This is a genomic window from Sediminicola sp. 1XM1-17 (genome assembly GCF_037203765.1).
Lineage (GTDB): Bacteria > Bacteroidota > Bacteroidia > Flavobacteriales > Flavobacteriaceae > Sediminicola.
Map to the genome: position 1 here is coordinate 1 of NZ_JBBCAS010000011.1, position 57,671 is coordinate 57,671.

The 57,671-nt window shown below is 41.2% G+C and carries 55 protein-coding genes (1 of these 55 running past the window's edge); 29 read left to right on the plus strand and 26 right to left on the minus strand.

What is annotated here, in order from left to right:
• From WAA86_RS14210 to WAA86_RS14245, 8 genes are all read left to right on the plus strand, one after another.
• Nucleotides 1–2,211, plus strand: a 2,211-nt coding sequence (locus WAA86_RS14210) for a beta strand repeat-containing protein (protein WP_337301682.1), incomplete at its 5' end; no start/stop codon positions are given.
• 32 nt (nt 2,212–2,243) lie between these two features.
• A complete protein-coding gene (locus WAA86_RS14215; protein ID WP_337301683.1) occupies nt 2,244–4,271 on the plus strand; it encodes a gliding motility-associated C-terminal domain-containing protein in 2,028 nt (675 codons plus the stop codon).
• A gap of 5 nt (nt 4,272–4,276) precedes the next feature.
• The gene (locus tag WAA86_RS14220) at nt 4,277–5,239 is read left to right on the plus strand and encodes a PorP/SprF family type IX secretion system membrane protein (protein ID WP_337301684.1); all 963 of its coding nucleotides are present in this window, start codon (nt 4,277–4,279) and stop codon (nt 5,237–5,239) included.
• Between the two features lie 103 nt (nt 5,240–5,342).
• The gene (gene idi, locus WAA86_RS14225) at nt 5,343–5,870 is read left to right on the plus strand and encodes an isopentenyl-diphosphate Delta-isomerase (RefSeq protein ID WP_337301685.1); all 528 of its coding nucleotides are present in this window, start codon (nt 5,343–5,345) and stop codon (nt 5,868–5,870) included.
• Between the two features lie 2 nt (nt 5,871–5,872).
• On the plus strand, nt 5,873–6,280 hold the full coding sequence (locus WAA86_RS14230) for a 6-pyruvoyl trahydropterin synthase family protein (protein WP_337301686.1): 408 nt from the start codon (nt 5,873–5,875) through the stop codon (nt 6,278–6,280).
• A 3-nt stretch (nt 6,281–6,283) separates the two neighbouring features.
• On the plus strand, nt 6,284–6,745 hold the full coding sequence (locus WAA86_RS14235; RefSeq protein WP_337301687.1) for a peroxiredoxin: 462 nt from the start codon (nt 6,284–6,286) through the stop codon (nt 6,743–6,745).
• Between the two features lie 2 nt (nt 6,746–6,747).
• Complete coding sequence (locus WAA86_RS14240) at nt 6,748–7,710, plus strand: type I phosphomannose isomerase catalytic subunit (RefSeq protein ID WP_337301688.1); 963 nt, start codon at nt 6,748–6,750, stop codon at nt 7,708–7,710.
• 145 nt (nt 7,711–7,855) lie between these two features.
• Nucleotides 7,856–8,125, plus strand: a complete 270-nt coding sequence (locus WAA86_RS14245) for a hypothetical protein (RefSeq protein WP_337301689.1) — start codon at nt 7,856–7,858, stop codon at nt 8,123–8,125.
• 52 nt (nt 8,126–8,177) lie between these two features.
• On the opposite strand, the gene WAA86_RS14250 is transcribed toward WAA86_RS14245, so the two are convergent.
• From WAA86_RS14250 to WAA86_RS14290, 9 genes are all read right to left on the minus strand, one after another.
• Entirely contained in the window at nt 8,178–8,885 is a 708-nt protein-coding gene (locus WAA86_RS14250) for a DUF4369 domain-containing protein (protein WP_337301690.1), read from the minus strand.
• 44 nt (nt 8,886–8,929) lie between these two features.
• Nucleotides 8,930–10,192 (minus strand): DUF819 family protein, encoded by a 1,263-nt coding sequence (locus WAA86_RS14255; RefSeq protein ID WP_337301691.1) that lies wholly within the window; start codon nt 10,190–10,192, stop codon nt 8,930–8,932.
• A 32-nt stretch (nt 10,193–10,224) separates the two neighbouring features.
• Nucleotides 10,225–11,028, minus strand: coding sequence for a Cof-type HAD-IIB family hydrolase (locus tag WAA86_RS14260; RefSeq protein WP_337301692.1), 804 nt, complete (start codon nt 11,026–11,028; stop codon nt 10,225–10,227).
• A 1-nt stretch (nt 11,029) separates the two neighbouring features.
• The gene (locus WAA86_RS14265; protein ID WP_337301693.1) at nt 11,030–13,228 is read right to left on the minus strand and encodes a DUF5916 domain-containing protein; all 2,199 of its coding nucleotides are present in this window, start codon (nt 13,226–13,228) and stop codon (nt 11,030–11,032) included.
• Between the two features lie 74 nt (nt 13,229–13,302).
• A complete protein-coding gene (locus WAA86_RS14270; protein ID WP_337301694.1) occupies nt 13,303–13,467 on the minus strand; it encodes an Arc family DNA-binding protein in 165 nt (54 codons plus the stop codon).
• On the minus strand, nt 13,464–14,414 hold the full coding sequence (locus WAA86_RS14275) for an alpha/beta hydrolase (RefSeq protein WP_337301695.1): 951 nt from the start codon (nt 14,412–14,414) through the stop codon (nt 13,464–13,466). The genes WAA86_RS14270 and WAA86_RS14275 overlap by 4 nt, the downstream gene beginning before the upstream one ends.
• 4 nt (nt 14,415–14,418) lie before the next feature.
• A complete protein-coding gene (locus WAA86_RS14280; protein ID WP_337301696.1) occupies nt 14,419–14,916 on the minus strand; it encodes a hypothetical protein in 498 nt (165 codons plus the stop codon).
• Between the two features lies 1 nt (nt 14,917).
• A complete protein-coding gene (locus WAA86_RS14285; protein ID WP_337301697.1) occupies nt 14,918–15,778 on the minus strand; it encodes an SPFH domain-containing protein in 861 nt (286 codons plus the stop codon).
• Between the two features lie 98 nt (nt 15,779–15,876).
• Nucleotides 15,877–18,132 (minus strand): transglycosylase domain-containing protein, encoded by a 2,256-nt coding sequence (locus WAA86_RS14290; protein WP_337301698.1) that lies wholly within the window; start codon nt 18,130–18,132, stop codon nt 15,877–15,879.
• 166 nt (nt 18,133–18,298) lie between these two features.
• Here WAA86_RS14290 and WAA86_RS14295 point away from each other — a divergent pair, with 166 nt between their 5' ends.
• Nucleotides 18,299–19,069 (plus strand): S1/P1 nuclease, encoded by a 771-nt coding sequence (locus WAA86_RS14295; protein ID WP_337301699.1) that lies wholly within the window; start codon nt 18,299–18,301, stop codon nt 19,067–19,069.
• Between the two features lie 62 nt (nt 19,070–19,131).
• Here the strand turns inward: WAA86_RS14295 and WAA86_RS14300 are convergent, their stop codons facing one another.
• Nucleotides 19,132–19,731, minus strand: coding sequence for an alpha-ketoglutarate-dependent dioxygenase AlkB family protein (locus tag WAA86_RS14300; protein ID WP_337301700.1), 600 nt, complete (start codon nt 19,729–19,731; stop codon nt 19,132–19,134).
• The gene (locus WAA86_RS14305) at nt 19,731–20,603 is read right to left on the minus strand and encodes an AraC family transcriptional regulator (protein ID WP_337301701.1); all 873 of its coding nucleotides are present in this window, start codon (nt 20,601–20,603) and stop codon (nt 19,731–19,733) included. The genes WAA86_RS14300 and WAA86_RS14305 overlap by 1 nt, the downstream gene beginning before the upstream one ends.
• Before the next feature lie 213 nt (nt 20,604–20,816).
• Here WAA86_RS14305 and WAA86_RS14310 point away from each other — a divergent pair, with 213 nt between their 5' ends.
• Nucleotides 20,817–21,197: a hypothetical protein gene (locus tag WAA86_RS14310; protein ID WP_337301702.1), complete on the plus strand. Its 381-nt coding sequence runs from the start codon at nt 20,817–20,819 to the stop codon at nt 21,195–21,197.
• 38 nt (nt 21,198–21,235) lie between these two features.
• Here the strand turns inward: WAA86_RS14310 and WAA86_RS14315 are convergent, their stop codons facing one another.
• The 4 genes from WAA86_RS14315 to htpG form a co-directional block, all read right to left on the minus strand.
• A complete protein-coding gene (locus WAA86_RS14315) occupies nt 21,236–23,032 on the minus strand; it encodes a DUF885 domain-containing protein (RefSeq protein WP_337301703.1) in 1,797 nt (598 codons plus the stop codon).
• Nucleotides 23,033–23,150: 118 nt separating this feature from the next.
• Entirely contained in the window at nt 23,151–23,783 is a 633-nt protein-coding gene (locus WAA86_RS14320; RefSeq protein WP_337301704.1) for an MOSC domain-containing protein, read from the minus strand.
• 75 nt (nt 23,784–23,858) lie between these two features.
• On the minus strand, nt 23,859–24,218 hold the full coding sequence (locus WAA86_RS14325; RefSeq protein WP_337301705.1) for a DoxX family protein: 360 nt from the start codon (nt 24,216–24,218) through the stop codon (nt 23,859–23,861).
• Nucleotides 24,219–24,287: 69 nt separating this feature from the next.
• Nucleotides 24,288–26,174 (minus strand): molecular chaperone HtpG, encoded by a 1,887-nt coding sequence (htpG, locus tag WAA86_RS14330; protein ID WP_337301706.1) that lies wholly within the window; start codon nt 26,172–26,174, stop codon nt 24,288–24,290.
• 360 nt (nt 26,175–26,534) lie between these two features.
• Here htpG and WAA86_RS14335 point away from each other — a divergent pair, with 360 nt between their 5' ends.
• Both WAA86_RS14335 and WAA86_RS14340 read left to right on the plus strand, forming a co-directional pair.
• Nucleotides 26,535–27,194: a TetR family transcriptional regulator C-terminal domain-containing protein gene (locus WAA86_RS14335; RefSeq protein ID WP_337301707.1), complete on the plus strand. Its 660-nt coding sequence runs from the start codon at nt 26,535–26,537 to the stop codon at nt 27,192–27,194.
• Nucleotides 27,195–27,259: 65 nt separating this feature from the next.
• Complete coding sequence (locus WAA86_RS14340; protein ID WP_337301708.1) at nt 27,260–28,567, plus strand: ABC1 kinase family protein; 1,308 nt, start codon at nt 27,260–27,262, stop codon at nt 28,565–28,567.
• Nucleotides 28,568–28,599: 32 nt separating this feature from the next.
• On the opposite strand, the gene WAA86_RS14345 is transcribed toward WAA86_RS14340, so the two are convergent.
• Nucleotides 28,600–31,047, minus strand: coding sequence for an alpha/beta hydrolase family protein (locus WAA86_RS14345; protein ID WP_337301709.1), 2,448 nt, complete (start codon nt 31,045–31,047; stop codon nt 28,600–28,602).
• Nucleotides 31,048–31,327: 280 nt separating this feature from the next.
• On the opposite strand from WAA86_RS14345, the gene WAA86_RS14350 reads away from it, so the two are divergent.
• Nucleotides 31,328–32,335: a 3-oxoacyl-ACP synthase III family protein gene (locus WAA86_RS14350; RefSeq protein ID WP_337301710.1), complete on the plus strand. Its 1,008-nt coding sequence runs from the start codon at nt 31,328–31,330 to the stop codon at nt 32,333–32,335.
• A gap of 209 nt (nt 32,336–32,544) precedes the next feature.
• The gene (locus tag WAA86_RS14355; protein ID WP_337301711.1) at nt 32,545–32,904 is read left to right on the plus strand and encodes a CoA-binding protein; all 360 of its coding nucleotides are present in this window, start codon (nt 32,545–32,547) and stop codon (nt 32,902–32,904) included.
• 16 nt (nt 32,905–32,920) lie between these two features.
• Here the strand turns inward: WAA86_RS14355 and WAA86_RS14360 are convergent, their stop codons facing one another.
• Complete coding sequence (locus WAA86_RS14360) at nt 32,921–34,381, minus strand: sodium:solute symporter (RefSeq protein ID WP_337301712.1); 1,461 nt, start codon at nt 34,379–34,381, stop codon at nt 32,921–32,923.
• Between the two features lie 67 nt (nt 34,382–34,448).
• On the opposite strand from WAA86_RS14360, the gene recR reads away from it, so the two are divergent.
• The 13 genes from recR (at nt 34,449) to WAA86_RS14425 (ending at nt 45,371) form a co-directional block, all read left to right on the plus strand.
• On the plus strand, nt 34,449–35,069 hold the full coding sequence (recR, locus tag WAA86_RS14365; RefSeq protein WP_337301713.1) for a recombination mediator RecR: 621 nt from the start codon (nt 34,449–34,451) through the stop codon (nt 35,067–35,069).
• 95 nt (nt 35,070–35,164) lie between these two features.
• Nucleotides 35,165–36,511, plus strand: a complete 1,347-nt coding sequence (locus tag WAA86_RS14370) for a dihydrolipoamide acetyltransferase family protein (protein WP_337301714.1) — start codon at nt 35,165–35,167, stop codon at nt 36,509–36,511.
• 192 nt (nt 36,512–36,703) lie between these two features.
• Nucleotides 36,704–37,942, plus strand: coding sequence for a DUF481 domain-containing protein (locus WAA86_RS14375; RefSeq protein ID WP_337301715.1), 1,239 nt, complete (start codon nt 36,704–36,706; stop codon nt 37,940–37,942).
• A 102-nt stretch (nt 37,943–38,044) separates the two neighbouring features.
• On the plus strand, nt 38,045–38,821 hold the full coding sequence (locus WAA86_RS14380; protein WP_337301716.1) for an exonuclease domain-containing protein: 777 nt from the start codon (nt 38,045–38,047) through the stop codon (nt 38,819–38,821).
• Between the two features lie 83 nt (nt 38,822–38,904).
• Nucleotides 38,905–39,516 carry a fumarylacetoacetate hydrolase family protein gene (locus WAA86_RS14385; RefSeq protein WP_337301717.1) on the plus strand — a complete coding sequence of 204 codons (612 nt, stop codon included), beginning with the start codon at nt 38,905–38,907 and terminating at the stop codon, nt 39,514–39,516.
• The gene (locus tag WAA86_RS14390; protein ID WP_337301718.1) at nt 39,516–39,854 is read left to right on the plus strand and encodes an Hpt domain-containing protein; all 339 of its coding nucleotides are present in this window, start codon (nt 39,516–39,518) and stop codon (nt 39,852–39,854) included. Before WAA86_RS14385 ends, WAA86_RS14390 begins: the two co-directional genes overlap by 1 nt.
• Complete coding sequence (locus WAA86_RS14395; protein WP_337301719.1) at nt 39,854–41,101, plus strand: competence/damage-inducible protein A; 1,248 nt, start codon at nt 39,854–39,856, stop codon at nt 41,099–41,101. Before WAA86_RS14390 ends, WAA86_RS14395 begins: the two co-directional genes overlap by 1 nt.
• A 73-nt stretch (nt 41,102–41,174) precedes the next feature.
• Nucleotides 41,175–41,411, plus strand: coding sequence for a 50S ribosomal protein L28 (rpmB, locus tag WAA86_RS14400; protein ID WP_062053089.1), 237 nt, complete (start codon nt 41,175–41,177; stop codon nt 41,409–41,411).
• Between the two features lie 21 nt (nt 41,412–41,432).
• Entirely contained in the window at nt 41,433–41,615 is a 183-nt protein-coding gene (rpmG, locus tag WAA86_RS14405) for a 50S ribosomal protein L33 (protein ID WP_337301720.1), read from the plus strand.
• Between the two features lie 6 nt (nt 41,616–41,621).
• Nucleotides 41,622–41,777: a DUF4295 domain-containing protein gene (locus WAA86_RS14410; protein ID WP_337301721.1), complete on the plus strand. Its 156-nt coding sequence runs from the start codon at nt 41,622–41,624 to the stop codon at nt 41,775–41,777.
• Nucleotides 41,778–41,866: 89 nt separating this feature from the next.
• Nucleotides 41,867–42,829 (plus strand): signal recognition particle-docking protein FtsY, encoded by a 963-nt coding sequence (gene ftsY, locus WAA86_RS14415; protein ID WP_337301722.1) that lies wholly within the window; start codon nt 41,867–41,869, stop codon nt 42,827–42,829.
• A complete protein-coding gene (locus WAA86_RS14420) occupies nt 42,826–43,680 on the plus strand; it encodes a DUF2911 domain-containing protein (protein ID WP_337301723.1) in 855 nt (284 codons plus the stop codon). Before ftsY ends, WAA86_RS14420 begins: the two co-directional genes overlap by 4 nt.
• A 5-nt stretch (nt 43,681–43,685) precedes the next feature.
• Nucleotides 43,686–45,371, plus strand: a complete 1,686-nt coding sequence (locus tag WAA86_RS14425; protein WP_337301724.1) for an amidase family protein — start codon at nt 43,686–43,688, stop codon at nt 45,369–45,371.
• A 14-nt stretch (nt 45,372–45,385) separates the two neighbouring features.
• Here the strand turns inward: WAA86_RS14425 and WAA86_RS14430 are convergent, their stop codons facing one another.
• Entirely contained in the window at nt 45,386–46,489 is a 1,104-nt protein-coding gene (locus WAA86_RS14430; RefSeq protein WP_337301725.1) for a serine hydrolase domain-containing protein, read from the minus strand.
• 123 nt (nt 46,490–46,612) lie between these two features.
• Here WAA86_RS14430 and rimO point away from each other — a divergent pair, with 123 nt between their 5' ends.
• Entirely contained in the window at nt 46,613–47,914 is a 1,302-nt protein-coding gene (gene rimO / locus WAA86_RS14435; RefSeq protein WP_337301726.1) for a 30S ribosomal protein S12 methylthiotransferase RimO, read from the plus strand.
• Between the two features lie 13 nt (nt 47,915–47,927).
• Here rimO and WAA86_RS14440 read toward each other — a convergent pair whose 3' ends face one another.
• On the minus strand, nt 47,928–48,827 hold the full coding sequence (locus WAA86_RS14440; protein WP_337301727.1) for a DMT family transporter: 900 nt from the start codon (nt 48,825–48,827) through the stop codon (nt 47,928–47,930).
• Between the two features lie 138 nt (nt 48,828–48,965).
• Here WAA86_RS14440 and WAA86_RS14445 point away from each other — a divergent pair, with 138 nt between their 5' ends.
• The gene (locus WAA86_RS14445) at nt 48,966–50,603 is read left to right on the plus strand and encodes an ABC-F family ATP-binding cassette domain-containing protein (RefSeq protein ID WP_337301728.1); all 1,638 of its coding nucleotides are present in this window, start codon (nt 48,966–48,968) and stop codon (nt 50,601–50,603) included.
• A gap of 88 nt (nt 50,604–50,691) precedes the next feature.
• On the opposite strand, the gene WAA86_RS14450 is transcribed toward WAA86_RS14445, so the two are convergent.
• The 7 genes from WAA86_RS14450 to WAA86_RS14480 all read right to left on the minus strand — a co-directional run.
• Nucleotides 50,692–51,969, minus strand: coding sequence for a DUF2130 domain-containing protein (locus WAA86_RS14450; protein WP_337301729.1), 1,278 nt, complete (start codon nt 51,967–51,969; stop codon nt 50,692–50,694).
• A gap of 159 nt (nt 51,970–52,128) precedes the next feature.
• A complete protein-coding gene (locus WAA86_RS14455; protein WP_337301730.1) occupies nt 52,129–53,898 on the minus strand; it encodes an ATP-dependent nuclease in 1,770 nt (589 codons plus the stop codon).
• 165 nt (nt 53,899–54,063) lie between these two features.
• Nucleotides 54,064–55,017 carry a hypothetical protein gene (locus WAA86_RS14460; protein ID WP_337301731.1) on the minus strand — a complete coding sequence of 318 codons (954 nt, stop codon included), beginning with the start codon at nt 55,015–55,017 and terminating at the stop codon, nt 54,064–54,066.
• 417 nt (nt 55,018–55,434) lie between these two features.
• Complete coding sequence (locus WAA86_RS14465; protein ID WP_337301732.1) at nt 55,435–55,752, minus strand: HPF/RaiA family ribosome-associated protein; 318 nt, start codon at nt 55,750–55,752, stop codon at nt 55,435–55,437.
• A gap of 104 nt (nt 55,753–55,856) precedes the next feature.
• Nucleotides 55,857–56,042: a hypothetical protein gene (locus WAA86_RS14470; protein WP_337301733.1), complete on the minus strand. Its 186-nt coding sequence runs from the start codon at nt 56,040–56,042 to the stop codon at nt 55,857–55,859.
• A 445-nt stretch (nt 56,043–56,487) separates the two neighbouring features.
• Complete coding sequence (locus tag WAA86_RS14475; protein WP_337301734.1) at nt 56,488–56,964, minus strand: hypothetical protein; 477 nt, start codon at nt 56,962–56,964, stop codon at nt 56,488–56,490.
• A gap of 488 nt (nt 56,965–57,452) precedes the next feature.
• Nucleotides 57,453–57,671, minus strand: the 3' end of a protein-coding gene (locus WAA86_RS14480) for a hypothetical protein (RefSeq protein ID WP_337301735.1). The gene runs 795 nt beyond the window's last position; only the last 219 of its 1,014 coding nucleotides appear in the window; its start codon lies beyond the right edge, outside the window; it ends in the stop codon at nt 57,453–57,455.

The window sequence follows — 57,671 nt, forward strand, 5'->3', positions numbered from 1 at the left end:
CCTTATTTGGATAATACGGATAACCAGCAGATCAGCTTGGCCGGAAATATATTGACCCTTGGCAATGGAACAGGTGCTGATACCACGGTAGACCTATCTGGATACATTTCCACGGATGACCAGGCCTTGAGCTTGGTAGGAAATACCTTGACCTTGGAAGATGGTGGTACCGTAGATCTTGCTCCATTTTTGGACAATACCGATACCCAGGACCTTTCCATTGATGCTACCGGAAAGATCATCTCCTTGGTGGATGGTGGTTCCGTGACCATCAATGCCGATGATGCGGATGCGGATCCAACGAACGAATTATCTGATCTGAACCTAGCGGCAAATATTTTGACACTTACCAATCCTGCCACAGGAGGGAACCAGGTAGATTTGTCATCTTATGTCAATACGGATACACAAGATCTATCGATTGATGCAACCGGAAAGATCATCTCCTTGGTAGATGGTGGTTCCGTGACCATCAATGCCGATGATGCGGATTCTGACCCTACCAATGAAAGAAACACAGCATTTGCTGTAGGTGGCGGAAATCTTAATATTACCGATTCCGGTGGTACCCTTTCGGTACCATTGGCCTCCTTGGGTACGGATGATCAGACCATAACTGCATTTAGCATGGATGCTGCCAACATATTGACCATTACCTTGGAAGATGGGAATACAAGGACCGTAGATCTTTCTTCCTTGAATAACAGTGGAACGGATGATCAAACACTTACATTGGTTGGTAACAACCTGAGTATAGAAAGTGGTAATACCGTAGTATTGCCTACTGCCGATGGAACTGAGACTAAAGTAAATGCTGGTGCCAATGTAACCGTAACAGGTAATGGTTCTACTGCATCTCCTTATGTGGTAAGCGTAGCTTCCTTGAACGATGCGGATAGCAACCCTAGTAATGAGCTTCAGACTATTTCTAGGACTGGTTCCGATGTTACCTTATCCAATGGTGGAGGAACAGTTTCCATAAACGATGAAGATTCTGTAGTTGGAAACGAGTACAATACCAATTTTGCGGTAAGTGGTACAGATTTGGTTATCACAGACGGTGGAGGGGCAAGGGCCGTGCCTTTAGCATCCCTAGGTTCCGATGATCAAAAGATAGATAAGTTTGTTTTGAATGGAACAACTTTGGAACTATCCATGGAGAACGATGGTGAGGCAGATAAGACTGTAAATTTGAATGGTACTTTTGCGACAGATGCTGAATTGGCAGCAAGTGACGCCGCGGATCTTGATAAGGTAGTTGGGAATGAAGTTACCAATGCTACCGATGCAACATTGGTCCGATCTGGATCTGGAACCACAGCAAGTCCATATACCTTGGATGTGGCTACTGGCGGGATTACAACAACAGAAATATTAAATGGAACTATTGCAACCATAGATTTGGCCGATAACTCAGTTACTTCAGGTAAAATAGTAGATGGTACTGTTGCCACTGTAGATTTAGCCAACAGCTCGGTAACAAGTGCAAAAATAGTGGATGGAACCATTGCTGCTGTAGATATAGCTTCTACTGGTAACAACAAAGTATTGACCACAAGTGCAGCAGGAATTGTTGAATGGATCGATAAGAGTGCCTTGGTGCCGACAACAACGGTTAGCAATACAAGTGCTACAAATACGTTGACCACAACGGTTAATGGTGTTACTGGGGCAGGAGTGAATATTATCAATTCGAATGCTTTAAGTTTGGCTGGATCGAACTTGACAAGTACGGTCAATGGAGTGGCATCTGCTCCTCTAAATTTAAGCTCATTCTTAGATAATACTGATGATCAGACTGCTGCCGAAGTAAATGTGGTAACTCCTGTTGATGTTGATGGGGATGCCACAACGGAAGGAACAGTGGAAGAAGTGATCCAGGATATTGCGCCTATTGTTTCAAAGGCAGCGAGGATATTTTATCCGCCATCCATAGCGGTAGATGCTTCTACCAATGGAACATTTACCATTGACCTTTATGCACAATACATAGCGCAGTACGGTTCACCAACAGTGGGAAGTGTAGGGGCTCCGGCCGCCTTGCCAACATATACATCAGCCGAACTGTACTATTATGTTACCTATGCGGATCCTACCGTGTTCAATACTGGTACAATGAGCATTGATGCTACTGGAAAATTAACGTATACGATCATTGGACAGCCTTCTGATTACAACGCGTTGATCAATGTTGTATTTGTAGTAAAATAATTTAGAGTAAGCATCAACCAACTGTAATTAATTTGAAACCGACCAAACTATATCATATACTATTCATCACCTTGGTAGTGTCTCTTCTGAGCCTTACCAAGGCGGATGCCCAGTTTTTACTGCAGGCACCCAATAGTACGGATGAAAATAATTACAAATGGTATGAGGCGTCCGATACAACTACTGTATTAGGTACCGATTTCTTTTATGAAGTAACAGTGCCTGGGGTATATTTTGCAACTTATGACGGTACTCTTTGTGGTAGAAACGCCACGGGTTATTTTATCGTGACCAATTGCAATAGCCCTTACAATGAAGTAACCTTGGATATAACCGCCAATGTAAATGCAAGTGCCACAGTTGCTTGGAGCCCTGCAGTATCAGGGGACCAGTTGAAACCGGTGGTCATTGCCAGTCAAAGTGTGGTTCGCTATACTGCAACCTTGACAAAAGCTGGCAATAGTATTGACCTGCCCAATTTTACAGTGGTATGTCTGGATCAATCCAGTGATCTACAGGACGACTTTGTGACCGTGAATGAAGATGAATCGGTGGTTGTTCCAATTTATGATAACGACAATGATTTGCCTGCCACCGGAAGTTTAACAACTTCAAATCCATCCAATGGTACGGTAAATATCAATAACAATGGAACACCGAACAATCCTTCTGATGATACGGTGACCTACATCCCAAATCCGAATTATAACGGACCAGATTCATTTACCTATACCGTTTGTAATACCATGGGCGACTGTAGTACCGCAACGGTCAATATAGATGTATTGCCCATTGTTGATGCATTTGATGATATGGTCGCTATGGATCAGGATACCTCCATGTCCATTGCTACATGGTCCAATAATGATAATGACATCCCATCATTAGGGACATTCACTGCCACCAGTCCTTCCAATGGAACAATAACCATTAACAATAGTGGAAGCGCAACAGATCCATCAGATGATGTGGTGATCTATACGCCAAATCCTGGATTTGTAGGCACAGATATCTTTACCTATACCATTTGTGACAACGCCGGATATTGCAGTACAGCAGAAATTACGGTCGTAGTGAACTCTACCGCCGTGGTGGATATTGATAGTGATGATGATGGTATTTTGGACTCATTTGAAGATCTTAATTTGGATGCCGATGGTGATCCGTCCACAAACCCTACGGATTCTGATGGGGATGGTGTACCAGATTACTTGGATATCGATAGTGATGATGATGGTATACCGGATAACGTAGAGGCACAGTCTACAGCAGGATATATTCCACCTAGCGGACAGGATAATAATGGTAATGGTCTAGATGACAATTACGAACAGAACGGATTGTTTGGACTCTTCCCAGTAGATACGGATGGTGACAGTTTACCTGATTACTTGGATGAGGATAGTGACAATGATAATATTCCGGACAGGGTGGAAGGTCATGATTATGATCACGATGGATTTGCCGATGTTGTATTGTTGGGATCTGATAAGGATAATGATGGATTGGATGATGGATTTGAAGGAGTAGCTGTAATAGACCTGGATGTTAATGATAAGTTCAATGATCCTTTTGCCGATCTACCAAATACCGATGGGGATGATGAATCGGACTACAGGGATACGGATGACGACGATGATGGTATAGAAACCAGGGATGAAGATATGAATGGCGATGGGGATTATACCAATGATGACGCCGATGGTGACGGTATACCAGATTACTTGGATTCCGATCTAGTAGAGCTCAATACGGGTAAAATTGAAGTATTTAATGTGGTGACCCCTAATGGTGATGGCATACACGATATATTAAAAATAGCCGGTTTGGAGAATTATCCGAACAATAGCCTGAAAATATTCAACAGATGGGGCGTTTTGGTTTATACGACAAATGCCTATGGTTCGGAAGGAAACTATTTTGACGGTACCTCCAATGGTAGGGTAACCGTAGATCAGGATAACCAACTGCCGGTAGGAACATATTTCTATATTCTAGATTATGAAGAAGGTGCAGGTAAAACCCAATCCCTGTCAGGATACATTTATATAAATAGATAATGCACATGAAGACCTCAAATCGATATAAACCTACATCCTTTGCGTTAAGCTTCATACTTTTCGTTTTGACCTTTGGTAGTGCTACAGTTGTTTTCGCACAACAAGATGCCCAATATACCCAGTATATGTATAATACAGTGACTGTGAATCCAGGCTATGCCGGTTCCAGGGGACATATGAGCATCGCGGCCCTATACAGATCACAATGGGTCGGTCTGGAAGGTGCGCCTACAACACAGTCGTTGAATATACACTCCCCCATAGGTTATAGAGGAGTTGGTCTAGGGTTTTCAATTGTCAATGATGAAATAGGGCCCACTTCGGAAACAAACTTCGACCTGGACTTTTCATATACCATTTACACAGCACCGGAAGCCAGGTTGTCCTTTGGGTTAAAGGCGAGTGCCAATTTATTGGATATTCGTTTTTCACAATTGAATCAGGATTACTCCAATGGCCAAGATCCTACCTTGCAACAGGATATCCAAAATAAACTTTCGCCCAATATAGGCGCAGGAGTTTATTATCATACAGAACATTACTATTTGGGATTATCGGTTCCAAGATTTTTGGAAACTTCACATTTCGAGGAATCCTCCCTTTCCACAGCAAAAGAGCAAATGAACTTTTATTTGATTACAGGTTATGTGTTTGAATTCGATTCCCTATGGAAATTTAAACCAGCCTTATTGACCAAAGTTACACAAGGGGCGCCCTTGCAAGTTGATGTTTCGGCCAACGTCATGTACAACGACAAATTTATTTTAGGTGCGGCTTATAGATGGGATGCCGCTGTCAGTGGAATGATAGGTTTTAACCTTAAAAATAATATGCTGATTGGTCTGGCCTATGATAGGGAAACTACAGCTTTGGGAAGTGCAATGTTCAATGATGGGTCTTTTGAGGTCATCCTTAGATACGACTTTATAAAGGCACTGGACAACCTTAAATCCCCACGATTCTTTTAAAACGTTATTACATAGTTGATATGGAAGCCACTTTTTGTAAAAAGTGGCTTTTTTTATGTTGCACTTAACTTTTAAAGTTGGTCAAAGGTCTTATTTTTACGGTATGAAAGAAGAAAATGTAATATTAGTTAATGAATCCGATGAACAAATCGGAACCATGCCCAAAATGGAAGCCCACGAAAAGGCGCTCCTTCATAGGGCATTCTCAGTATTTGTGATGAATGATAAGGGTGAGACCATGCTGCAACAGCGGGCGGCCCATAAATATCATTCCCCATTGCTTTGGACCAATACCTGTTGTAGTCACCAAAGGGTAGGAGAGACCAATGTTTCGGCTGGAAAACGCAGACTCCAGGAAGAAATGGGGTTCTCTACAGAATTGACCGAACTTTTTTCCTTCATCTATAAGGCACCGTTTGACAATGGCCTTACCGAACATGAATTTGACCATGTGATGATTGGAAATTACGAAGAGGATCCATCCATCAATCCCGATGAGGTGGCCGACTGGAAATGGATGAAACCCGAGGATGTAAAGGCAGATATTTCCAAAAATCCAGATGCCTACACAGCGTGGTTCAAAATAATTTTTGAACGGTTCTACAATCATTTAATCCAAACTCCACAGTAGTCATGAAAGTTAAAGTAAGTAGAAGGGCACATTTCAATGCAGCACATCGGTTGTACAGGAAGGACTGGAGTTTTGAAAAGAACGATGCTATTTTTGGGAAATGTAATAACCCCAATTTTCATGGACATAATTATGAATTGATCGTCAGCGTGACCGGAGAGATAGATCCGGAGACCGGATATGTCATCGATGTGAAAATTTTAAAGGATCTTATAAAAGCCGAAGTGGAGGATGCCTTTGACCATAAAAATCTAAATGTAGAAGTACCCGAGTTTAAGGAATTAAACCCTACAGCAGAAAATATAGCGGTTGTTATTTGGCAGAAACTCCGTCCACATATAGAAGCTTCCAATGAGTTAGAGGTAGTGCTTTATGAGACCCCTAGAAACTTTGTAACCTTCTCCGGATAGAATATGGCATTAAAAATAGGGGATAGGGTACCGGAATTCTCTTTAAAGGATCAGCATGGGAAACTGTTTTCCAGCGATAGCCTGGTGGGAATAAAACCCATGGTCATTTTCTTTTATCCTAAAGACGATACTCCAGGTTGTACCAAGGAGGCATGTTCATTTAGGGACAGTTATGAGGAATTCAAAGAATTGGGTGCAGAAGTCATTGGTATAAGTTCAGATTCTGAAAGATCACATCAGAAATTTGCCGAAAAATACAACTTGCCATTCATCTTGCTCTCCGACCAAAATAAAAAGGTGAGGAAAAGCTTTAAGGTAGATAAGAATCTCTTTAATTTGTTGCCGGGTAGGGAAACCTATGTCATTGATAAAAAAGGTAAAGTAATGATGGTCTTTAATAGTATCAGTGCCTCAAAGCATATGGTGAAAGCATTGGAGGCCTTAAAAGAAATAGAAAGAATATGAGCATGTATCCATTAAAATTTCATCCAATTCTCAAGGAACGTCTGTGGGGAGGTACCAAATTAAAAGAGGTATTGGGAAAATCCATTGAAAGCGATATCACGGGGGAAAGTTGGGAACTGTCTACGGTAAAAGGGGATATTTCTGTGGTTTCCAATGGAGATTTGGCAGGAACTTCCCTTCAGGAACTTATAGATGAAAACCCCATACGAGTTTTGGGCAAAAGTGTCTTTGAACGATTTGGGAAGGAGTTTCCTATCCTTATCAAGTTCATAGATGCCAAACAGGACCTCTCCATACAATTGCATCCCAATGATGAACTGGCGAAAAAACGACATGATTCTTTTGGCAAGACCGAAATGTGGTACATTATGGACGCTGACCAGGACGCCAATCTCATTGTAGGCTTCAATAAAGATGTCACCAAGGAGGAGTATGCCCAAAGCCTAGAGGATGATACCTTACTGGATCTAATGAACTATGAATCTGTTCAGGAAGGGGATACCTTTTTTATCAACACAGGAAAAATTCATGCCATTGGTGCAGGTGTTTTATTGGCAGAAATCCAACAAACGTCCGATGTAACCTATAGGGTATTCGATTTCAATCGCAGGGATAAAGAAGGAAATTTAAGGGAATTACATACGGAAATGGCACTGGATGCCATTGATTATGAAAGAAAGGACGACTTTAAAGTGGATTATCCAACCGTAAAAGATAAGGTGAACACTATGGTTGACTGTCCCTATTTTAAAACCAATTTTCTTGAACTGACGGCAAATATGGATCAGGATATTGCCGATAGAGATTCTTTTACCATCTATATGTGCGTGGGTGGCAAGGCAACCATTTCCAATGAAACGGGCGCCGCAGAAATTCAAAGAGGAGAAACGGTTCTGGTACTGGCAGACTCCAATAAGGTTATAATTAGCACATCGGGAGCTAAATTGTTGGAGGTTACCATTTAAAAAAGGAAGATGACCTTTAAAAAATACAACACATAAGCTTTTATGCTTATATGTTGTCTTGAATCAAGGGAAATAAAAAGAGAACCTTATCATCTCCAAGTACTCTCAAAAAGTGTACTTTTGTAAAAAATTAAAAGTAGTACAAATGGCAAGTATAAGAGATTTAAAGAAAGATATCAATTATGTATTAGGTGATATAATCGAGGCAGTTTATTTATGGGAGGCTTCTACCAACAATAGAAATTCAAAAGAAGGAACTGCTGTAATAGAAAATGCTATTACCACCTTTGATGATTTGATCGAAAAGGTAAACAATAAAGATGTAGAGGACAGAGCAAAGCACTTAAAGACTGTAAGAACAGACTTGGAGGTAAAAGCAACTGCATTGGTTGAGCAATTGAATAATTTGGGTTAAACTAAATTTACATATAGCACAAAAAAAATCCACCATTTGGTGGATTTTTTTGTTATTCACTTTTCTTGATCTCCTCGAGATATTTCTTTAGTTCCTTCCCATATTTGGAATTTGCTACCTCCGGGCTTAAGGAATTGTTGATGGAATCCAAGTATTTGGTGTTCGCATCCGGTACTTCCGTTAAAGCGATATAAGGGGAGATATATGAATTTCTATTGTTCAATGCGAAGTTAAGGGCATAAAGATATCCTCTTAAAATATTCTTGTCACTCAATTTTTTTACAGAATCCAGTGCCATGGAATCCTTGCGTATTTGCGGATCAAATGTAAATTTAAGATACTCTAAATTCCTTGTGTTGAATTTGGACATGACCCCTCTGTATTCCTCCAATTTTTTGTGGGTCTCCGAACCTTCTATTTTTGCTTTCGTATCAAAGGTGTCCCAAGAGGTATCAATAGTAATATTCCCCGGCTCGCCAAAGAAAGTGATCCGGTCGTTGATATCATTATTGTCCTCTTTTGTTAAGTATAGATAAAAGACCTCCGGACTTTCCAGTTCCGTTTTGAATTCAAAATTTCCATCACCTTCCATGGTTAAGGAATCGATTGATACTAGCGTTGTGTCCTGAATTTTTTGCAAATACAAGGTTCCTTTTTTAAGACCCTTTACATTTCCGGAAACGGTCATGGTCTGCTCTGAATCCCCACCGCAGGATATCATAAAAATGCCGATTACGGCCAAAAATAGAATTTTCTTCATGTTGTTTGTTTAGTGCGGCAAATATGATGAAAGTTTATGAAAAATTAAATTTTTGATGCAATTTCCATGAGATAGGCACATAATAAAGCACCGCCCGTACCCACCACATAACCAAAAACGGCCAAGAGCACACCTACGGAAGTTAATGAGGGGTGGAATTCCGCAGCAACAACGGGAGCGGAGGCCGCACCACCAACGTTGGCCTGGCTTCCTACGGCCAAAAAGAAGAAGGGAGCCTTTATTATTTTGGCGACCAATATGAGGAGACCAGCATGTATGGCAATCCAAATAAAACCAATGGCTATAAGCCCCGGATTGTCCAGAACCATACCCAAATCCATTTTCATTCCAATGGTGGCTACCAATATATAGATGAAAACGCTTCCAATTTTGCTGGCACCCGCACCCTCATATTCCTTGGCCTTGGTAAAGGAAAGAAATATGCCCAACCCTGTGGCTATAACAACCATCCAAAAGAAATCCGAGCCCATAAAGGATAAAAAGCTTTTGGTATCGCTAACCGATTCAAAGGTGCTGTTCAAATAGGCGCTGATGTAGTCCCCAAAAAAATGGGAAATACCTACAGCTGTAAAGGCGAAGGCCAGAATGATGATATAGTCGTTCAGGGTAGGAACCCGAGTGATTTTATCCGTATAATCTGCTACTTTAATTTTTAGAGATTCAATGGCAGAAGTATCTGCCTTCAACCATTTGTCAATCTTTTTGGTCCTACCAACGCCCAAAAGTATAATGGCCATCCACACATTGGCTACCACGATATCTATAAGGACCATTCCCCCATATTTTTGTGGATTGTATTGGAATATTTCTAGCATGGCGGCCTGGTTGGCGCCACCGCCTATCCAACTTCCGGCAATGGTAGACAACCCTCTCCATATAGCATCAAAATCATTACCTCCCACTGTTTCAGGAGAAAAGATGGACACGATCAAAATGGCAATGGGACCGCCAATAATAATACCTGCAGAACCGGTTAAAAACATGATCAAGGCTTTGGAGCCTAAGTTCATGATAGCCTTTAAATCAATGCTCAACGTCATTAAAACCAATGCCGCGGGCAATAAATATCTACTTGCCATAAAGTAAAGGTTGGATTTCTCATCCGAAACAATACCCAAACTCGCCAAGATTGCAGGTAGGAGGTAGCACATCAAGACTGCCGGCACCACACTATAAAAGGAATTCCAAAACCCGGTTTTTCGGGATGAGGTATAAAAAATAAAACCCAGACAAAGGGCTATTAGACCGAAAACAACGGTATCATTGGTAATAAGGGGGTTGTTCATGTAAAAAGGAATTGTATGCTTGCCAAATATAATTAAATTATAATATGGTTCTTAATGAATTGGGCTACCCCATCTTCAGTATTTTTTAAGGTAATGGCATTGGCTATCTGTTTCAACTCCTCCCGTGCATTGGCAACGGCTACTCCATAACCCACATGTTGTAACATTTCCATGTCGTTGTAGTTGTCCCCGAATGCTATGACATCTTCCAATGTTTCCCCTTCTTGCAGCAACATTTGTATGGCAGAAAGTTTGGACACCGATCTGGGTGCCACTTCAATCAAGGTATCATTGGATCTGTATAAATGTAGTTGTTGGCCCAATTGTTTGGCCAGCTCGGCAAAAGCAGTATCCGTAGCTTCCTTGGTGCCCATTAACATGATCTTGTGTGCACCAACGCCTCTATCTTTCCAATCCTTGATCGTTTCAATCGTGTCCCTGAACAGAGGGGTTGATTGGGTATGGTGGATCTCTTTGCGTACACGTTCCGTGTTTTCCTCCACGTACCATTCGTTCTTATGGTATAGTCCCAATTGAATACCAAGTGATTCTGATAGGTCATATATTTCATCCAAATGCCCAATGGTCATTTCTGTAGAAGACAATTCTTTTTTGCCATCCAATATTAAGGCCCCGTTATAACAAATGATGGGCTGGTCTTCAATACCCAAGTTCCGTTGGAGGTAGGTCATGGATTTGGGCATCCTCGCGGAGACCAAAATAACCTTCATGGCACTCTTTATCCGTTGGATTTCCGCAATGGCAAAATCCGATACATTGTTTTTACTGGATAGCAGGGTGCCATCCAAATCTGAACATAAAATCTTGAACTTCATTCTAAATATTTAGCCAATAGGTCAATTTAAGATTGATGGATCTATTTTTTGGCTCAAAATTATTCACAAAATAATTATCGTTATACACTATAAAAAGATCCGACAGCGGTGCAAAACGCCACTGTAACCTTGAATTTAAACCTAAATTGTCATTTTGGTTACTGTATTGAATTAAGGTCGACCAAAAGATCGATTTGCTAAAGGTAATTTCCACCTTTGGACTTATCAACCATATGTCTGCACTGGAGTAGGGGGTGGGCAGGGAAATGTTGTTGTAATCCACTAGTAGGGACAAGAAGACCTTAGGCTGAAACCTTAGGTTCACATCACTACGGAAGGAGAACCTATTACCATTGAAAAACCCGCCATAGGAAGGTTCCAAAGTATAGGAAAAGACCTTCCTCCTATCCGATCGAAACTCCATTTCAAAATTGGTATAGTAGTACCCCTGGTCGGAAGGCAAAGGTATTCCTCCTTCAGAATTTGATGGATCGAACCCATTGAACAAAAACGTATAGTTGTTCACCATACGGGCTTCTAATCTGGTCTGGTTTTTGAACTCTGCCCCCCATGAGCTCCTAATCTCATAATCCGTATTTTTATAGTCAAGTTCAGGGTTCCAAGTAAATATAGGGAAGAAATTGAAAGCATGGTTGTTGATCTTCCCTGTTTTGGGCCAAAATATACGTTCTACTCCGGTAACGCCCTTTATGATATTGGTTCTTCTGATAAAACCAAGATCGGACCTAAAATCGTCACCAATGTAAATTCCGTCCATGATCACATTGAAATAGCGGCTCCTATAATTTAGATTGAGGCCCGTAGAAAGGTCCTTGCCGCCTCCACCGGGCTCAAAAGATTTGTGGGTATAGAACTTTCCCGTCCATGTATTGTCGGCAGAGGCAAGATTGTAGTCTATTCCCAAAACCCTGTTGTAACGCTCGTCATCCTCGAGAAATTCGTAGTCCTCAAAGGTTTGTCTGTTTATAAAAAACATACCTACATTGGATCTTGAGAACACCTTTTTTTGAAGGACCAACATGGCATTGTTATTGGACGCTATGTCGTTCTCCAGATCTTCCTCGGTTTGTATGTTCAAAAACCCTAGACGCCAATCGTTGCTCAATTTACCACTTAATCGGACCCCACCCAAGATATTGTTCTGTATGGTGTTTCCCGCCGTATCACGGGCAATTCCGATACGTCTGGAGAAAAAGGGATTGGCATCCCTTTGCCCGCCAAAATCTCCGAAAAGGTCACTGTTGTCTATAAAAAATTGTCTTTTTTCCGGAAGGTTGATTTCAAATCTAGTGAGATTGGTCACCACATCATCCACCTCCACATTGGAGAAATCCGGATTCAGGGTAATGTCCAGGTTCATCCCGCTACCGATGGCCACTTTGGCATCCCCCCCGATTTTCAAATCGGAAAAGCTTTCGTCGTTTTCATAATTCTTTTGGGCTACGGTGTTGACATAGGGTATTATGGCCAATGGGGTTTTTGATTTTCCCAAGGGCCTTTCAAAGACCATATCTCCCATGAAGGCCAAACTGAAGACCAATTGGTTTTGCGGAATTTTGGCCCATGTACTGGTCTCGTTGGTCTGCATATCAAACCGGTAGGAGTTGAATCGCCATTTGGTCTCCCCTTCCTTGAATTTGAAAGAAGATAGGGGTATTGCCATTTCGGAAATATAATAGCCGTCATAGATCTTGGATTCTCCCTTCCATTTGATGTCCCATGAAGTGTTGAAGCCTCCGCCACGCGTCCCTCCTCCGGAAATTAGGGCTTCCCTTTGTACCCCCAAGGGATTGGTGCCAAATAAGAAGGCATTGGTGCCATCGCTGAACGTGTCAAACATCAGGCTAATATTGTCATTGCCCCCTGCCCTGAAATCTCGCCTGAGGGAAGGTATAATGTAATCGTCACCTTCGGTATACGACTTGATACTCACATACAAATGGGTGTCGTCATACAGCATCTTTATTTCCGTCTGTTGTAAGGCGGGAATGGAATCGGAGGGGAAATATTGTTGGAACTCACCAATAGATTCTGCTCTGTCCCAGGCAGGGTAGTCCAAAACCCCATCTATGGTAATTTTATCCGTTGTGTACTTTACGGTAAATGATTTTGTGTCAGTTTGACTGTAGATTTGGGATGTAAAAAGTGCAATGGAAAAGAAAAAAAGAATTCTAAACATGAAGGGTAAATTATTTTTTGCGCCTAAAAATAGGGGATTTATGCGTTAAAAAAATCCCAAAATTCCAATTCGATTCACTCTTGGTCTTTTTTCGGTGCTCTTTTGGCCTCTTTCAGGCTCTTCATAAGCATCCATTCTATTTGTCCGTTCACACTACGAAATTCATCTGCCGACCACTTTTCTATGGCCTTGAGCATATCTTCATTCAGTCGTAGGGCAAATGCCTTTTTTTTACTCATTTCTTAGGATTGATAAATTCAACTATTTTTTCAACAAGAGCTCTTGATAGCGGGAAATTTTCATTGAAATAGGAATTTTGATTCTCCGCCACGGAATAGACGTCCTTGAGGACATGGTTCATTTGGGGTACTATCGCACCATTTGCATTTGGGTTTGCCTCCATTAATTTCTGAAAGTCCTTGTTGGTTACCTGAAGGTCTTCCTCCCCTTGAAGCAATAAAATTGGAATGTCAATTTTTTTTAGTTCTTCAACGGGGTCCAATAACATCCAAGATTTGAAAAACTTTTGGTTCCGGGGCTGAAAGAGCTGCATCAGAAAAGGGTGCACCCTTTCTATGGTATCTGTGGTCTTCAGTTCCTGAATATGCTCCCCTGCCACTTTGGCCAAATCCGCGTTCTGATTGGATAGTTGCTCCAAAATAACCTTATCTACAGTTTGACCTGGGCCTGCTATTGAAATATATCCACTTATTTCTGGAGTAATACTCAGCATGGCCACTAGGGAGCCCTGACTGTGTCCAATTAAATATATCGGGCCAAACCGACTATCATTTTTTAGATGGTCAATGGCGATCTTGGCATCATCTGCAAAGCTATGGAGGGTAACACTTGCTATTTTATCCAAATTATGGCTGGTGGCCGTTCTTTTGTCATATCGATAAAATGCAATGCCCTTCTGATTCAAACTATCTGCAAGGATCTTAATGTAATTTGCTTTTATGCCAACTCCGGACTGGTTTCCATTTCTGTCTACATTGCCAGAGCCATGTATAAAAACGGCCAACGGCAATTGGGTAGGGGAATCTGGATAAGAAAGGGTTCCAGGAAGTTCTATTGTCCCATTGTTAAGTAGCAGGTCTTCATCAATTATCTTTTGGGCAATGAGCAATGAGGGGATCATGGTCAGGACCAATAGCATACGATATATGATTTTTTGTCCCTCCATGTGCTTATTTTTTAAAATATCGTTCAATAACTTGGGATGCTTCCAATTCTTTCCGTGTTCCCAGCAATATTTTCTTTCCGGATTTTAAAACAATTTGAATGCCCTTATTGCCGGAAACATTATATGCGGTTCCCTTTTTGAGGGATATCCGGTAGCCCCAGCCCCCATACTCCATGATTGGACTATAGGTGCGTACATAACATTCTTCTATCTGTTCCCAAGACATGGTTTTATTTTTGAAATGAAAAGGGGTAAACCGATAATGGATCCCTCTTTCATCTATTTCCGTTTGTAATCTTAAAAGAGCGAGCAGTAAAAGGGTGGGTACCAGAACACCTATGACGATCAGTTGGCCAATGCCATCCTCAGGAGGGACATTGCCTACAACTTTATTTGCGATGAACCATTGGTACAATGAAAACAGCAGTAGCCCCAATACGCTCAAAAATATCAAACGCATGGGCCATTGGGAAAAACGTTGTGTCTCCTGAAAAACGCGCATATTAATGGTTTAGGGTTCCCGCATTGACAATCGGAGATGCATCCTTATCAGAACAAAGTACAACCATCAAATTGCTTACCATGGCTGCTTTTCTTTCTTCGTCCAATTCCACCACCTGTTTTTTGCTCAGCTCTTCCAAGGCCATTTCCACCATGCTCACCGCTCCCTCCACAATTTTGTGTCTGGCCGCAACGATCGCTGTGGCCTGTTGTCTTTTGAGCATGGCATTGGCAATTTCTTGGGCATAGGCCAAATATCCAATCCTTGCTTCCAGAACCTCTATCCCTGCCATGGCGAGTCTTTCTTGTACCTCTTTTTCCAAGTCTTCGCTAACTTCGTTTACACTCGAACGCAGGGTGATATCCTCTTTGTGCCCTTCATCGGCGAAGTTGTCGTAAGGATACATACTCGCCAATTTGCGGACTGCAGCGTCGGTCTGAACGCGTACAAAATTTTTATAGTCGTCCACGTCAAATGCCGCTTTATAGGTATCTGTAACACGCCATACCAATATGGTACTTATCATAACTGGATTGCCCAGCTTATCATTGACCTTAAGTCTTTCGCTATCGAAATTACTTGCCCTTAGGGAAATACGCTTCTTGGAGTAGAAGGGGATTACCCAGAACAACCCGTTCTTTTTGATGGTACCAACATATTTTCCAAAAAGAAGCAAAACCCTGGAGTTGTTTGGGTTGACCAAGACAAATCCCGGTAACATCAAAAATGCCAGGATAATACCCGTAATAAATATGGGCGCCTCTTGTGAGATCAACAGGTATGTACTGCCTCCAGCTAAAATTAAAAACAACAACAGCATCAAGTATCCATTGGTCGGTACTAAAATTTTTTCATTTGTCATGGCGGTAAATTTAAATTGATATTATAATGATATCATAAAGATATTATTATTTTTGACATATGCAAATTAAATCACTGAAATGCAATGTGTTGCTATCGCTATGGGTTCTGTTTGCCCTTGAATTTTTTGGACTTTGTCTTGTTGGGGTTTTTGAACAGTCGTTTAAAAAAGCCGTCCCTTTTAATAGGCTCACAGTCCAATTGATCCAGTACGGATGGACTGGGGTCTTCAAACCTGGCCTTGGTAATGGCATTGAACTGTTTTTCCCTGTTCAATTTTTGCAGCCAGAGGGCAAAGATGGGCAGGGCCGCATTGGCTCCTTGTCCCAAACTGGTACTTTTAAAACCTATCTCGTAAGTATCCAATCCTACCCAGGTAACACTCACGAGTTTGGGGGTGATTCCTACGAACCATGCATCTTTATTGTTCTGGGTGGTTCCAGTTTTGCCTGCAATGGCATTGGGCAGGTTGTACCTGGACCTTATCCTGGCGGCCGTTCCCTTATCAACGGTAGCCTTCATCAGTTCCAACATGATCATCCCTGTTTCCCTTGAAAAGGCTGGTTCTTTTGGAATATTGGGTTTAAATTTTGCCAGGACAGAATCCTTGGCATCGGCAATATGGGATATGGTAAAAGGGGTTACCGGTTTGCCATGGTTAACATAGCTGGCATAGGCCCCAATGAGCTCATTAATTTTTATTTCCGCAGTCCCCAAGGCGAGGGAGGGCAATTTGGGAAGCTGGCTGGAAATTCCCATTTTTTTGGCTTGGGCAATTACATTTGGGATTCCGGTTTCTTCCAAAACTTTTACGGCCACGGTATTGATCGAATTGCTCAACGCCTGTTCCATGGAATAATTGAGATAGGTCTCATCGGTGTCCCCTGAATTACTGGGCGACCATCCTTCCAAATTATCATAGGATACTTCCTGCGCAGAGAAATAGGTGCAAGGCGCTATTCCTTTTTCTATAGCTGTTGTATATACGATTGGTTTAAAGGTAGACCCAACCTGTCTTTTGCTCTGGGAAATATGGTCGTACTTAAAATATTTGAAATTTACGCCCCCTATCCATGTTTTTACGGCACCCAAGGAGGGGTCTATGGACATGGATCCGGTATTTAAAAACTTCATATAATGTTGAATACTGTCCATGCTACTTGCCTGTACGGTCTTTTCCCCATCCCAGTCCATTAAGGTCACAGGATGTTTCTTTTTTAAACTGTCCATTATTTTTTCTTTGGACAGACCGTTCCGCTCCAATTTTTTGTAGGCTGGGGAATTTTGTACTTTTTTCATGATCAACCTACGGTCCTTTAGCCAAGGGGCATTGGATCCATAACTCTTTTCAAAGCTTTGTTGCAAGGCCCTCATATGCTCTGTCATAGCCTCCTCTGCCAATACTTGCATTTTGTAATCCAGGGTCGTATAAATTTTAAGTCCGGAAGTGTAAATGTTATAGGCCATTCCGTTGGAGTTTTGGTCTTTTACCCATGCCAATACCTGTTTCCTGACCTCTTCCCTAAAATAGGGTGCTATCCCATCGTTATGGTCAAATTCCCTATAATCAAGGACTGTAGGGAGTTTGGAGAGGGAGTCTTTTGTTTTTTTTGGAAGATAATCGTTGTTGACCATGGCCTGTAACACCAAATTACGTCTGTTCTGGCTGTTTTTCGGAAATACCCTGGGATTATAACCATAGGTGGCTTTTAGCATGCCCACCAAGGTAGCTGCCTCCTCCACTTTCAAATCGGCTGTTTTCTTGTTGAAAAATTTAAGGGAAGCACTCTCAATGCCGAAGGTATTGTCTCCAAAGGAAACTGTATTCAGGTAAAGTGTGATCACTTCTTCTTTGGAATAAATATCCTCCAATCTCGAGGCTACCATCATTTCCTTCACTTTGTCCACAGCCAACCTCACCTTTCCGTTGGGTACCCTCGGGTAGAGGTTTTTGGCCAATTGTTGGGTAAGGGTGCTACCGCCTCCTGCAGACTGGTCTTGCAGTAGGATAGTTTTGAAAGCTACCCTGAACAGACTGGGATAATCAATACCATGGTGCCCATAGAAACGTTCATCTTCTATGGCCACTAAGGCATCTACCAAATGTTGGGGGAAGTCTTGGAATGTGATAGGCTGTCTATCGTATAAATAATATTTACCTATAAGGATGCTATCTGCAGAATACACCTCGGAAGCTCGCTGGTAACTAAATTCGGATAGCTCTTTTTTTGAAGGTACTTTTCCCCAGGCCCCGGCATAAATACTGAGTATGAACAGCACTACCATTGCCGCCATTCCCAAACCTATACCGACGGCAATTTTAAATCCTTTGCTTTTTAAAATTTTGGAAATCAATCTATTATATTTTTATATGTCGCAAGATGGAGCAAAAATGGCAAAATCCTTAGACTATTAACAATACCTTAATGTAAGTTTCTCTATTTTTGGGCAAATGTAGAGCGTTGCCTTGTAGGGTAGTGCTATAATTGCATTAATTCTTAATTCGATAACATCGCAAAGCATGAAAAAAATTACTTTTCTGATTTTCCTCACGGTTCAGTTTTCATTTGGCAACGACATTTTTTGGGGCAAAACGGGACATAGAACGGTCGGTGAAGTTGCTGAACAACATCTTAGTGGGAAGGCAAGGAGAGCCATCAAGGAAATCTTAAAAGGAGAGCGTCTGGCATTGGTTTCCAATTATGCAGATGATATTAAGTCAGATCGAAACTATTCCAAATTTGGACCTTGGCACTATGTCAATTACCCCATGGACAAAAAATACAAAGAAGTTGTCCCCAGTACCAATGGGGATTTGGTCAAGGCCATAGAAACCTGTATCACCATTGTCAAGGATGAAAACAGCTCTGAGCAGGACCGTGCCTTTTATTTGAAATTGTTGGTACATTTTATAGGAGATCTGCACCAGCCCTTACATGCAGGAAGGGAAGAGGATAAAGGCGGAAATGATATCCAGTTGCAGTGGTTTGGCAAAGGGACCAATTTGCACAGGGTTTGGGACAGTAATCTGATCGATGAATTTGGCATGAGCTATACGGAACTGGCCGAGAACCTTCCTGTACTTTCCAAAAAGGAAAAAAGGGCCATACAAGAGGGCGATGTTTATGATTGGGTGGAAGAGTCCCAAGAATTGGCCAAAGAAGTCTATGGTTCTGTTGAGGTAGGGGAGAAATTGGGGTACGAATACAGTTATAAATATACCAATACCGTTCGCAAACAGCTACAGAAGGGAGGGCTTCGTCTGGCAAAAGTTCTCAACGACCTCTTTTAACAAGTCTGGGGCACTAAATGATGAGGAAATTGGCCCATTATAAAGGTGAATGGCGACGATTTTTAAATGATTACCCTATAGGTGAGATTGATGCGTTCCGAAATGGGTTTGGCCGTTTTTGGGATCTGGTGCAGCCAATGGTGTTGCGTGGTCCCTTGCATCAACAATAGGCTCCCGTGTTGTAGCAACAATTTGTGTTTAAGTTCTTTCTGCCTTCTGTGTTTTAGATGAAAATAGCGCTCCTGGCCCAAGGTTATGGATGCAATAACCGGGTTGGTGCCCAATTCCTTTTCGTTATCGGCATGCCATCCATTGCTGTCTTTCCCATCCCTATAAAGATTTAGGAGGCAGGTGGTAAAATCGGTGTTGGCAATCCTTTCAATCTTTTCCTTGATCTGCAAAAGCTCCTGGGTAAACAGGTGGGGCTTCATGGTGATATTGGAATAGGAATACGGCCTTCCATTGTTGCCAAAAAGGGCCGTAAGTCTTGGTTGGGGATGGGTTTTACCAAAAATTTTGATATCGTCCTGCTGCCAAGGGATAGTATTTTTGAAGATTTCAAAATAGGCATCCGCCTTTTGGGGCTCCAAAAAGTTGGGGTAATAGGTGATGTCGGCATCAGGAAGTACCAAAGGCAAACAGTCATTGAACAAGTTGTTCATTATTGCAGGACTGCTTTTAATTGGTTGCGATATTCTGACGGATTTTGTCCTGTAAAGTTCTTGAAGAGTTTGTTGAAATGGGAAAAATTATTGAACCCACTTTCAAAACAGACTTCGGTAATGCTCATGGGTTTTTCCGCCAGTAATTTGGATGCATGTACCAAGCGATACTCGTTTACAAACTGTGTAAAGGTTTTATTGGTGACCTTTTTAAAGTACCTGCAAAAAGATGGGACGGTCATACTGGCCAAATCTGCCATCTGTTCCAAGGAGATCTCCTCTTTGAAGTTTGTTTTTACGTAATTGAATATGATATTGATGCGGTCATTGTCCTTTACTTCGGTCTCCATAGAAAACCCAGCGGCATTCAATACTTTGAATTCTTGGGAATTTCCCAGTTCGTTCAAAATGTTCAGAATGGAAAGTAAGCGTTGAAAATCGGTCTGGTATTCCAATATTTCCATTTTTTCACCAATCTTGCGTTTGGTATTCCCATTAAAGGCTATACCACCTTTGGCAATTTCGAGGAGTTTCTGGATTTTTTTCATTTCAGGTATCCCAAAAAAATCGGTCCCCAAAAAATCCATTTTCATTTGAACCACGGTCTCACTGGTATTTCCGGTCAGTTTGTCCGTAAATCCACAATGCGGTAAATTGGAACCTATCAATATAAGGTCCCCATCCGTATAATAGGACACATGGCTTCCAATTTGACGCTTTCCACTGCCCCCATTCACATAGACCAGTTCTATCTCCGGGTGATAATGCCAGATAAAGTTTTTGTTGGACAGGTTCTCATCAAATTTTTGATAGGTAAAGGAATGTCCAAAATCTGGTTCTATGGCTTCGAATGCCGGTTTCTGTTTTATCATACAGTTTGCTTACTGTGTAAAATTAGACAAGGGTCTAATAATAAATCTAGACAAAATTAACCAAAACATGTGCCCAATTAACATCGTTGGTGTTATTGTTGTGTTAAACGGTTAAAATAGCATATAAATAGGCAAAAAACGGTGTAGTGGGGGGAGGGTTATGGCTGTAAGTTTGCTGTATAAATGATTTATGAATCTTAAATCTAAAAAATTATGAAAAAAGCATTGAAAATTACAGCGGTATTGGCCTTTATGTTAACTACAGTAGTAAGTATGGCCGGAGAATTGAAAGTGGATTCAGTCCAAGTAGATGGAGTTAAGCCTCTAGTACTTCGTTTGGATGACAATAAGATCATTAAGCCTACATTCCGTACCAAAGGAAAAATGGTGTACATGAACCACTTAAACCTGGATGGTAAAAAAGTAGAGGTAAAAGTTCAGGATGCCTTTGGGAACGTAATCTATGAAACAACGTTCAACGAAACAATCATTGTTGAAAAGGCTTTCAACTTTAAAAAAGCCAATGATGGTCGTTATACCGTAATCATTAAAGATGGTGTAAATACCTACATCGAAAATGTCCTTGTAAAATAGTTCTTTTAGAGGAAGTTAATTCAATTCAAAAAAAGGGGCTAATCAGCCCCTTTTTTAATGGAGGATATCCAATGGTTGATTTTGTTTTCCAAAAGTGCCAAAGGGACACAACCTGTTTCCAATATTTGGTTATGGAATTCTTTGATATTGAAATCAGCACCCATTTCCTTCTCGGCTTTGGCACGCAGTTCCAATATTTTTAACTGTCCAATTTTATAGGAAAGCGCTTGGCCCGGATTGGCCATATAGCGTTCTATTTCTGCCGTTATCGCCTCTTCCGATTCTGCTTCATTGTCCAGAGAGTATTGTATGGCCTGCTCCCTTGTCCATCCTTTGGCGTGCAATCCTGTATCAACAACCAGTCGGATCGCCCTATGCATTTCTGCGCCCAACATGCCAAAATATTGATAAGGATCTTGATATAGTCCCAATTCCTTGCCCAATGATTCTGTATAGAGTGCCCATCCCTCCCCATAGGCGCTGTACCACAGGGTCTTTCTGAATTTAGGCAAATCTTCATTTTCCTGTGTCAAAGACACTTGAAAGTGGTGCCCAGGGATAGCCTCGTGCAAGAATAGATCTTCATCAGAATAAACATTGTAGGTTTCTACATCGGGTATGGGGACGTAGAATATCCCGGGTCTGCTTCCATCAAGGGAGCCCGGATTGTACTCTGCACTGGCAGATGCCTCTCGAAATGCTTCCGTTCGGCGAATTTCAAATGGGGTTTTGGGCTGATGGTCAAAAAGAAGATCAACTTGAGGCATCATCTTTTTATGAATGGCCTTAAAATTATCTATGACCTGTTGGGGGTCCGTAAAGGGCATCAGTTCATTTTTATTCCTTACATATTCAAAGAAAGATTTAAGATTGCCATTATAGCCTACCTGTTGCTTTACTTTTTCCATTTCCATCGAAATGCGTTTTACTTCATCCAACCCTATCTGATGGATTTTATCCGCTGTCATATCAGTGGTCGTGTACAGCTTAATGGAATAGTCATAATAGGCCTTGCCGTCAGGGGTGTCTTGGATACCACTTGTGGTGCGGCCCGCGCTAAGATATTCGGAACCCATAAAATCATATAATTTTTGATAGGCAGGAATGATCTTCTCTTTTAGGACTTTGGAGTATTCATTGGTCAGGCGCATTCTTTCTGATTCCGTGAAGGAATCTGGGAAATTTTTTACAGGAGAGAAAAATAAATGTTGGTCGAGCTCCTTAATGGTCAGAGCTTTTAGTTGAGGTACTACTTTTTTGACCAGGGATTTTGGAAGAACATAACCCTTTTCCATTCCTTCCCTCATACGCTCTTCAGCGGTAGCCATCCAGACCACATAACTTTCCAATCGCTTCAGCCAATTCTCATAATCCTCAACGGTTTTAAATGGTTGTGCACTGGTACCTCCCGCATATTGCCCTATGGTCAGTTGTAGGGTCCACATTTGGTTGATAGGGGTGAGGTCTTCCCTAAATTCCATACGCTCCAAATTTCTATCACATTCCCACTTCAAAATGGCTTTGCTCATTTTTTCACTATCCGAAAGCGTGGAGTCCGCTATGGAGGCCAATTCATCTTTGTATTTTTGGTAGTATGCCTTTTCCATGGCCTTGTAATCCTCGGTGAGATTGTTAAGGAATATGGCATTGTATCTGTTGTCGCCTTCCGCAGTGGCTTTGAGTGGATATAATTTTAATCCATCTTCATAATAGTTGTCCAGTAATTTTCCGAAAGCCTCATTTATTGCCATAGGGTCTTCTTTTATGGGTTCTGGTTGGTTTTTGCAGGATGCCAAGGACAATGCCACAAAGCATAGGATCAGGAATTTTTTCATTTTCAATATATTTTCTCTTGGATTCTCGTATAAAATTAAGGTAATTTCGGAAAGTGATTGCTCCTAAAACAATTTTGTGGTGCTATGAAGGAAGGACATCCCCAAATTTTGGACAGGGTTATAAGTACTTTTTTAAGCTATCCCTTTTTTTTAGGGGCAAAGCATGATTATTTATAGCTAGGTGCAATAGGTCTTGGGCTTTTTCCTTGGCGAACAAAAGGTTGTACAGTTGCTGGACCGTCAGGCTGTTTTTGGACTGCTCTTTCAAGATCATACCATCTTCAATCGCAACCATTCCTTCCTCGAGGATACGGACGTATGTGCCCGGGCGGGAACGCGCTATGAATTGCTTCAGAATTTTCTGTGTTCCGAAACGAATGCCGAGTTTATAACAAGGTTCCCTAGGTTGGGAAATTTGTACCAAAGCCCCTCCAATTTTATATATATCACCAATCCGAATTTGAGATTCATCCAAGCCTGCTATGGTCAGGTTTTCTCCAAACATGCCCCAGTCCCAATCCTGTTGGGGGTATAAATTTTTCCAATAGGTATATTCTTCTGCTGAAAAAAGGTAGCAAGCTTTGTGGATCCCTCCATGGTACTTACGGTCCACCACCGTATCCCTGCCAACGTCCGTTTTGCCAAGGTGAATGGGTGCTTTGGTCGGACATTTGTAAATACCTGTTTTTTCCTCTTTTCCTTTCCAGGTTATTATGGAGCCCTTACTGATATTGGTAGCGATTACTTTCATTGGAAGATGTTCTGAAATTGAGATATAGGGGACAGACAAAGTGGTCAGCCCTAAATGTTATTCACAAATAAAACATTAAAACTGTAGATACCATAGGGCCCAAAACATCAATACAAATTGCAGGGGAATCCTAAATACCAAAATCCAGACAGGGATACCTGCACCGGCTTTTTTGCTGGTTAGCATATAAAAATGAACCAATAGAAAAACAGCGAGCATGGCAATGATTCCAAAAATGGAAAGGTTCTTGGTTTCTGCAAAACAAACCCCAATGGCCAGGATAATTTCCGCTAAGCCGCTCAAGGCTACCAATACTTTGGGAAAAGGAAGGTAACGGGGCATTATTCTTAAATAAGCCTTTGGTTTTATAAAATGCATGATGCCGGCAAAAAAATACATTGCAGCCATCAAATAAAGATGCCATGGATAATTCATGGTATGAATATACCAATAAAAAAGGGACTACTTTTAAAGTAGTCCCTTTTACTTTATTTCAAAATAATCTTATTTGATTATTTCATAGCTTCTCTTAATAAAATTGGTCAATTCCTCACCTTTTAGAAGCCCTTTCGATAGGCGGGCAAGATCTAAGGACTGGTTGATCAATCGCTCTTTTTTCTTTGCCGTTTTGGTGTTTAGGATCTCATTGACAAGATCAGAATTGGTATTCACGATCAGGTTGTACATTTCAGGCATGTTGCCCATACCCATCATTCCACCGCCACCAGTCTGCTGCATTTCTTTCATCCTACGCAAAAACTCGGGTTCCGTAATAATGAAAGGCGCAGCACTGCTGTCCATGGCCTCCAATTGAACCGTGTAGCTTTTGTTTTGGATCACCTCTTCCAAATCTTTCTTCAATTTCTCTTTTTCCTCATCGGACAATTTGGAAATTTGGGAGTCCTCTTTTTTGATCAGATTGTCCAAGTGATCGGAATCAACCCTTGCAAAGGATATGTTTTCTTTGGAAGTCTCCAATTTTTGCATCAGGTGTGATACAATAGGCGAATCCAACAATAAGACCTCAAACCCTCTGGATTTTGCGGTTTCGATATAACTGTGCTGTGCCTCCTTGTTGGATGCATAAAGGATTACCAATTTGTCATCTTTGTCGGTATGATTGTCCTTGATCTTTTCCTGAAGTTCTTCGAAAGTATAATAGTTGCCATCTACCGTTGGGTACAGGGCGAACTTATCGGCCTTTTCGAAAAATTTGTCCTCCGAAAGCATTCCGTATTCAATTACGATCTTAATATCGTTCCATTTGGCCTCAAAATCTTCCCTATTGTTCTTGAACAAAGAGGTTAATTTATCAGCTACTTTCCTAGTAATATAGGTAGATATCTTTTTAACGGCCCCATCTGCCTGTAAGTAAGAACGGGAAACATTCAATGGAATATCCGGAGAATCGATGACCCCTCTTAGCATTGTTAAGAATTCGGGAACAATACCTTCTACGTTATCCGTAACAAAAACCTGATTTTGGTATAATTGGATGCGGTCTTTTTGTACGTTGAGGTCGTTGGTCAATTTTGGGAAATATAAGATCCCGGTAAGGTTGAAAGGATAATCAACATTCAAATGGATATGGAACAGGGGCTCTTCAAATTGCATTGGATAGAGTTCCCTGTAAAACCCTTTGTAATCCTCTTCCTTAAGATCGGCCGGCATTTTTGTCCAGGCCGGATTGGGATTGTTGATGATGTTGTCCACCTCCTTGGTCGGAGCCTTATCTTCTTCCTTGGCACCTTCAGGCTTGGGTAGCGTTTCTGTTCTAGTTCCAAATTTGATCGGAACTGGCATAAATTTGTTGTACTTGCGTAAGAGCTCCGAGATTCTGTTCTTTTCCAAAAATTCCGTGGAATCTTCGGCAATATGAAGGATGATCTCCGTTCCGCGATCCTTTTTATCACTTGGTTCCATCACAAAATTAGGGGAACCATCACAGGTCCAGTGTGCGGCAGGCTCGTCCTTATAACTCTTGGTGATGATCTCAACCTTTTCTGCGACCATAAAGGCGGAGTAAAATCCTAAACCAAAATGACCTATGATACCAGAATCCTTTGCAGAATCCTTGTACTTGTCCAAAAATTCCTCTGCCCCTGAAAAGGCAACCTCATTGATGTATTTCTGTACTTCCTCTTCGGTCATACCCAATCCTTGATCTATAATATGGATTTTCTTCCCTTCCTTATCAATTTTGATCTCAATGATCGGGTTACCGTATTCTACCTTGGTCTCACCAATAGTAGTAAGGTGTTTTAATTTTAAAGTTGCATCCGTGGCATTGGATACCAATTCCCGTAAAAATATTTCATGATCGCTGTATAAGAATTTCTTAATCAACGGAAATATGTTTTCAACGGACACATTAATCTTACCTGTAGCCATATTTTGAAATAATTTTAATTTTTATGTTTTAACCTATGTCAAAAAAAATACCATTCTTTACTTGAGTGACAAACTGACACGTAACCATAAGGTATTCTTAGGCCAACGAAACATTAACATATTATTTTGTTTAATAATTTGTTGTTTTAAATAAACAATTATTATATTTGTGGTGTTGCAGGGAAAAAATGCTATGAAAAAGACTTATTTCTGTAACAAGTTTGTTTATTTATTGGTTAGGTTGTTTAAAAAGCGTGTTTGTAAAAACACGCTTTTTTTTGTTGCCATCATCATTTCGTATATGTTTAACACTATTTTGTTTAAATAATTGTATTTTTACATCAACAAAATATCCGAGCTATGCCAGCAAAAACAAATACTAAGAAAATTACGGTAGATGCCATTATAGGTGCTTATATGGATTACGTCCTGGAACACGAGGTAGTCCCAAAATCGATCTACAAATTTTGTAAGGCCAATAAATTTAAGGAGGAAGAGTTTTATCAATTTTTTGGTTCGGTAGAAGGCCTGCAAAAAGCGATATGGAATACCTTTTACAACAATACGGAAGCTTTGATCGGTAAGAATGAGGACTACGCATCGTTTACCAACAAGGATAAGATGTTGACCTTTTTTTTTACCTTTTTTGAGTTGTTGACGCTCAATAGAAGTTATGTCCTTTTTACCTTGAACGAGAATAAAAATATGCTCAAGAATATGGAGCAGCTCAAGGGCCTTCGCCAGCATATCAAGTCGTTCGCAACAGATTTGATAGAAGAGGGCAATGCCGTGAAATCATCCAAATTAACGCAACATTCCCCAAGATTATTCTCAGAAGGGGCATGGATACAGTTTTTGTTTCTTTTGAAGTTCTGGATGGATGATTCTTCGCCGGCATTTGAAAAAACAGATTTGGCCATCGAAAAATCGGTCACCACCATTTTTGATGTTTTCGATAATACGCCACTGGAAAACATCTTGGATTTTGGGAAATTTTTATACAAAGAAAACTTTTCCTAGGATTTGCAAGGTGCAAAATAGAAACCCGAACCCTTGGTCCACAAAGACCAATAATTGAATGAAATATGAAAACACTGGACAGAATTCCTACCGGAAAAATAGAGAGAGCAGGGAAATTGGTTAAGACTGGGGTAAAGGTAGGCGGCAACTACATGAAATATTACAGCAAGAAATTGGTGAATCCGGCAATTACAAAGGATGAGCTCAATGAAGAAAATGCAGGGGATATTTACGATGGGCTGAAGAGCCTCAAGGGCAGTGCCCTTAAGGTTGCCCAAATGTTGAGCATGGAAAAAAATCTTTTGCCAAGTGCCTACGTGGAGAAATTTTCCCTTTCTCAATTCTCCGTACCTCCATTGTCCGCGCCTTTGGTTCGTAAAACGTTTAAAAAATACTTGGGGAAATACCCTGAGGAAATATTTGATGAATTCGATAAGGATTCCATCAACGCGGCGAGTATTGGTCAGGTGCACAAAGCGGTTAAAGATGGCAGGAATTTGGCCGTTAAAATTCAATATCCGGGTGTGGCAGAAAGTATTGGCAGTGACTTGGCATTGGTGAAACCTATTGCCATCCGAATGTTCAATTTACAGGGTAAGGACTCCGATAAATATTTTAAAGAAGTAGAGAATAAGTTGGTCGAGGAGACCAATTACATACTGGAATTGAAGCAGAGCAAGGAAATAACTGAGGCTTGTGGTGCTATTCCCAACATGGAGTTTCCAAAATATTACGAAGAACTTTCCAGTGAGCGCATACTGACCATGGATTGGATGCAAGGGAAGCACTTGAGTGAATTTGCCAAAATGGATTTTGACGAAACCTTGGGGAACAAATTGGGGCAGGCGCTGTGGGATTTCTATATGTTCCAAATGCATGGATTGAGAAAGGTACATGCCGATCCACATCCTGGTAATTTTTTGGTCAGTGAAAGGGAAACCCTGATTGCCATAGATTTTGGTTGTATCAAAGAGGTTCCCAATGAGTTTTACATCCCTTATTTTGAGCTTGCCAAAAAGGAGAATATAGAGAACGATGCCATCTTTATGGAAAAACTATATGAGTTGGAAATACTGTCGGATTCAGACTCCCCAGAAGAACTAAAATTCTTTAAGGCGCTGTTCAAGGAGATGTTGACTATTTTTACCTCTCCCTTCAATGAAGAGTATTTTGATTTTGGAGCCGATGAATTTTGGACCAAAATTGCCAATCTCAGCGAGCGCTATTCCAAGGATCCCCAAATACGAAAAATGAACGGTAACCGAGGTTCCAAACATTTTTTATATCTCAATAGGACCTTTTTTGGATTGTACAATTTACTCCACGACCTGCGGGCCAAAGTAGAGGTCAATAATTTTAGGCAATACATATAAAAAAAAGCCCCGAATATTTCGGGGCCTTTTTTTTAATCTTTCCCCATTAAGGGAACATCCATTGTTTCTTCTTTTTGTTTCACGTATTTTTCCAGCCATTGATCTTGTTCCCACAGTAAGTGCAGGATACTTTCCTTTGCTCTGTAGCCATGACTTTCCTTGGGAAGCATGACCAGTCTTACCGTGGCCCCGAGGCCTTTTAATGCATTGAAATAACGTTCGCTCTGCATAGGATAGGTCCCAGAATTATTATCGGCCTCCCCATGTGTCAATAGTAAGGGGGTTTTCATTTTGTCCGCATGCATAAATGGGGACATGGTATAGTATACCTCCGGGGCTTCCCAGTAGTTTCGTTCCTCACTTTGGAAGCCGAAAGGGGTAAGGGTTCTGTTGTAGGCACCACTTCTTGCTATTCCCGCAGCAAATAGATCGGAGTGTGACAATAGATTGGCTACCATAAATGCGCCATAGCTATGACCACCTACGGCCACTCTAGACCTATCCACATAGCCCATCCCATCTACGGCATCGATGGCCGCCTTGGCATTGGCCACGAGTTGTGTCCTAAAAGTATCATTGGGCTGGGCATCCCCTTCTCCTATGATGGGAAAAGCGGCATCATCCAAGACCACGTATCCTTTGGTGACCCAATAAATGGGTGAACCCCAATAGGGATATGTAAATTCATTAGGGTTTTGGGTATTTTGGGAAGCACTGTTCTTATCCTTGTACTCCCTGGGATAGGCCCAAAGTATCATGGGCATTTTTTCCTTTTTTTGTTTGTCATAATTTACGGGGAGATAAAGGGTCCCGGTCAGTTCCAAGCCATCTTCCCTTTGGTAGGTGATCACCTCTTTGTGCACATTTTGGATACTCTTAAAAGGATTTTCGAAAAAGGTAAGTTGTTGTGGTCCCTTTTTCCCCATAAGGGCCTTGTAGTAGTAATTTGGATATTCGCTTTTGGATTCGATACGGACCAATAACTGATCCTTTTCCGGATGGTATTCTACCAAGGTCTCCTTTTTGTCCGTTAGTTTGGATTGGTAAAGTCGCGCTTTTTCTTGGGAGACTAAATTGATCTTGTCCACGAAGGGGAACTGTCCATTTTCCGAAAATCCATCCCCCATAAGAAAGGCATTGTTTTTATGGTCAAGGGCCAGAACGTTCAATCCATATTCATTTCTGGTGGTCACAAATTCACCTGGATCATTGTAGGCATCCTGATAATTGCGGTCCGTGATTATTTTGGGTTTCGTGGCCGGATCTGATGGGTTGAAGACATATGTTTTGGTGTTCCTTGTATTCCACCAGCGGTCATAGGCAATGGCCAGGCCATTATTGCCCCATTGGATGCCCGCATATCTATTGATAGTTTTTAGGATGCTTTTGCCCTCACCTTGAAAGGGGGCCTCCAATTGAAAAATCTCGTCCCTAAAAGCGACCTCATTTTCGGGATCACCTCCATCCAATACCTGGGCATAGATCAAAGTTGATGGTTTGTCGCTTCTCCAAGAAATATCCCTTCTTCCCGTCCGTTCGGCCATAAATCCTTGGGGCAGATCCTCAATCAGCGGAACCTGCAGTACCTGTTGTACCAAGTTTCCATCGTTTTTATAAATAGTGGTAGTAGACGGAAACCTGTAATAAGGCACCAAATAGGAGAAGGGTCGGTCTATGGTCACGGCCATTACGTAAGAGCCGTCCGGGGAAAAGCTCAGGGAACTGTACATATCCGCCTCCTTCCATAAGGAAACATTCCCATTGAGATCTACCTTGTGCAGTTCCGATAGTGCCAGTTGCTCAAAATTAAATTCGTCATTCGGATTTTTCAACAGATCTTGGTAAGTCCTGTTCTGTGCTTTTTTTCCGTCATTGGAGGAAATGGTCGGTCCCGAAGGTACGGCCTCGGCTACATTGATCAATGGTTTTCTTGCCGCAGGCAGGGTTTTTACCAGGATAGACTCTCCATCCTTGAACCAATTGATCACATCACCCATATTGGCATTCACATTGGCTTGGGTAATTTTTTTTACGGTTACTTTTTCCAAATCCAGTACCCATACCTCTACCCCGGTTTTTGTAGTATTGGTCACAGCAATTTTAGATTGGTCAGGAGACCAACTGAAATTTGCCAACCTTGGATTTTCTGGTAAGCCATTGACCTGGATCTCTTTGGTGGCCGTAGTGGATTTTATTTTGATATTGTTGTAGTAATTGGTGCGGCTTCCAATATTTGTTTTGGGGTTGATCCGCAGTCCGGCAAGTCGCAATTCGTCTTCCGAGAGTTCTTCTATGGTCTTATAGGCGTCTCTATATAGCATTACCATATACTTACCGTCATCAGTGGTCAATACCGAAGGGGCCAAAGGGGCGTCCACTAAATTCAAAATTTCTTCGGATGGTTTCTGGTACGTAAGACTTTCCTGTGCATATCCCCAAAAAACTAGGAACAACAGCAATAGTGGTAAGGATTTTTTCATGTAATAAATTTTAGGTTGGAATTAAAAATGGAACAATGTTAACGATGTGATCGCTTTTTGTTCCCGCGACAATTTACTAAAATACACTACCTTAAAATGTTGTGGAAAAGTTAAAACAGAGGCTTATCCCTGAAATTTGCCCGGGACATGGACGAAGATTGGTGATTGTATTTGACTTTATTTTATTTTTGTCTTTTATATAGAATCCCATCAATCTTTATTATATTGACAAAGGGTTATTTAAAACCTACATATTTCCGAAAAACTAACAAACCATAAGATGTTCAATTCAAAAATTATAGGATTAGGGTACTATGTGCCAGAAAATGTCGTAACCAATGATGATCTGTCCAAGGTGATGGATACCAATGATGCTTGGATACAGGAGCGTACAGGTATACAGGAACGGAGGCATGTGATCAAGGGTGAGGATACCACCACCTCCATGGGAGTAAAGGCAGCCAAGGTTGCCATTGAAAGGGCTGGGATAGATAAGAATGATATTGATTTTATCATTTTTGCCACCTTAAGTCCAGATTATTACTTTCCTGGTCCAGGTGTTTTGGTACAACGCGATCTGGACATTAAAACAGTAGGGGCACTGGATGTTCGTAATCAATGTTCGGGATTTGTCTACGGTATTTCCGTGGCCGATCAGTATGTGAAGACCGGAATGTACAAAAATGTCTTGGTCATTGGATCGGAACTGCATTCCCATGGTCTGGATATGACCACCAGGGGAAGGGGAGTTTCCGTGATTTTTGGTGATGGGGCCGGAGCGGCCATTGTCAGTAGGGAAGAGGATACCTCTAAAGGAATATTATCTACGCATCTGCATTCGGAAGGGCAACATGCCGAGGAACTCTCTTTGATAGCACCGGGAATGGGCAAGCGTTGGGTGAATGACATTATTGCAGATAATGACCCTAATGACGAGTCGTATTTTCCATATATGAACGGACAGTTCGTATTTAAAAATGCGGTGGTGCGTTTTAGTGAGGTGATCAATGAAGGATTGGAGAAGAACAACCTGAAATCTACCGATATAGATTTGTTGGTGCCCCACCAGGCAAACCTGCGCATTTCGCAGTTCATTCAGAAAAAATTTGGATTGACCGACGACCAAGTTTTCAATAATATCATGAAATATGGCAACACCACAGCGGCCTCCATCCCCATTGCCCTAACAGAGGCTTGGGAAGAAGGAAAGATCAAAGAGGGTGATGTTGTGGTATTGGCGGCCTTTGGTAGTGGATTTACTTGGGGAAGTGTAATCATAAAATGGTAAAATGATACCTTTCAAAAAAGGATAATGTAAAATAAAACCCGAAGCAGGTGCTCCGGGTTTTTTCATTGATAAGCTATACTAAACACTAACCATTAACTATAAAAATATAGGCCTATCAATGACTTGAATTTTAATTAGTCCCTCCCAAGGGACGAAAAATTTACGTAAAATAGGATAACGTTAACATTATTTAACATCGATATTAACATATGAAAAAAACACTTGTTTTTGGGGCTTCGCTTAAACCTGATAGATACAGCTATGTGGCTGTAAAACGCTTGCTGGCCAATGATATTGAAACTGAGGCGTTTGGGCTAAAGGAAGGGAATATTGATTCGGTTGCTATCAAGACCACTGTCAATGGCATAAATGATATACATACGCTAACGCTTTATATAGGGCCAGAGCGGCAGATATCATATTACGATACCATATTGGCCATTTCCCCCAAGAGGGTAATTTTTAATCCTGGAACGGAAAACCCAGAACTGTACGACCTATTGGAAAAAGAAGGCATAGAAGTAGAGGTGGCCTGTACCTTGGTGCTTTTGGGTACGGGACAATACTGATCCTAAAGAATCCTTCCTATTCCTTGGTCCTGATGAACCACAACCCAATAAATGTCAATAGGCCATTGAAGGGCAATAATTCATAGCCAACGGCATAACCTCCCAGATACTCCATAGGGATTTGAGCAATTCCTACAATAATCAGTACCGAGGTAACGGCTACGATCCAAACATATTGGTCCTTGATTTTGTGCTTGGTAAATATACCAAAAGCAAACAGCCCCAATAGGGGGCCATAGGTATAGGTGGCCACAGTGAGTAGGCCGTCGATTACGTTTTTGTCAAGTACATATTTAAATATGATGATCACGATAATCAATAGGACGCTCATACCAATATGGGTTTTCTTACGGATGCTCTTCTGAACTGCTTCTGGCCGCTTCTCGATATTCAGAAAATCTACACAGAAAGATGTGGTCAGGGCCGTGAGGGCACTGTCTGCACTGCTGTAGGCCGCGGCAACCAGTCCCAACATAAAAGTAATGGCTACCGTAATCCCTAGACCGCTGTTCAGTGCAATTTCAGGGAAAAGCAAATCAGACTTCGGGGACCCATCCATTAACGGAATGGCAATATTAAATTTGGAAGCATAGATAAAGAGCAGGGCCCCGAGCAGTAAAAAGATAAAATTCACCACTACTAGGACAACGGTAAAGGAAATCATGTTCTTCTGGGCGTCCTTGAGGGATTTACAGGTAAGGTTCTTTTGCATCATGTCCTGATCCAAGCCTGTCATACATATCGTTATGAACATTCCCCCGATAAACGATTTCACAAAATTGGTTTTATTGAAAAGGGAGTCCGTGAAGAACATTTTGTTGTATTGTTTCAGCTCTTGGGAGGCCAAGAATTCGGAAAAGGTCCAGTCCAACTCCTCATTGATGAAATAAATACAGAGTCCAACCGAGACCAGCATGAACAACGTTTGCAGGGTGTCCGTCCAAACGATGGTCTTTATTCCTCCCCTAAAGGTGTATATCCAGATCAACAGGATCGATAGGATAACGGTCACTTCAAAAGGTACATCCAATTCGTCAAAAACGAACTGCTGCAGTACAATGGCGACCAGAAAAAGTCGGAATGCAGATCCAAGGACCCTGGATATAAAGAAAAAGAAGGCGCCGGTCTTATAGCTTACCTGTCCAAACCGCTGTCCCAGATATTCATATATGGAAGTAACGTTGAGCTGGTAATAGATGGGCAATAGGACAAAGGCAATAACAAAATAACCCACGAGATACCCAAAAACTACCTGCATATAGCTGAATTGTGAGGCTTCTACCCAGCCGGGCACCGAAATAAAGGTGACACCGGAGAGGGAGGCACCCACCATTCCAAAAGCCACCAAAAACCAAGGTGACTGTTTTCCGGCCTTAAAAAAATCGATGTTGGAATCGTTTTTTCCGGTGAGGTATGATATGAACAAAAGCAATAGAAAGTAACATCCAATGAGGAGTAGGATATGCGTGGCGGTCATAAAAATAAATTTGCATCGCAAAGTACAAAAAGATAAAACATAAATCTAAAATCGTAATTTTGTGCCTATGGAATTTTCTTCTAAACTATTGGAAAATGCGGTTTATGAAATGTCACAACTACCTGGCATTGGTAAACGCACCGCACTGCGCCTGGTATTACATATGCTGAAGCAGCCCAGTGAACAGACCATGAGACTGACCAATTCCCTGCAACATTTAAGAAATGATATTAAATTTTGCTCCAATTGCCATAATATTTCAGATGTGGCCTTGTGTGAAATCTGCGCCAATCCCAAACGGGATGAAAGCTTGGTGTGTGTAGTAGAGGATATCCGTGACGTCATGGCCATAGAGAATACTGGACAATACAAGGGATTATATCACGTTTTGGGAGGTAAGATTTCTCCGATGGAAGGTATAGGTCCACAGAATTTGACCATTCCGTCTCTATTGAACAAGGTGAAGGAAGGGATAGTAAAGGAACTGATTTTTGCACTCAGTTCAACCATGGAAGGGGATACCACCAATTTTTATATCTATAAACAATTGGAGGGCTCGGGGGTGAAAACTTCTACGATTGCCAGGGGTATTTCTGTTGGCGATGAACTGGAGTATGCCGATGAGATTACGCTTGGGCGCAGTATAGTAAATCGTATCCCGTTTGAGAATTCGTTAAAATCGTCCTAATAATCAAACTAAAAAATAAGATTAATGTAATTGTAAGGTCTTTTTTTTAGTATTTTTGCAAATTATTAAACCAAAAAAGCATACAAAGTATCAATATGTCAAGATTCGAATTAAAATTACCGCAGATGGGCGAAAGTGTTGCAGAGGCAACCTTGACCTCATGGTTAAAGGAAGTTGGTGATACCATTGAGATGGATGAAGCCGTATTTGAGATTGCTACCGACAAGGTGGACTCTGAAGTTCCTAGTGAAGTAGATGGTGTTTTGGTGGAGAAGTTGTTTAATATAGATGATGTGATCAAGGTGGGACAGACTGTCGCCATTATTGAGATAGAAGGGGACGGCCCCGATGATGAAGAGGTTGCCGTTGCGAAGGAAGAGGAAGAAGTGCCCCAGGAGGCCGTAGCCGCATTGGAAGAACAAATGGTGGGAGCACAAGAAACAGCATCCGCCCCGGCAAAGGCATTCAGTGAGTCGGATAAATTTTATTCCCCATTGGTAAAAAATATTGCCAAACAAGAAGGGATTTCCGTTGCCGAACTGGATACCATAAACGGTACAGGTAAAGATAGCAGGGTAACCAAAAACGATATTTTGGACTATGTGGAGAACAGAGCTTCCGGGAAGTCGGCCACTGTATCCGCTCCACAGCAAGCTGCTCAAAAACAAGAACAGCCCGTTGCGCAAAAAACGACCGAGGAAAAACCAAAAGCAGCCCCGGTACAGGTGGGAAGTGGTGATGAGGTGATCCCAATGTCGCGTATGGGAAAACTTATTTCCCAATATATGACCGCCAGTCTTTCGACTTCGGCACATGTTCAGAGTTTTGTAGAAGTGGATGTCACCAATGTGGTGAACTGGAGAAATAAAATGAAGAATGCTTTTGAAAAGCGCGAAGGTGAGAAATTGACCTTTACGCCAATTTTCATGGAAGCGATAGCCAAGGCATTGAAGAACTATCCCATGATGAATATTTCTGTGGATGGGGACAATGTGATCAAAAAGAAAAACATCAATCTAGGAATGGCCGCGGCCTTGCCTGATGGAAACCTTATTGTTCCGGTAATCAAAAATGCAGACCAATTGAACTTGGTGGGCATGGCCAAAGCGGTAAACGATTTGGCCAACAGGGCAAGGAACAATGCCTTGAAACCAGATGAGATCAAAGACGGTACTTATACGGTTACTAACGTGGGGACTTTTGGAAGTGTTTTTGGAACCCCTATCATCAACCAGCCACAGGTAGGTATCATGGCGTTGGGGGCAATCCGCAAAATACCTTCAGTTATCGAAACTCCGGAGGGCGACCTTATCGGTATCCGTAGCAAGATGTACCTTTCCCATAGCTATGACCACAGGGTGGTGAACGGTGCCCTAGGGGGTATGTTCGTAAAAGCCGTTGCCGATTATTTGGAGGCCTGGGATGTGAACAGGGAAGTTTAGAGCTATGATGATCAAATATAAGAAATGCCCCATTTTATGGGGCATTTTTTGTTTAACGGAGGTCGCGGATAGGAGGTGATATTCGAAATTTGAAAGGGTCAGGGTTGTTTTTAGAAATGTTTAACATCCATAAGGCAGGGCTTTAGGGGCATCCCTTTATCTTTAGGCCTCAAACAAAATTTTATCGCGTTCATGTATTCTCGTCTCCCGATGATGAAAGGGCTTTGCTTTTTTATTTTATTACTTCTACCCATTGCCGTATTTCCCCAAAAAGAATCCATAAAGATGTTCCTGGACTGTAACTGTGAAAAGCGGTACATACAGCAGGAGATCAATTTTATAAGCCACGTTCGCGATCAGGGATTGGCCAATGTTAAACTATTTATTTACGATATCGCCAATGGGAGCGGTGGCAGAACCTATAGGCTGGAATTTACCGGGGAGGGAAGTTTTGCCGATCTGGAAAATGAACTTTCCTATGATACCACCGCCAACATGTCCTCCGATGAGGTTCGCAAAGGACTGGTGCAACGGATAAAGACCGGACTGCTGAAATATGTCATACAGTCCGATGTGGCAGATAATATAGATTACTCCATTACCAAGGAGGGGTTAAAGGAACGTCAGGATATCAACTTTGACGATCCATGGAACAACTGGATCTTTGAGGTGCGGGGCGAAGTGGATGTCAACAGTGAAGCCAGTAGGAACCAATTTAGGTACGAGCTGGGTTTTGAAAGCGATAGGGTTACGGAGAAATGGCGTATTCGTGCCGATCTGGAAATGAACCGTTTTAGTAGCAAATTTGAGAATGATGGGGAGGAGTTTGCCAGTGAACGGGAACGGTACTCTGGTTTTGGAAGCGTTGTGCGCAGCCTATCGGATCATTGGTCTGCCGGTATTTTTGGGGGTGCAAGACACGATACCTATACCAATCTCAATGTTTCCTTGGACCTGCGTCCGGCCCTGGAATACAATATATTTCCATATCGGGAGGTATTGAGAAGGGAGATAGTCTTTGCTTACAAGATCGGATATATTTTCAATGATTATATGGAGACCACCATATTTGGGAAGGACAAGGAATCTTTGTTCAGTCATTCTGTCGACGTACAGTTGCGTTTTCGGCAGCCTTGGGGCAATATCTTTACCCGGATTGTGGCTTCGAGCTTTTTGAACGACTGGTCCAAGAACCGGTTGCAGATGGACAGCTATTTGTCCATCCGCATCCTAAAAGGGCTTTCCGTCCGCTTTTCAGGGGATCTCAAATTGATCCAAGACCAGATCAATCTGCCCGCTGGTTCAGCCTCCATCGAGGATGTGCTCTTGCAGCAAAAGCAGATTGCTACCAATTTTGAGATCGGTTTTGGGGTGGGGATCAGCTATACGTTCGGTTCTGCCTTCAACAATATTATCAACACACGTCTGTGATCCGAAATGTATTTTAGGGTATTTTGGAATTTATCGAATATAAAGGGTAAATTTTTCATCCTCTATTTCTAAAAACTATCTTTGTAGAAATCATAGAAAAGCATGCAATTAAACCTGACAAGACCCATCTGTTTTTTTGATCTGGAAACAACAGGAATCAATGTGGCCAAGGACCGCATCGTAGAGATCTCCATTTTAAAAGTATATCCCAATGGCAACAAGGAGAGTAGAACATGGCTGGTGAACCCAGAAATGCATATTCCTGATGAGGTGGTTGCCGTTCACGGCATTACCAATGAAAAGGTGGCCAATGAGCCAACCTTTAAGGAGTTGTCCAAGGAAATTTATAAGATGATCAAGGACAGTGATTTGGGAGGTTTCAATTCAGATCGCTTTGATATCCCCTTATTGGCAGAAGAAATGCTTCGTGCCGATATTGATTTTGATATGAAAAATACGGTTTCCGTAGATGTGCAGACCATATTTCATAAAATGGAAAAAAGAACCTTGGAGGCCGCTTTTAAATTCTATTGCGGAAAGGATCTAACGGATGCCCACAGTGCGGAGGCAGATACCAATGCCACCTATGAAGTGTTGTTGTCCCAATTGGAAAGGTATCCGGAATTGGAGAACAACATCAAAAAGCTGGCTGAATTTTCCACCCATAGGCAATCCGTAGATTTTGCGGGCTTTATAGGGCTGGATGAAGACGGGGAGGAGATTTTTTCATTTGGCAAGCACAAAGGAAAAAAAGTTCATGATGTGCTGGAAAAGGAACCGGGGTATTTCGGTTGGATATTGAATGCCGATTTCCCGCTGTATACAAAAAAGGTCCTTACCCAAATAAAACTGAGCAAGCTGAACAATAAATTAGGGTAAAAACAATCTTTGTCTTTATTTTGGGGTTGGCCCGGTAGAAACTTCCAAGGGAATTGCGGGTTGTTAATAATTGAATCAAGAGCATGAAGATCATTTGTATAGGTCGCAACTATGCCGACCATATTAAGGAATTGAACAATGAGAGGCCTACAGATCCAGTGGTTTTTATAAAACCCGATTCTTCGGTTTTGCCCAAGGAACAGGATTTTTATATTCCTGAGTTTACCAAGGATGTGCATTATGAAGTGGAAGTTCTGGTAAAGATCAAGAAGGTGGGGAAGCATATTGAAGAAAAGTTTGCCCATAAATACTATGACGAGGTTGGACTTGGGATAGATTTTACGGCCAGGGATGTGCAATCGGCGCTAAAAGAAAAAGGGTTGCCGTGGGAAAAGGCCAAGGGTTTCGACGGGGCTGCCGTTGTGGGGAATTGGCTGCCAAAGAGCAATTTCAAAGATTTGAACAATTTGCAATTTACCCTTTCCAAAAACGGAACCATCGTGCAAGAGGGTAATACCAGTCTGATGCTGTGGAAAATAGACGAAATCATCGCCTATGTTTCCAAGTATTTTATGTTGAAAAAAGGTGATATAATTTTTACAGGAACCCCAGCGGGTGTAGGAAAAATTGAGACAAATGACTACCTTTCAGGTAGGCTGGAAAATGAGGAACTATTTACGGTAAAAATAAGATAATGATATATAGTTTAGATAAACTGAATGAGATGGCGGAAGGAGATGAGGAATTCATCAACTCCGTAATAGCTGTGTTTTTGGATGAGGTGCCCACTGATCTGGAGTTGTTGGAACAGGCTGTAGAAAAAAAGGATTACCCCAACATTTACCAGTTGGCGCATAAGATTAAGCCCAATGTGGACCTTTTGGGGATGGAACAGACGCGGGCCAATGCATTGGAAATAGAAACCTTGGGAAAGACACAGGGAAATGGGGCGCAGATTGAAAAATTGTTTCCGTTGTTGCAAAAAGATATCCATCAAGTAGTATCCGAGCTTAAAAAAGATTTCGATTTATAATGTTGGCAGAAATTATCACCATTGGGGACGAAATCCTCATTGGACAGATTATTGATACCAATTCTGCCTATATTGCCAATGCGCTGAACCAGATAGGAGTGTCTGTCTATCAGATCACTTCGGTGCAGGATGAGCGAAGCCATATCCTCAAGGCTTTGGAAGAGGCCGAGTCCAGGGTAGATGTTATTATTGTCACCGGTGGTCTAGGGCCTACCAAGGACGATATTACCAAGCTCACCTTTTGTGAGTATTTTGGTGACACCTTAGTGGAGAGTCAAGAGGTGTTGGCTCATGTGGAAGAGCTTTTCAAAAAGTACATTACCACCCCAATTTCAGATATGAACCGTAGGCAGGCATTGGTGCCTTCCAAGGCCATCGTGCTAAAGAATGCCTATGGAACGGCCCCGGGGATGTGGATCAAAAACCATGGAAAGGTGTTTGTATCCCTGCCCGGAGTACCCTTTGAGATGAAGGGGTTGGTGCAGAACGAGGTTATTCCCAGAATCGTCAACGAATTCCATAGGCCATTTATTCTGCATAGGACGTTGATCACGTACGGAGTAGGGGAAAGCGCCATTGCAGAAAAAATAGAACATTGGGAGAGCTCCCTGCCGCCATTTATCAAATTGGCCTATCTGCCCAATTTAGGGAAGGTAAGGCTTCGGTTGACCGCCAAGGGAACGGACAAGGAGGCGATCGCCAAGGCTGTTGATGAAGAGATCATCAAACTACACGCCATCATCGGGGATATTATCTTTGGGGAGGACCAAAATGGTGCACTGGAAGAATTGTTGGGAAAGTTATTGAAAAAGAAAGGGCTGACATTGGCTACTGCCGAAAGTTGCACCGGAGGTGCCATCGCTGAGCGGATCACCTCTGTACCGGGGGCATCGGCCTATTTTAAGGGCAGTGTGGTCAGTTATGCCACAGAAGCCAAAATAAACGTGCTCCAGGTGCCCAACGAGATCATAAATGACCATTCTGTGGTCAGTGAACCCGTTGTAAAGGCCATGGCGGAGAATGTAAGGCAACTTTTCAAGACAGATTTTGCAATAGCCACGACGGGCAACGCCGGACCCACAAAAGGAGACTCTGATGCCGATGTGGGAACTGTGTTTATAGCAGTAGCCTCACCATCAGGTGTTTATGTGGAAAAATTTATGATGGGAAACCATCGGGAACGCATTGTTCAGAAGGCCGTGAACAAATCTTTTGAGCTTTTGCAAAAAGAAATTCTAAAATTGTGAAAAAAGAATTTTGCCTTCCGATAAAAAAGATATAAATTTGCAGCCTGTTTAAAATCACACTAAAAGTAGCGAAATGTCAAAAGTTTGTGAAATTACTGGAAAGAAAGCTATGTTTGGTAACAACGTGTCTTTTTCCATTAACAAGACCAAGAGAAGATTTGATGTAAATCTTTCTAAGAAACGTTTTTATATCCCTGAAGAAGACCGTTGGGTAACCCTAAAGGTAACTTCTAAGGCGTTGAAGTCCATCAATAAAAAGGGGATTTCTGCAGTTATAAAAGAAGCAAGAGCAAAAGGATTGGTTAAGTAATCCGTAAATAAAAAGATAACAATGGCAAAGAAAGGTAATAGGATCCAAGTTATTTTGGAGTGCACGGAGCATAAAGATTCCGGCATGCCTGGAACTTCTAGGTATATCACTACCAAGAACAAGAAGAATACTCCTGATAGGATGGAAATTAAGAAATTCAACCCTATCATGAAGAAAATGACAGTTCATAAAGAAATAAAATAATACGTCATGGCAAAGAAGACCGTAGCGAGTTTACAGACAAGCTCAAAAAGATTAACCAAAGCCATTAAAATGGTAAAGTCACCAAAAACTGGTGCTTACACTTTCGTTGAGTCAGTAATGGCTCCTGAAGTTGTAAACGAATGGTTGGCAAATCAGAAATAAAACTTGCCAAAATAGATTTTAAAGCTACTTTCCATCGAAAGTAGCTTTTTTATTTTCATATCTTTGGGTAATAGAAGTAGTACATCAAAATGAGTTTATTCAAAAAGATATTTTCTTCCGAGAAGAAGGAAACCCTGGATAAGGGATTAGAGAAGTCCAAAACCAGTTTTTTTTCAAAATTGGGAAAGGCCGTTGCCGGTAAGACCAAGGTAGACGATGATGTTTTGGATAATCTGGAAGAAGTTTTGGTGACTTCCGATGTAGGGGTGAATACGACTCTCAAAATTATCGAGCGAATTGAAGCCAGGGTGTCTCGAGACAAATACCTGGGCACGGACGAACTCAACCTTATCTTACGGGAGGAAATTGCGGGCCTACTTGCGGAGACCAATGTGGGGGAGGAAACAGAGTTTGTGGTTCCCAAGGATAAAAAGCCCTATGTGATCATGGTTGTTGGTGTCAATGGTGCCGGAAAGACGACCACCATAGGTAAATTGGCCCATCAGTTCAAAAAGCAAGGATTTAAAGTGGTATTGGGTGCTGCGGATACTTTCCGTGCCGCTGCGATAGACCAATTGCAGGTATGGGCAGACCGTGTAGATGTCCCTATTGTAAAACAGGCCATGGGAAGCGATCCCGCTTCCGTAGCTTTTGACACCTTGAGTTCTGCCATGAAGCAGGGTGCCGATGTGGTCATTATCGATACCGCCGGACGCTTGCACAATAAGGTAAACTTGATGAACGAACTTACCAAGGTAAAAAGGGTGATGCAAAAGGTGGTACCCGATGCGCCCCACGATGTGATGCTGGTCCTTGATGGCTCTACAGGTCAGAACGCCTTTGAACAGGCAAAACAGTTTACAAAAGCCACCGAAGTCACTTCTTTGGCCGTAACAAAATTGGATGGCACCGCCAAAGGAGGTGTGGTCATCGGCATATCCGACCAGTTTAAAGTGCCTGTAAAGTATATAGGTGTTGGTGAGGGTATGGAGGATCTTCAAATTTTTAATAAGTACGAGTTCGTAGATTCATTTTTTGGCAGTAAAAATTGAGATCGATACTTGTCATATTATTAATATGCCTAGCGCTCCCAAGCGATGCACAAATAACACATCCCAAGGCCAGTCCCTTTTCCCAAGTGGAACAGGAGGTAGGCCTTTCCAAGATCACAGTGGATTATTCACGTCCCTCGGTCAGGGGCAGGACCATTTTTGGTCAACTCGTACCCTATGGCCGTATTTGGCGGGTAGGGGCCAATGAGTCTACCAAAATCACCCTGGATACGGACATGAAAGTACTAGGGAATTCCCTTCTAAAAGGTACCTATGCCCTCTATGCCTTTCCGGAGTCCGATGTTTGGAAAATTGTATTTCATAACAACACCACACATTGGGGCGATGGTAGAACGGCCTATGATGCAGCGGAAGATGCGCTTAGGGTGTCCGTTATCCCGGAAAAGATCCCTTATTTCCAAGAGAATTTTTTGATCACCTTCGAAAATATAACCCATAGTTCCTTGGATATGGCCTGGGTGTGGGAGAACACCAAAATTGTAGTTCCCATGACGGTGGATACCCATAGTATGATGGTAGAGGAAATCAATAAACAGCTACAGGAGAACCCCACGGCACAGACCTACTACGAGGCAGCACGGTACTATCAGGAACAGGGCATGGAGTATTCCTTGGCCCTCGATTATCTGAATAAGGCTATTGCCCTAGGGGGCGATACCTATTATTTTTATAGGGTTAAATCCTTGGTGGAAGCAGCATTGCTCGATTATAAGGCCGCAATTTTATCAGCCCAAAGATCATTGGAATTGGCAGCAAAGGAAGGGAAGGACGAGTTTGTTCGGATGAACCAAGAGAATATTAAGAATTGGAATAATAGCATTAAAAATTAGCAACTATGGGAAGACTCTTTATTTTGGCACTGGCATTGATAACCTTGGGATTTACATCCTGCAAGCAAAAACAAGAAAATGAAAAAGAGTCCGTGGTGCTATGGGAGGCCTATAACGATTCTGCTGAGGTTGCAGCGAATAAGGACCATGAAATAGAAAGAATGAGGTACAAGCTCATCCAATCCAAGGTCATGGATAAGAATGAGGTGTTCTTGCCCCTCTATGATGAAGTGTCCAAATTTTCCGATACGGAATACGAAAGTCTCAAACCCTTGGTCTTGGAACAGGATATTCCCACCTTGCAAAACTATATCAAGGAGGGCAAACTGAGCTATGAGAAATTGGTGCTTTTCTATCTGAAAAGAATATACAAGTACGAACTTGATAATGCCACTACGTTGAATACCGTTTTGGCCTTGAACAAGGATGTGGTGGCCGAAGCCCGTAAAATGGACGAGTTCCGCAAAAAATTTCCAAATGAAAAACACCATGCCATTTATGGAATGCCCATTTTGTTAAAGGACAATGTCAATACCTTAGGTATGAATACTACGGCCGGGGCCATTGCCTTGATGGACAATGAGACCAATGATGCGTTTATCGTTGAGCAATTAAAGAAGAACGGGGCCCTTATTTTGGGCAAGGTGAACCTTAGCGAATGGGCCTATTTCTTATGTTCCGGTTGCCCTGTGGGCTATAGCGCCGTTGGAGGGCAGACCTTGAACCCTTATGGCAGAAAGATATTTGAGACTGGAGGTTCCAGCGCGGGTAGTGGTACCGCTGTTGCCGCCAATTATGCCGTGGCTGCCGTGGGTACGGAAACATCCGGATCCATCTTGTCACCATCGAGCCAAAATTCAGTCGTGGGCCTCAAGCCAACCATTGGCCTTCTGAGCCGTTCGGGGATCGTTCCCATTTCCAGTACGCTGGATACCCCTGGTCCCATGACCAAAAATGTGGTGGACAATGCCATCTTGTTATCGGCCATGCTGGGCAAGGACCCTTCGGATCTGAAATCGGTGGAAGCCCCAACAGATTATATGGGCAAAACAACCAAGGGTTCCTCTTTAAAGGGAAAGCGACTTGGAGTATTTTCCAACCTATTGGAAGAAAATGCGATCTATAAAAATACGGTGGAGAAACTAAAAGAGCTGGGAGCGGAAATCGTGGTGTTCACACCGCCAAATGTGAAGATGGAAGGTTTTCTCAGTATTTTGAATTTGGATATGAAGAACGACCTACCTGTTTACTTAAATACCCAGGTAAAAAATAAGGATGCGGTAAAAATTGGCAGTATCCAGGATGCCATCGCCTTTAACAATATGGATTCCTTGGTACGTATTCCCTACGGACAATCCCTTTTTGAGGGTATTATGGCCGATACGACCACCGCAGAAGGCCTGGAGGAGATAAAAAACAGCTTGGAAAAAACGGGAAGGGTGTTTTTTGATACTGCCCTGGACAAGGAGAATCTGGACGCCATCCTATCCATCAACAACTACCATGCAGGATACGCCGCGGTGGCCAAATATCCAGCCTTAACGGTCCCTATGGGTTATAAGGAAACGGGAGAGCCCATCAGTCTAACGTTTATTGCCAAGCAGTTCCAAGAGGATAAATTACTGGAGCTGGGTCGCGCCTATGAGGCGGGCACCAAAGTGCGAAAGATGCCAGAAAATTATAAAAATTAGGAAACAGCATACGTCTACTTAATCAGGGTATTCAATCGGATCCACAGGTCATTGTCAAAAGTGGTGGGGCCCAATTCACTGCCCTTGGCAGCGTCTCCCATTCTTACGATCACCAATCCCTTACTGGGGACAACGTAGAGTTTTTGGTCATTGGCCCCTAAACCGGCCACGAGGTCGTCCGGGGCATCGGGTATCAACTTACCGGGAAAGGATTCTTCTGAACCGGGAATCCTAAAGCTGCTTTTTCCATTGAGCCACCACAGATAGCCATAGGAGGGATTCATAGCTTGGGAAGATGTGGTCATCGCCTTAAAATATTCCTTGTTGGAAAGGATGGGAGTTTCATCCCAAGTGCCTTCGTTTAAATTCAACAAGCCAAATCTGGCCATACTCCGGGCATTGCTGAAAAACAGATTGAGGTAACCAGTTTTGATCCATGTTCCCTGCATGCCAATTTTATCCCTTATCTTGGAATTGAAATACGTCTTGAATTCTTGTTGTACTGCTCCCGAGATTATTTCGTCCAAAAGGGTATAGGGCGCATTGTGGTAATACCAAAAAGTATTGGGCTCATTTTTGTACAAGAGGCACTCCTGATCCGTACAAAAGCTATTGGTCACCTTGAAATCGAGGCCCGTGGTCATGGTTAGATGATGCTTTATACTGATCTTTTGTTCCTGCTCCGGTGTCAATAATGACCATTCCAAGCCCATGTATTTTGAGGACGAATCCTCTAGGGACAATAATTTTTCCTCCAATGCCAGTCCCACGGTAAATGCGGTCAAAGTTTTGGCGGCAGAATTCCATGTGTGGTTTTCTGTAGCTGAAAAACCATTGAAATACTGCTCCAAGACAATTTTACCATCCTTGAGAATAATAAAGGCCTTGGTCCCATTGTCTTTCAAAAAGGTATATAAAGGAGCCACCTGGGTCTCGTCCCATTCCAAGTCTTCCAAGGATGTGGTTTCCCAGGTATCCCCGCCTATGGGCGGAAAATATAGTAATTGTTTTTCAGGTTCCGGTTCAGGGATGGCAACGGTATCGGGTTCCGTATCCTTGGAGCAGGCCATCAAGGTTAAAATGACCAGTAGGTATAGGGGTAATGAGTTAGTTTTCATAGCAGTAGGTTGGTATTTGGATAAGATTAGGGGTAATAGTATAACGTAAAAACGTTAATATTAGTCTTAATACGATGCCATTCTTCTTTCAAATCGTATTTTTGCACACTATTTAGAAAAAACATGCGGACAAAATCACTTAAAAAGAACAAGATCAACGTAGTAACCCTAGGATGTTCCAAGAATGTGTACGATTCTGAAGTACTCATGGGACAGTTGCGTGCCAACAATAAAGAGGTGGTACATGAAGAGGAAGGTAATGTTGTGGTTATCAATACGTGTGGTTTTATCGCCAATGCCAAAGAGGAGAGCGTAAACACCATTTTGGAGTATGTGCAGAAGAAAGAGGCTGGTACTGTTGATAAGGTATTTGTAACCGGATGTTTAAGTGAACGTTATAAGCCAGACCTACAAAAAGAAATTCCCAATGTGGACGAATATTTTGGGACCAGTGACCTTCCCAATCTATTGAAGGCCTTAGGTGCCGATTATAAACATGAGCTGATCGGGGAACGTTTAACGACCACCCCTAAAAATTACGCTTATCTCAAAATAGCGGAAGGTTGTGACAGACCATGTTCCTTTTGTGCCATCCCCCTAATGCGCGGGAAGCACAAGAGCACCCCTATTGAGGATTTGGTTCAGGAGGCTGAGAAACTGGCCGCCAAAGGAGTGAAGGAATTGGTGTTGATCGCTCAGGATTTGACCTATTACGGTCTTGATCTGTATAAAAAGAGAAATTTGGCAGAGCTGCTGAAGGAATTGGTAAAAGTGGAGGGGATCGAATGGATCCGCTTGCACTATGCCTTCCCAACCGGCTTCCCAATGGATGTCTTGGATGTGATGAACCAAGAACCAAAAGTGTGCAACTACCTGGATATTCCGTTGCAGCACATTGCGGATCCAATCTTAAAAAGCATGCGTCGTGGTACTACCAAAGCAAAAACGACCAAACTTTTGCAGGACTTTAGGGCAGCAGTACCAGAAATGACCATAAGGACTACCTTGATCGTAGGGTATCCGGGGGAAACGGAGGAAGATTTCCAAACCCTTAAAAGTTGGGTAGAGGAAATGCGTTTTGAACGTTTGGGTTGCTTTACCTACAGTCACGAGGAAAATACTCATGCCTATACGTTGGAGGATGATGTGCCAGAGGATGTAAAGCAGGAACGCGCAGCCGAAATTATGGAAATACAATCCCAGATTTCTTGGGAGCTGAACCAGGAAAAAGTGGGACAGACGTTCCGTTGTATTATTGACCGTAAAGAGGGACCTTACTTTGTAGGTCGTACCGAGTATGATTCACCGGATGTGGACAATGAGGTGCTGATAGATGCTGCAAAACACTACGTAAAAATAGGGGAGTTCACCAATGTAAAGATCACCGAAGCGGCAGATTTTGACCTGTACGGCGAACCTGTGTAATAAAGGATTTACCTTAATACCGCATTTTTAATAAAGGGAGCCAGTGGCTCCTTTTTATTGTTATAGGCTTATTGTAAAAGGTAACGCGGATTCCAAAAAGAAGAATTATTCCCCCAAGGATCATCTGTAGTGTAATGGTCTCGTTCAGGAAGATCCAGGCCAAAAAAGCAGTGATCAAGGCTTGGCTCAATACGGCAAGGGATACCCTGGTAGTCTTCATGTGTTTTAAAGCAAAACTTACAAGCAACCAGGCCAACAACTGGCATACGACCGCTTGTACGCCAAGTAATAACCATGCCATATTGGAAAACCCTCCGAAGGGCTGGTCCCAGAACCAACTTAGGATACCTAGGCAGAGCGAAGAGGCCATAAGGCTATAGGTCATGAAAGTAATTACCGAAACCTTCTCAAGTACCACCTTGCTTACCATGAGGTAACCCGAATAAAATATTCCGGACAGTACCCCAAAAATAAATCCGGTATCAAAAGTAAAGGTAGCAAATACCCCAAATCCCACTAAGGTTACCATGCCGAATAAGGCAATAAGGGTCCCGATCCAAAAATTCTTGGTGGGTTTGTTCTCCAGAAACAAAAAGGTGGTGATTCCTACCCATACGGGTGACAGGTTGGTCAACAAGGAGGCCTGGGTGGCAGTTGAAGCCAGGATGGAAATGTTCCAAGTAGCCACATCAAATCCAAAAAGGATACCGCTCAGGGCGGCAAGACCCAGAATTTTCATAGAGGGTAGGCCCAACTGTTTGGTATACCAGGCATAAGGGAGAATTAGGGCTAGGGATATGGCCATACGGTAGAAGGCCGAAATCACACCTGGAGTAAGCTCCAGCTTGATCAGGATAGGATAAACAGAGATCGCAAAAATTCCGATCAATAGGGCTATTCTAGGCTTGGTCATGAGCTGTAAAAGCCGCTAATGTAGTAAATTATGACATACGGCGATCAGAATTTTATTGCTTGAACGAGTGCATTATAGCCTCCTATTTCTTTGTGGTGACCCGCTTTTTTTTAGTTTTGCAGCTTCAAAGAAAAAACCATGATTTCCGTAGACGCAATTGCAGTAGAATTTAGTGGAGATACGCTTTTTAGCGATGTATCTTTTGTCATCAATGAGAACGACAAAATAGCCCTAATGGGGAAGAACGGCGCGGGAAAATCCACCATGATGAAGATCATCGCAGGGGAGCAGAAGGCCACCCGTGGCCATATCCGTTTTCCCAAGGATGCCGTCATCGCCTATATGCCACAGCATTTGCTCACCAATGATAACTGCACCGTCTTTGAAGAGGCCTCCAAGGCCTTTAAGGAAATCTTTGAAATGCGGGACGAAATGGACCGCCTGAACAAAGAACTGGAAACCAGGACCGACTATGAGTCCGACGCCTATATGAACATCATTGGCAAGGTGTCCGACCTGGGGGAGAAGTACTACGCTTTGGAAGAGATCAACTATGAGGCCGAAGTGGAAAAGGCCCTGAGGGGGCTTGGTTTTAGAAGGGAAGATTTTGGAAGGCTGACCAGTGAGTTCAGTGGGGGATGGCGTATGCGTATAGAGCTGGCCAAGATCTTGTTGCAAAAGCCGGACCTGATCCTTTTGGATGAGCCTACCAACCACGTGGATATAGAATCTGTGATCTGGTTGGAAGATTTCTTATTGAACAAGGCCAAGGCCGTAGTGGTCATTTCCCACGATAAGACTTTTATTGACAATATCACCAATAGGACCATAGAGGTGACCATGGGCCGTATCTATGATTATAAGGCCAACTATACCCACTACCTGCAATTGCGGGAAGACAGGCGTGCCCATCAGATTAAGGCCTACCAGGAACAGCAAAAGTTTATTGCGGACAACCAACAGTTTATAGACAGGTTCAAGGGGACCTATTCCAAGACCAACCAGGTGACCTCAAGGGAGCGGATGTTGGAGAAATTACAGATCATTGAGATTGATGAGATCGATACATCGGCCCTAAAATTGCGTTTCCCACCGTCTGTCCGTTCGGGGGATTATCCCGTAACGGTCAACGGCCTTACCAAAAAATATGGGGACCATGTGGTGTTCCAGGATGCCAATATGTCCATCAGCAGGGGAGAGAAAGTCTCCTTTGTGGGTAGGAACGGGGAAGGAAAGTCTACGATGATCAAGGCCATTATGGGTGAGATCGATTTTGAAGGGGAATGTTCCCTGGGCCATAACGTCAAAGTGGGGTATTTTGCCCAGAACCAGGCGGCCTTGTTGGATCAGGATTTGACGATATTCCAGACCGTGGATGAGGTGGCCGAAGGGGATATCCGTACCCAGATCAAAAATATTTTGGGCAGGTTTATGTTCAGTGGGGACGATCTGGAGAAAAAGGTAAGCGTACTCTCCGGAGGGGAAAAAACCCGACTGGCGATGGTAAAACTATTGTTGGAACCGGTAAACCTGTTGATTCTGGATGAGCCTACCAACCATTTGGACCTGAAATCCAAGGACGTGTTGAAAGAGGCACTATTGTCCTTTGATGGTACCCTGATCCTGGTGTCCCACGACCGTGACTTCCTGCAGGGCTTGAGCCAAAAGGTATTTGAGTTTAAGGAGAAAAGGGTGATAGAACATTTTGAGACCATTGATGCCTTCCTGATCCGCAATAGGATAGAGAACTTAAAAGAGATAGATCTAAAGGCCTAGGATGCTCTGCAGCCTATGCCTTTAAATATTTTAAAATGGGCATTACTTTACGTTGGTGTCCAATTTAATCAATGTTATGGTGTGTTTTTTATTCTGCACTATTACCGAGCTCATCAAATTTAGCTTTCATTGTAGGGTTTCCATGAGTTAGCTTTTTGATAGTTAAATCATCTGCCTTATTGTTCGCTAAGCGCAAATTGTTTTCTGATGATAATAGAGCATCTTTTGTTTTTTGAAGATGAGATATTGTTTTATCAATTTCGTCAATTGCTGTCTTAAATTTTCGACTAGCTAAATCATAATTGTAAGCAAATCCTTTTCTAAAGTTGTCTATTTTTTCCTCAAAATTGGTAATATCAACATTCTGATTCCTTATTAAATTCAGTTCAGCCTTGTATTTTAATGAATTCATGGCTGCATTACGAAGAAGTGTAATAATGGGTATAAAAAATTGAGGGCGTACTACATACATTTTCTCAAACCTATGGGAAACATCAACTATTCCAGTATTATAAAATTCATTTTCTGATTCCAATAGGGAAACTAAAACGGCATATTCGCAGTTTTTTTCTTTACGGTCTTTGTCGAGCTTTGTAAAGAAATCTTCGTTTCTTTTTTTTGTTGCAGTTTCATCATTTTCATTTTTCATCTCAAACATAATTGAAATGATTTCATTTCCTGAACCGTCAGTCTCTTTATATATAAAATCCCCTTTATTTCCGCCACTTGAGTCGTTGTCTTTCTCAAAATAGGCATTTTGAAAAGCTGTTGCTCGTAGTTTGTTGAATTGATTTTCACAATGTTGTTCCAATGTTTCACCAACCATTTTTGTTGAAAGTTTCTGCTTAAAGTCTTTCAAACGAGCAATTTCATCGTCTTTCATTCTGATGGTTTCATCCTTGACTACAAGTTTATTTGTAAACTGTTCTTTAATAGATTTTTCAAGTAACTGTGTTTCTGTTTCTTTAATTTTTAGATCATTAGCAAGATTGTCACGTTCTTTTTCTATTGCCTTAATAGCTTCAGATACATCTAGCTTTTTTTGAATTTCGGCACTTTGAATTAGGGATTTCATTTCAGCGATTTCTGTTTCTTTTTTTGCTAGTTTTTCAGCAAGTTCAGTATCGCTTTTGGTTTTTAATTCAGTTAGTTCTTTGTCCTTTTTTGCCAGTTCTTCTTGCAATGAGTTTCTTAAGTTTGCTTTGGCAAGTTCAACTGCACTTACTTTTTCCTTTTCCGCAAGAGCAAGTCGGTTATTTAGTTCTTCCTCAAATTGATGGTCGCGAACTTGCTTAAGAATATCAGCAAAGCCGGCTTCATCTACTTTAAAGGCTTTATTACAATTTGGACAAATAATTTCGTTCATATTCGGTTTTATTTTAAATGCACTATAATGTCTCGGCTATGAGTAGTTGCGTGGTTTAACACCTAAGTTTACAAGTACACACCAATCTGAAAATCCAAAAAGATTTTCAGAAGTAGGCAATATCTAGCAATTACTTTTAGCATTGTTTTGTGCCGTTTTTTATTCAATTACTGTATTTATTATTGATTCTATATCTGTTGTCCCATTCATAGAAACTGCAGATTGAATCCATTCATCCCTAGTCATTTCATTGAACACATCTAGATTGTTTTTTGCTTTAAAGTTTACACCAACTATATGTGTTTTTATTTCTTCTTTTATATCTGAATATTCTCCAATTTGAAATTCAGCTGGTAATTGAAAAACATTACCTAAAACTCTTTGAATAGCATCTTTTGAGTAATAATTTTCAATTTCTCTTTTGTGCAAAATCAAAACTACTCCTCCTAGATTTTCGACTTTTTCTATTAAGCTAGCTTTATTTGCTAATTTACTTTCGTAATCAATTGCACCTTTGTCAGAATCTAAAATGACTACGAATCTTCTATTTATTTTTTGACATAAACTAGCATTTACAAAAAAGTCCACTTGGTCTCCACCACAAGGAATAAAAAGTAAATCTTCTGGTAAACTTCCATTAATTTTTTCAAATGCAATTTCCCAAAATTTGACATCACCACTTCCTTCAACAAAAACTGCTTTTCGGTAATTGTCATTTAGTAGATTATAGTTTGGTTTTATACCTAACTCTTGTATTACTATATCTAATATTTCGTGTTCGTTCTCGAAATTATAGTAATTAGATTCTTCGTTTTCTTTCTTTACTACTACAATGTTTGAATCTCTTGTTGAGCCAGCAAAGACAGGTGAATGCGTTGTAATAAAAAATTGACTATTATCTGATAATTCAATTATTGAAGTCAGTAAATCGTGTTGTAATTCTGGATGAAGAAATGTTTCAGGTTCTTCAATACCAAATATTTGATGTTGTTTAGTGTTTTTTTGAGCTAGATACTCAAAATAGGCAACCATTAATAATCTTTTAAAACCAGTTCCTTTATTAGATATAGGAATATCAAAATTATCTGAACGAAACTTTAAAGATAGATCAAACTTAACAAGGTTTCCCCAGTTACAAACAGGCGAAGTGTTAATCCGTTCTAAATCGGGAACATTTTTCTGCATTAAGGTTGTAATGGTTGAAAATTCTGTTTCTAAATCTGTTTTTAGATTAGTTTCTATTTGAGTTTTTAGATTTGCACTTTTGTCTAAAGATTCTGTAGCAATTGGCTTGAATTGATTTTGAAAAGTTGTTGAACCAATATTTAAATCTTGCTCTGCATCAAATAATGAATACACAGGTAACTCAACGAAATCATATTGTTTTTTAATGTTCTTCAAAAAATCATACGCTTCGTGTTCTTTCTCAATACGACCTAATGCAGTTGTATTATCATTAATTAAATCAATTTTTGAGAGGTTAGTAACTCCACGTCCTGAACGTGAATAATCTATTCCTAGCGATGAACAATAGGCGTTAATTTCTGATTCCTTGATTCCCCAACAATTAGAATAATCTGAACTATTCAAATCATTGCAGATATATGTAAAGGTTTTTACGACTTTTCCTGATGAATTAAATTCAAAAATTTTTTTAAGGTGAATTTTGCCATCTGAATCTAATGCTAGTGAATTCACTTCTTCATTTGGTTCAAATCTTAAAATTATTTCTGTTTTTTGTCCTTCTTGAATTCCTTTAAATACATCATTATGCTCAAATCTTTCATTAAAGAATGTATTTAGTGCTTTTAGAATATTTGATTTTCCTGAATCATTTTTTCCAACAAATGAATTTATTTCTCCAACTTTTAATCTTTGTAATTCTGAAATCCCTCTGAAGTTTTTTATTGTAATATCAAATATTTTCATTCAATTCTTGGTTTTTGTCAAATAGCATACAACGCCTAGGCTATGATTTCGTTGTGGGGAACGTCGTAGAATTGCCCACTTATGAAATCAGGCCGTTTGGTTGTTTCTATTTTAGTTTTTTGCATGATGCCACAATGAATTATAGCCCTTGTTGTAGCATGTTTTTTAATTGTAATAGATTAATTCAATAATAGTTTTGTCTAAACTTCTTGCTTTTTCCCTTTCTATATCCACTACTGTTTCTCTAATTGTTTCTATTTTATGAGGTATACCAGGATTATAATAAAATTCATAAGTGTTTCTATCTTCTACTTTAAAAACTGCTGTTTCGAGTGCTCTTCCAATTTCTTTATCGTCAAGTTTCATTAGCACAAATAGTTGATTTAACAATTCCTTTGTGTCTTCTGGATCCATACTTAATTCTTGTTTTACAGTGCAATAGCTTTCTGTAAAATCCACGTTTTCAAAATAAAGTTTGGCTTGTGCTTTTATAGGATTACCACCAAACATATTTGGTAATGACTCTTCGTATATTATTGGTTCGGAAATGTCATATTCCAAGCCCATTAATTGATGAAAATATTGTAATTCTTTAACAACTAATTGCTCAATTCCTTGTTTCGAACTATAAATTTGTTTCAGCGGTTGCATTGCTGTTTTTAAAGCATCTATTTGCTTTCCATTCTCCTCCCCTTGGAATGTTATAAGGTCGTCAAACATATTATTCATTATGTCTCCAACTTCTTTCCAATTCAGTATTTCAATGAACTCACCAAGTTCTGTAGTTTTATAAATTATTTTATTCAACTTGTATTTAGAAAATTTTTCCACCAATTTTTCTGGTATTTTATAAGTACTCCCTAGGTCGACTTCATAGCTCCAATTAATAGTGTATGACTTATCAGTTGAGTCGAGGACAGTGAAATTGGCAATGTAATTTTGATGTTCGTCTTTAGTTAGATTTCCGTCTTTCCATTTTTGTTTTATTTTAGAAACATTAAAATCATAACTATCTCCAATGGACCAATATGAAACAAATGCAACTTTGGACGAGTTAATTTGGCTATAAATCGGCGTAGAAAAAATTAATGCAAGTATTATGATTTTATATCTGTTCATTATTATGTTTAAATATGCTACAACTACTGCATAAAGTAGACACCTTCACTTTATCCAATATTTTAATTTACAATAGCAATATAGAGTATATTACCTCTAATTTTCGCTAAAAATCTATGATTTTGTAGGAAGTTATGAACGTTGTAGGAATTGTGGGTTTTGGAGTGTACTTGGTTGGTTTTGGGTTACAATTTGCATGTTGTTTATCTAGGATTACAAAGAAGCGGATAACAACTCAATTTTCCTTACGGTTTTCCGTAATAGGGAAGGAAATCTAGGAGAAAGGGTAGGAGGCAATAAAAAGGTAGCGGTGCCACTGGCCAGACCTCTCGACTGCGCTCGAGGGGACAAAAAAAAGGCAGCCTGGACATGAAGATGCCCAAGCTGCCTTTTATTTTTTAAATAGTAGTGTTTTTGCTATTGGTGTTGTTGCATTTTTCCAATAACGGTCCCAACTGCGGATTTTATTTTGTCAATTGCCCCTGTCAATGCCTGTTCTACGGAATCTGCCTGATTGGTGACCGCAATGGGTTGCTTGCCCTCAATCCTGGCCTCTATCAGACAGGAGATATCATTGAAACCATCTTTTTTTCCATTCTCATCTTTTAAGTGTACCTCAATTCTGGTAATATGGGAATCGAACCTTTGCAGAGCTTCGGCGATTAGGGAGGAAAAATATTCTTCACTTCTCTGTTCTCCAGAAATAGTATTGTCGGTATTAATTTGAATTGTCATACGCTATGCTTTTTGCTTAAATTTCTAAAAGGCTATTTAGCAATCCTAAATAGCCTTTTAATTCAATGTAATTTTCTTCTTTATCCGATCTGGATAGGAAGATTTTAGTTCCTTTGGTCATCTCCTGGTCTTGGGGATTTAAATACATCCAATCCCTCTTTTCTGCGCTCCAAAACTTGTTCCCTGATAAATTCACGGAACTCCTTGTTGCTTTGATTTTCTTGTTTGGAGAATTCTGCTACTGTTTTGGTCATTCCTTTTGACTTTGTAAGCAAAAAAGTAGTACTCATAAATAATTGTTTTTAAAAGTTAACCCGCAGTATAAAAATTTATAGCGCAAAGTGTATTAAGACTTTCTTAAAATCTGGAGAATAAGTTAACAATGGGCATTCCCAAAAGTGAGGTAATCACCTAATTATAAGGTTATTAATTTGTCTTCCAGAGTCTTAGGGGGTTGAAATTTTAAAATGAAGATTATCCGCAATGCAGCGGAATTTTTTGGAGAAGGGGACCATTAATGGTAACGATGCCGCTTAACAGACCTCTCGACTCCGCTCGAGGGGACAAATAAAGGTGGCATTGTCACTGTCCAAACCTCTCGACTGCGCTCGAGGGGACAGAAATAAATGTGATGGTGCCACTGTCAGGACCTCTCGACTGCGCTCAAGAAAGGCTGCGTCGAAACCTCTTTGAATGGAATGTGGATGGATATTAGGCCTCGTTATGCCTAGATAATTAATAATTCAATTGTAATCCGACTCCTCGAGAATTTGCAACAATTTTTAATTCAGGCTTCATATTTTTAAAGGCTGTTTGATCTAAAGAAGAATTGTAATTTTCCACAGCATGTTTAACGTTTTTGTCTGCGCTAATAGCTATGGGTACTCCGATGGCAAAAAAGCCAACGCCTATTCCAGCTAAAGTCCAATTAGGGTCATCACCCCTAAGTGCTGTTCCTATTGGATATCCAGTCAATCCTCCACCGATTACACTTAAAACTGTCGAAAAAATAGCTTTTGTTTTCGCTTTCTTTATTAATTCAAATGATACATTGTTCGACATTAAAGTATCAGATAGTTCAGAGAAAGATAGCGTATTCCCGTTTTGGGAGTATTTGTAGCCAACAAACGTCTTTTTCATTTCAATTTTTTGAGCGTTGCAGAAGGTCAATGATAGAATTGAAATAGCCAGAATAATAATCGTTTTCATCATATGTAATAGAGGGTGTCTTCGGTTAATTTATAGACCACTAACACTTACTGTCAACTCGGTCCATATATCCTATATATATGTTTTTTGCAAAAGCAATATAGAACATATTATCTCCATATTTTAGCTAAATTTCTATGATTTTGTAGGAAGTTATCAACTCAGTAGCTATGGTATACAGAGCGGTATATATGGTAGGTTTTTGGGTGTAGGTGGCAAAGGACCTTCTGTCTATACTTTGGGGCAAATCAAGGTGGCGATGCCTCTATCCATACCTCTCGACTGCGCTCGAGAGGACAGAGGGAATGTTTCGTCGTCAGGTTGAGCCTTTTAACTCCGCTCAAGACAGGCTGCTTCGAAACCTATTTGACACGTAATGTTCATTAGAAGGGGGGGATGACCTCTCGACTGCGATCGAGGGGACAAGAGGGTTGTTGCCGCCTTATTAATTTGGAATAGCAAGTTAGTAGGAGATTCTTAGTGTTACTGCATTACAACTTCATTTCGAATGTTCTATGTAGACTATAGATAGGTGTATACAGATAGCAATTTTCTATAGGTGCGGGGAAATGGACTATAACGTAGTTTGATCCGAAGGGCTTGGTGTTTTCTGTATTGCCCTTTTTGCCTTTGTGAATTTCCAATACCTTATCATGCACCAGTTTTTTAAATTCCGATAGCGTTATCGCTGGATTCTTTTCAAAGATGTT

Excerpts from the sequence above, each read along its gene's own strand:
- idi (WP_337301685.1), top strand. The coding sequence starts at position 5,343 with ATGAAAGAAGAAAATGTAATATTAGTTAATGAATCCGATGAACAAATC.
- WAA86_RS14320 (WP_337301704.1), bottom strand. The coding sequence starts at position 23,783 with ATGAAAGTAATCGCTACCAATATCAGTAAGGGCTCCATAATAACCTGG.
- WAA86_RS14280 (WP_337301696.1), bottom strand. The coding sequence starts at position 14,916 with ATGCGCGTTTTTCAGGAGACACAACGTTTTTCCCAATGGCCCATGCGT.
- WAA86_RS14340 (WP_337301708.1), top strand. The coding sequence starts at position 27,260 with ATGAAAACACTGGACAGAATTCCTACCGGAAAAATAGAGAGAGCAGGG.
- WAA86_RS14465 (WP_337301732.1), bottom strand. The coding sequence starts at position 55,752 with ATGACAATTCAAATTAATACCGACAATACTATTTCTGGAGAACAGAGA.
- WAA86_RS14425 (WP_337301724.1), top strand. The coding sequence starts at position 43,686 with ATGGGAAGACTCTTTATTTTGGCACTGGCATTGATAACCTTGGGATTT.
- WAA86_RS14230 (WP_337301686.1), top strand. The coding sequence starts at position 5,873 with ATGAAAGTTAAAGTAAGTAGAAGGGCACATTTCAATGCAGCACATCGG.
- WAA86_RS14220 (WP_337301684.1), top strand. The coding sequence starts at position 4,277 with ATGAAGACCTCAAATCGATATAAACCTACATCCTTTGCGTTAAGCTTC.
- WAA86_RS14345 (WP_337301709.1), bottom strand. The coding sequence starts at position 31,047 with ATGAAAAAATCCTTACCACTATTGCTGTTGTTCCTAGTTTTTTGGGGA.
- WAA86_RS14235 (WP_337301687.1), top strand. The coding sequence starts at position 6,284 with ATGGCATTAAAAATAGGGGATAGGGTACCGGAATTCTCTTTAAAGGAT.
- WAA86_RS14350 (WP_337301710.1), top strand. The coding sequence starts at position 31,328 with ATGTTCAATTCAAAAATTATAGGATTAGGGTACTATGTGCCAGAAAAT.
- WAA86_RS14255 (WP_337301691.1), bottom strand. The coding sequence starts at position 10,192 with ATGAACAACCCCCTTATTACCAATGATACCGTTGTTTTCGGTCTAATA.
- WAA86_RS14385 (WP_337301717.1), top strand. The coding sequence starts at position 38,905 with ATGAAGATCATTTGTATAGGTCGCAACTATGCCGACCATATTAAGGAA.
- WAA86_RS14355 (WP_337301711.1), top strand. The coding sequence starts at position 32,545 with ATGAAAAAAACACTTGTTTTTGGGGCTTCGCTTAAACCTGATAGATAC.
- WAA86_RS14260 (WP_337301692.1), bottom strand. The coding sequence starts at position 11,028 with ATGAAGTTCAAGATTTTATGTTCAGATTTGGATGGCACCCTGCTATCC.
- WAA86_RS14440 (WP_337301727.1), bottom strand. The coding sequence starts at position 48,827 with ATGACCAAGCCTAGAATAGCCCTATTGATCGGAATTTTTGCGATCTCT.
- WAA86_RS14275 (WP_337301695.1), bottom strand. The coding sequence starts at position 14,414 with ATGGAGGGACAAAAAATCATATATCGTATGCTATTGGTCCTGACCATG.
- WAA86_RS14460 (WP_337301731.1), bottom strand. The coding sequence starts at position 55,017 with ATGAACAGATATAAAATCATAATACTTGCATTAATTTTTTCTACGCCG.
- WAA86_RS14285 (WP_337301697.1), bottom strand. The coding sequence starts at position 15,778 with ATGACAAATGAAAAAATTTTAGTACCGACCAATGGATACTTGATGCTG.
- WAA86_RS14310 (WP_337301702.1), top strand. The coding sequence starts at position 20,817 with ATGAAAAAAGCATTGAAAATTACAGCGGTATTGGCCTTTATGTTAACT.
- WAA86_RS14250 (WP_337301690.1), bottom strand. The coding sequence starts at position 8,885 with ATGAAGAAAATTCTATTTTTGGCCGTAATCGGCATTTTTATGATATCC.
- WAA86_RS14450 (WP_337301729.1), bottom strand. The coding sequence starts at position 51,969 with ATGAACGAAATTATTTGTCCAAATTGTAATAAAGCCTTTAAAGTAGAT.
- ftsY (WP_337301722.1), top strand. The coding sequence starts at position 41,867 with ATGAGTTTATTCAAAAAGATATTTTCTTCCGAGAAGAAGGAAACCCTG.
- WAA86_RS14395 (WP_337301719.1), top strand. The coding sequence starts at position 39,854 with ATGTTGGCAGAAATTATCACCATTGGGGACGAAATCCTCATTGGACAG.
- rpmG (WP_337301720.1), top strand. The coding sequence starts at position 41,433 with ATGGCAAAGAAAGGTAATAGGATCCAAGTTATTTTGGAGTGCACGGAG.
- WAA86_RS14360 (WP_337301712.1), bottom strand. The coding sequence starts at position 34,381 with ATGACCGCCACGCATATCCTACTCCTCATTGGATGTTACTTTCTATTG.
- WAA86_RS14390 (WP_337301718.1), top strand. The coding sequence starts at position 39,516 with ATGATATATAGTTTAGATAAACTGAATGAGATGGCGGAAGGAGATGAG.
- WAA86_RS14370 (WP_337301714.1), top strand. The coding sequence starts at position 35,165 with ATGTCAAGATTCGAATTAAAATTACCGCAGATGGGCGAAAGTGTTGCA.
- rpmB (WP_062053089.1), top strand. The coding sequence starts at position 41,175 with ATGTCAAAAGTTTGTGAAATTACTGGAAAGAAAGCTATGTTTGGTAAC.
- WAA86_RS14375 (WP_337301715.1), top strand. The coding sequence starts at position 36,704 with ATGTATTCTCGTCTCCCGATGATGAAAGGGCTTTGCTTTTTTATTTTA.
- WAA86_RS14245 (WP_337301689.1), top strand. The coding sequence starts at position 7,856 with ATGGCAAGTATAAGAGATTTAAAGAAAGATATCAATTATGTATTAGGT.
- WAA86_RS14300 (WP_337301700.1), bottom strand. The coding sequence starts at position 19,731 with ATGAACAACTTGTTCAATGACTGTTTGCCTTTGGTACTTCCTGATGCC.
- WAA86_RS14410 (WP_337301721.1), top strand. The coding sequence starts at position 41,622 with ATGGCAAAGAAGACCGTAGCGAGTTTACAGACAAGCTCAAAAAGATTA.
- recR (WP_337301713.1), top strand. The coding sequence starts at position 34,449 with ATGGAATTTTCTTCTAAACTATTGGAAAATGCGGTTTATGAAATGTCA.
- WAA86_RS14335 (WP_337301707.1), top strand. The coding sequence starts at position 26,535 with ATGCCAGCAAAAACAAATACTAAGAAAATTACGGTAGATGCCATTATA.
- WAA86_RS14475 (WP_337301734.1), bottom strand. The coding sequence starts at position 56,964 with ATGATGAAAACGATTATTATTCTGGCTATTTCAATTCTATCATTGACC.
- WAA86_RS14445 (WP_337301728.1), top strand. The coding sequence starts at position 48,966 with ATGATTTCCGTAGACGCAATTGCAGTAGAATTTAGTGGAGATACGCTT.
- WAA86_RS14240 (WP_337301688.1), top strand. The coding sequence starts at position 6,748 with ATGTATCCATTAAAATTTCATCCAATTCTCAAGGAACGTCTGTGGGGA.
- WAA86_RS14470 (WP_337301733.1), bottom strand. The coding sequence starts at position 56,042 with ATGAGTACTACTTTTTTGCTTACAAAGTCAAAAGGAATGACCAAAACA.
- WAA86_RS14380 (WP_337301716.1), top strand. The coding sequence starts at position 38,045 with ATGCAATTAAACCTGACAAGACCCATCTGTTTTTTTGATCTGGAAACA.
- WAA86_RS14295 (WP_337301699.1), top strand. The coding sequence starts at position 18,299 with ATGAAAAAAATTACTTTTCTGATTTTCCTCACGGTTCAGTTTTCATTT.
- WAA86_RS14270 (WP_337301694.1), bottom strand. The coding sequence starts at position 13,467 with ATGAGTAAAAAAAAGGCATTTGCCCTACGACTGAATGAAGATATGCTC.
- WAA86_RS14315 (WP_337301703.1), bottom strand. The coding sequence starts at position 23,032 with ATGAAAAAATTCCTGATCCTATGCTTTGTGGCATTGTCCTTGGCATCC.
- WAA86_RS14325 (WP_337301705.1), bottom strand. The coding sequence starts at position 24,218 with ATGAATTATCCATGGCATCTTTATTTGATGGCTGCAATGTATTTTTTT.
- htpG (WP_337301706.1), bottom strand. The coding sequence starts at position 26,174 with ATGGCTACAGGTAAGATTAATGTGTCCGTTGAAAACATATTTCCGTTG.
- WAA86_RS14455 (WP_337301730.1), bottom strand. The coding sequence starts at position 53,898 with ATGAAAATATTTGATATTACAATAAAAAACTTCAGAGGGATTTCAGAA.
- WAA86_RS14430 (WP_337301725.1), bottom strand. The coding sequence starts at position 46,489 with ATGAAAACTAACTCATTACCCCTATACCTACTGGTCATTTTAACCTTG.
- WAA86_RS14305 (WP_337301701.1), bottom strand. The coding sequence starts at position 20,603 with ATGATAAAACAGAAACCGGCATTCGAAGCCATAGAACCAGATTTTGGA.
- rimO (WP_337301726.1), top strand. The coding sequence starts at position 46,613 with ATGCGGACAAAATCACTTAAAAAGAACAAGATCAACGTAGTAACCCTA.
- WAA86_RS14265 (WP_337301693.1), bottom strand. The coding sequence starts at position 13,228 with ATGTTTAGAATTCTTTTTTTCTTTTCCATTGCACTTTTTACATCCCAA.